We start from the raw sequence: 57,671 nt of genomic DNA on the forward strand, positions 1-57,671 counted from the left end.
ATGAAGGATATTACGGCAGTGATTGGAAGTTTGAGCGGTCTCGACACGCAGCAGAATGCGCGCCTGGAGACTGCCTGGGCGACCATTCGCGCCGGGCTGCGCCGCGACATCGGCGCGCGCATGTTCGACCAGTGGCTGAAGGCCGCGCAACTGGGCGATTATTGCCCCGAATCGCAGACGCTGGACCTGTTGTTCGCTTCCGACTTCACCGCCAATTTCGTGTCGGGCCAGTTCGGGGATCGGCTGCGCATGGCATGGCGCTGCGCCGGCGCCGGCGTGCGCGAGGTGCGCCTGCGCCGCGCCCCCAATGCGGTGGGCCCCCGGGTTCTGGAACTGCCGCCGGCCGAGGCCCTTGCCGTGAACGACGGCGGGGTGGCGGACGATCAGGCCCCCGCATCCAATTTCCAGCCGCGCCACAGCTTCGACCAGTTCGTGACCGGCGAGACCAATCATCTCGCCTTCTCCGCCGCGCAGGCCATGGCGGGCAGGAGCCAGCCGCGTTTCAGCCCGCTTTTCATCCATGGCGGCACCGGGCAGGGCAAGACCCATCTGCTCCATGCCATCGCCCAGGGCTTCTCCGCGCATTCGCCCTCGGCCCCCGTGCTCTACATGTCGGCCGAGCGGTTCATGATGGAATTCGTGAACGCGATGCGGGCGAACGAAACGATGATGTTCAAGGCGCGGCTGCGCGCGGCGCGGCTGCTGCTGATCGACGACATCCAGTTCATCGCCGGCAAGGGTTCGACGCAGGAAGAGTTTCTTCACACGATCAACGACCTGATCGATTCGGGCGCCCGCATCGTCGTGACCGCCGACCGTGCGCCGCAGATGCTGGACGCGATCGATGCGCGCATCCTCTCGCGCCTGGCCGGCGGGCTGGTGGCCGACATCCGTCCCGCCGGGCTCGACCTGCGCCTCGCGATCCTGGAGGCCAAGCGCGCCATTGCGGGCGACCCGCCGGTTCCGGACGCGGTGGTCGATTTCCTGGCGCGGTCGATCCGTTCCAATGTGCGCGAGTTGGAAGGCGCCTTCAACAAGCTGATCGCCTATGGCCAGCTTACCGGCCGATCGATCGACCTGGAGTTCGCGCAGGCGATGCTGGCGGACGCGGTGCGGGCCAATGCCCGCCGCATCACCGTCGACGAGATCCAGAAGGCCTGTGCCGCGCATTACAAGATCGACGCGGCGGAAATGCGTTCCAAGCGCCGGGCGAGGGCGGTCGCCCGTCCGCGCCAGGTGGCGATGTATCTGGCCAAGAAGATGACGCCGCGTTCCCTGCCCGAGATCGGCCGTATCTTCGGCGGGCGCGACCATAGCACCGTGATCCACGCGGTGCGCACGATCGAGGAATTGCGGCAGAGCAATCCGGACATAGACGCGGACATCCGCGCCCTGCAGCGCCAGTTGGAAGGCTGACAGGCGGGCGGCTTTGGATTAGAGCCAATCGACATTCAGATGATGACGAGCCGAAAATGGTGGTTTTCCGTGACCCGGAGCGCAGCATACTCAAGGTACGTGAGCACCGGAAGCACGGAAAAGCGTCATTTGGCCGTCAGGGCTGAATGTCGATTGGCTCTAGGCTTCGCGCCATGATCCGACAACTCGCCCTGTTCCTGGCCGCCCTCTTCTCCCTTGCTCCCGCCCTTGCCCAGAGCCCTGCTGCTGCGCCGCCGCCTGCCGATGTGCGGGTTGCGCTCGACACCGGCGCGGGCCGCATCCTGATCGCGGTGCATGTGGCGCAGGCGCCGGCGACGGCGGCGAATTTCCTGCGCTATGTCGATCAGAAGCGGCTGGACGGCGCCAGCTTCTACCGCGGCGTCGGTTCGGCCGACTATGGCTTCGTGCAGGGCGGGGCGCAGAACGATCCCAAGCGCATCCTGCCGCCGGTCAAGCATGAGCCGACCAGCCAGACCGGCCTTACCCATGATGATGGCGCGCTCTCCATGGCCCGCTATGCGCCCGGCAGCGCGACCGGGGATTTCTTCATCGTGCTGGGCAAGATGCCCGGCATGGACGCGCATCCCGAAGCGGCGGGCGACAATCAGGGCTTCGCCGTCTTCGCCCATGTGATCGAGGGAATGGATGTCGTGAAGACGATCCTCGCCGCCCCCAAATCCCCCACGGCCGGCGAGGGCGTGATGAAGGGGCAGATGCTGGAGCGGCCGGTGACGATCCTGACGGCGCGCCGTCTTCCCTGACCTTGGCCCTGACCTTGGCCCTGAGCCGGGCTCCTGCTCTTGCGGCAGCGCGGCTGGCCCGATGCCGCTGCATCGTTAACCATATTCGCCGGGCCGCCTCCAATGAGGGATGCCCTGCGCGGTCGGCTCTATGCCTTGCCGCTTTCCCCTTTAAGATTCAGCTTTTTGCGGAGAGCAAGCCATGCAGGTCGACAGCAACGACACCCTGTCCGAACGGGCGGAGCTTCACTTCCTCGCGGCGCTGGTCGATGAACTGATGCGCAAGCTGCTTCATTCCGGCGTGCTCAGCCAGGCCCAGCTCAACGAGATCGAGCAGCAGGTCTCCCATCGCGTCGGGCACAGCCCCCGCGCCTGGTAGGCCTGTTCTGCCGAGGCCGCTTGCGATAGCATCGTGGGATGCGCGTCCTCACGGCACTCCTCCCCCTTGCGGCCTTCCTGGCCGGGCCGGCCTGGGCGCAAGCCTCCGAGCGGGCGGGGCATTATTATCTGCGCGGCGTGATGGAGACGGGGTCCGAACTGATGCTCCATCCGGACGGCCGCTTCCAATGGTATCTGGTCTATGGCGCGCTGGACCTGTTCGCGGAGGGGCGGTGGGCCGAGAGGGACGGGGCCGTCATCCTCACTGCCGAAAGGACGAAGGAGGTGCCCGAGCCCGGCTTCCGAACGCTTGTCCTGAAAGTCGAGGACAGGTCGCTCGTCCCGCCCGATGGCCGCGGCGCCTATGTCAGGCCCGCCGACGACAGGGACTGACCCCGACTGCATGTCGGCCGTTCTTCAGGGGGCGCTGCGTTGAAGCGGGCGCCGGTCGCGCGCTACGGGTTCCTGTCGTCGCATGCTTTCAGGCGGAAACCGGTTCCCGCCCTTCGCCGGGGTCGGGACAGGCCTTTCTGCACGACGCTCCCTAGCGGACCGCCGGTTCCAGCAGGCGGATCGTTCCCGCGTCGGCGTCGATTTCCGCCCGGCAGCCCACCGGCAGGCTGAACTGGCTGGCGACATGCCCGAACAGCGCGCCCTGGAAAGCGGGGACGCCAAGGGGCGCCAGATGCTGCCGCAACACCTCCGCCAGGGTGAACCCGCCATAGGAGGCGCCGCTGGGACCGCAATCGGTGCATTGCCCGAACACCACGCCCGCCACCCTGCTCAGAAGGCCGGCCAGCGCCAATTGGGTCAGCATCCGGTCGATCCGATAGGGCTGCTCGCTCACATCCTCGATGAACAGGATCGCGCCGTCGAAATCCGGCAGCCACGGGGTTCCCATCAGCGTCGAGAGCACGGTCAGGTTCCCGCCCAGCAGCCGCCCGCTGGCCTTTCCGCCCCGGAAGGTCAGGATGCGCCCGCTGCGCTGCACCAGCCGGTCCTCATGCCCGTCCGGATTGGTCATCAGCGGCGTTGCTCCATCGAAGGCGACGGCGCGGAAGGCATCCCAGGAAAAGCGCGGCCAACTGCTGGCCGCATTGGGCCCGTGGATGGTGACGAAGCCGGCCCGCGCCGCGAAGGCGAGATGCAGCGCGGTGATGTCGGAAAAGCCGATCAGCAGCTTGGGATTGGCCCTGATCTTCGCGAAGTCCAGATAGGGCAGGATGCGCGCGCAGCCCCATCCGCCCCGGGTGGCGAAGACGGCGCGCAACTGCTGATCGGCGAACATGGCGTTGACGTCGGCTGCGCGGTCGGCATCCGTCCCGGCCAGATAGCCGTAGCGTTCGACCAGATGCCGGGCGGGCCTGGGCACCAGCCCCATGGCGACGATCGTTTCCTTGACCAGATCGAGGTCGAAGCTGTCGTCGGTAAAGCCCGCCGGCTCGATCAGGCCCACGCTGTCGCCGGGGCGCAGCCGGGGCGGCTTCACCACGCCCGCAAGGGGCGCGGCCGAAAGCCCGGGAGCCGCCATCGCAGCGCCCAGCGCGGCCATCAATGCGCGCCGGTCCAGCCTCAAAAACTGCTTCCATTCTTGCGGCGGTAGCTGCCCTCGACCCATTGCATGTCGATGTCGGGATAATGCGCATCGCCCAGCGGAACGCGCCCGACGACCAGGAAGGCGCAATCCTCGCCGCTTTCATTCACCAGATGATGGCCATTGGGATCGCCCTTCGGGAAGGAGGCCATGTCGCCGCCGTGCAGCGCCGTTCGGCTTCCTTCCTCGATCAGCATCGCTTCGCCGCTCAGCATGACGAGGAATTCGTCCTCATCCTCATGCCAGTGCCGTTGGGAGGATGCGGCGCCGGGCTTCAGAACCACATGGCTGATGCCGAAATCGGAAAGGCCGGTCGCCGGTCCCAGCCTGCGCACCCATCGCCCCGCCACCGCATCCGCATATTCGGGCGGATAGCCCGTCCGATTGGTCTGTTCGATGGCGGCAAGGTCGATCCTGGGCATGACATATCCTCCTGCCGGCGTCGGCGCCGGCGGTCCCGCCAGCTTCAAAATGCGCGCTGTGCGCCACCGCATTTTGCGAGCCGCGCCTGTTTCAGCCAGCTTCAAAATGCTCTAACGCAACCCCATGAACAAGACCAGCGCCGATGCAAACCCGATCGACATAGCCGAGAAGCTGATCGCCTGTCCCTCCGTCACGCCGGCCACGGGGGATGTCTTCGCCGTGCTGGAGGCGATGCTGAAGCCGCTGGGCTTTACCGTCGACCGCTTCCTGGCGGGGGAGGCGCCGGACGGCCCTGTGGAAAATCTGCTGGCATGGCGGACGACGGGGCCGGGCAGGCATTTCGCCTTTGCCGGGCATCTGGATGTGGTCCCGCCGGGCAATGGCTGGGCGAGCGATCCCTTCCGGCCGGAGGTGCGCGGCGAGTTGCTCTATGGGCGCGGCGCCGTCGACATGAAGGGCGCCATCGCCGCCTATGTCGCCGCCCTGCACCACCTGCCCGAAGACCTGCCCGGCACGATCAGCCTGATCATCACCGGCGATGAGGAAGGCGCGGCTGTGCATGGCACGCTGGCACTGATGGAGCGGATGGCCGCCCATGGGCTGCGTCCCGACCTTTGCCTGGTGGGCGAGCCGACCTCCTCGCAGCGGTTGGGCGACGTCATCAAGATCGGCCGGCGCGGATCGGTCAACATGTGGATCCATGTCGACGGCGTGCAGGGCCATGTCGCCTATCCGCACCTGGCCGACAATCCGATCCCGCGCCTGATCCGCATCCTGTCCGCCATCGATGCGCTGGTGCTGGACGAGGGCAATGACTGGTTCCAGGCGAGCAATATCGAGATCACCAATCTGGATGTCGGCAATCCGACGACCAACGTCATCCCCGCCGCGGCGCAGGCGCGCATCTCGATCCGTTTCAACAATGAACATGGCGGCGCGGAACTGGTCGACCGCATCACCGCCATCGCCGCGGCCGAAGGGGGCAGGGTGGAAGCGAAGATCAGCGGCGAACCCTTTCTGACGGAGCCGGGCATGCTGTCGGACATGGTCGCGGGCGCGATCCGGGACGTGACGGGGGTGGAGGCGGACCTGTCGACCACCGGCGGCACGTCCGACGCGCGCTTCCTCTCGCGCCTGTGCCCGGTGGTGGAATTCGGCCTCAACAATGCCACCATGCACAAGCTGGACGAGGCGGTGGCGCTGGCCGACCTGCGCGACCTCACCGAAATCTACCGGCTGGTTACGGCGAAGGCGCTGGCGAGCTAGGGCATCGTGCGCAAAAGTGGGAACCGGTTTTGGGCTTAAAAGGATGCGCCAACAAAAGCTTGGAGCGTTGCGCGGAACGGCCTGTCCCGGTCCTGTCGAAGGGCAGGAACCCGGTCATGACGGAAGGGAATGAAATCCCGCCCCATGAGGAGCGGGATGCGCATGGCCATCCGCTTCAGACGGAGCGATGCCGGACCAGCGGCGCGGGCGCGGCGAAGCGGGCGAGATAATCCTCCTCCCCCATGGGCCGGGCCAGATGATAGCCCTGGAACAGCGTGCAGCCGATCACGCGCAGCATTTCCATCTGCGCCTCTGTCTCCACCCCCTCGACCACCACTTCCATGCCCAGTCCCTGGATCAGCCCGACGACGGCGCTGCAGATCGTGCGCGCTTCGGCCGAAACGGCGATGTCGCGGACGAGCGAACGGTCGATCTTCACCCGGTCGACCGGCAGTTCGCGCAGCCGCGAGAGGTTGGAATAGCCGGTCCCGAAATCGTCGATGGCGATGCGCACGCCGTCGCGCCGCAGGGCGCGGATCTGGTCCAGCGTCCGCGACTTCATCTCCATCGCGAGCGATTCCGTGATCTCCAGTTCCAGCATGATCGCCGGCGCCCGATGCGCGTCTATCGCATGGCGCAGGCGCATGAAGAAGTCGGCCTGCCCCAGTTCGCGGGAGGAGATGTTGATCGCGATCCGCTGCCTCACCCCGGCCTGCGCCCAGCGCGCCGCCGTTTCGCACACGCGGCTCATGACCCAGTCGCCCAGCGCCACGATGGCGCCGCTTTCCTCCGCAATCGGCACGAAGGAGCCGGGCATCACCAGATCGCGTTCCGGATGCACCCAGCGGATCAGCGCTTCGGCGCCGATCGCCCGGCCGCTGGAAATTTCGATCTGCGGCTGGAATTCGAGGAGGAACTCGTCCCGTTGCAGGCCCAGCAGCAGGTCGCGCTCCAGCTCCGCGCGGTCGGCGGCTTCCAGCGCCAGTTCGGTGGTGAACATCTCGGCCCGGTTACGGCCCTGATGCTTGGCATGATACATGGCGATGTCCGCCGATCGCAGCAGCGCGGGCAGCGTGTCGCCATGTTCGGGATAGCAGGCGACGCCGATGGACGCGCCCAGGTCGATATGCTGGCTACCGAGGTCGAAGCGTTCGCGCAGCGCGAACTGGATGGCGCGGGCAATGCGGCCGGCCGTGTCGAGATCGGGCATGCTGGGGACGAACAGGGTGAATTCATCCCCCGCCAGGCGGCCGATCAGGCAATCGCCCGCGCCCGCGCTGGCCTGCGCCATGGCGACTTCGCGCAGGCGGCCGGCAACGCGCGCCAGCAACTGGTCGCCCGCCGCATGGCCCAGCGTGTCGTTCACGCCCTTGAACCCGTCCAGGTCGATGAAGAACAGGGCCGCAAGCCCTTCTTCGCTGCGTTCCGCCAGCAGCCGTTCGACCTGCCGGCAGAAGCTGGCGCGGTTGGGAAGGCCGGTCACCTGATCGAACAGCGCGAGCGCCTGAACATGGTCCAGGTTGGTGCGGACCTGGCTGAACAGGCTTTCCATCGCCACGGACAGGTCGGGCAATTCCCGGCCTATGTCCCGCGGCACGGCGGATTGCAGGTCGCCATGGGCCGCCGCCAGCAGGCGTTCGGTCGCACCGTCGATGGCGCTGGCGGTCGTGGCCACGGTACGGCGGGCGGAGGCCCAGCTGAGCGTGCCGCACAGGATCGCGATGATGAGGGAGCGGCCGATGCCGTCCATGTCGGTCGCCTGCCCCTGCCCAAGGACCAGGGACAGGATGAACACCAGCGCCCCCGCGGCGCAGGCGAAGGCAGTGGCGCGGCTCGTCAATGTCACGCCCTGCATGAGTCTCCCTACCCCCGCCAGTCCGGCGTTGGACTGGATCAGTGGGATATGAAGGACAGTGGTTAAGAAAAGGTCAGTGAATCAGTCCGAAAGGCTTATTTTTTGCGCCGCAGGATGACGTAGAGCGCGCCGTCGCCGCCATGGCGCCGATGCGCGATCCGCACGCTGGCGATGCGGTCGGCATAGCTGCTGGTTTCCAGCCAGTGACCGATCTCGCCGCGGATGGCGCCCCGCCGCGAACCGCCGCTGGCGGAGGGGCTTTTCGGCGGTTTCCCGGTGACCACCAGCAATATTCGCACGTCCCTTGCCCAGGCCGAGGCCAGCGCCTGGTTAAGCTGCGAATGGGCCGCCGACAGGCTGTGGCCGTGCAGGTCTATGGTCATGTCGGGGGTCAGATTTCCGCTACGGATTCGGCGCTCCCAGCCCGAATCCAGAGTGGCTGCGGGAGTGCGCGCCGGGGCCGTCGCGACTGCCTGAACGGACGGAGCCGTTAACCCTGTCCCGTCCTTTGCGGGGGTTGGCGGCGTCGGAAGGGAAGAGATGCGCGCGCTCGGCCTCAGCGGCCTTACGGAGCGGGTCAGCGCCGTCCAGAGCGCCTGTTCATCGGAGGTGAGACCGCGTCGGGGCATCGCAGCATGATGTCAGGGCTGCTGACCCAGGCGAGCCGCCGACCCGAGCGGCAGCAGGATCAGCGCGCTGCCCCGCGCCGACATGCCGCCCGCGATGCTGCGCGCATTGCTGCCAGCGCCCCAGAAGCTGTCGAAGCGGTTTGCGCCCTTGATCGCGCCGCCGGTATCCTGCGCGATCCAGATGCCATTGGGTTCTGCCCGGTCCAGCGAGAGCAGCACCGGCGCGCCCAGCGGCACATAGCGGGGATCGGCCGCCACCGTCGCTTCGGGCGTCACGGCGACGCCCATCGCGCCCAGCGGGCCGGCGCCGGTCAGTTCCCGGAAGAAGACGAAGCTCTTGTTCTCGTTCATGATCGCCGCGCCCTCGGCCGGATGGGCGCGCAGATATTGCATGATGTCCTGCATCGACCCGGCCTGGATGAGGCCGCGATCCTTCATCAGCTTGCCGATGCCGGTATAGTCGCGGCCATTCTGCCCGTCATAGCCGATCCGCATCACGCCGCCGTCGGGCAGCAGCAGGCGGCCGCTGCCCTGCACCTGGAGGAAGAAGAATTCCACCGGATCGGCGGCCCATGCCAGTTCCAGCCCCTTGCCGGCGAGCGACCCCGAAACGATCTGCGACCGTTCGTCGAACGGCACCAGATTGCTGCCGTCCACCTTGCCGCGAATGGTCCTGCCCTTCAGGCTGTCGCTGAACTGGCCCAGATTGACGTCGATGAGCGTGGGCGGGCGGCGGTAGATCGGCACCTCGTAACCCGGCTGCCGCGTGCGCGACCCCGCGATCTCCGGCTCATAATAGCCGGTGACGAAGGCCTTTCCGTCGCCCACCTGCACCGCTTCGAAATAGCGGGCGAAAAATTCGCCGGCCGACGCCTCCGGCCAGCTCGACGCGGCGGCGCAGGCGCTGTTCCAGTCCGTGCCGCGCGTCAGTCCGCTCTGGTCGCCCCGCCGCATCAGCGAAGGGCAGGAGAGGCGGAACGCCTGCAACGCCTTGCGCGAACGCTCGCCCGACGGAATGAGGTCGGTGATGGCCGGGCCGGGGGCGATTCCGGCGCTGACGGCATTGGCTGTATCGGCCGGCGCGGTCGCGGGAGGCGTGACCGGCACGGGCGGACGGGGGGTGGCGGGAACGGGGCGGGTTGCGGTCTCAGCGCCGCGAGGCGGCCTTGAGGGGGCAGGCCCACCCGCGCCGGGCGGAATCACGCCGCCGGCGCAAGCGGACAGCAGCAAAGCCGCGGCCAGCGCGCCCCACGACTGACGAAGGCTCATGCCGCCTCGTCGGTCTCGCTGAGCTTCCAGTTGGGATCGGTGCTGCGCAGATCGCGCGTGAAGGTCCAGATGTCGTTGGTGCCGACAGCGTCGGTCAGCGAACCGGCGACGACATTGCCGTCGCGGTCGCGGGTGACGGCGGCGATGTCCGCCTCGAAACGCAGGGAAATCTCCGCCATGCGGCCCGTGACGCCCGCGTCGACGATCTGCACCTTTTCCATGCGGACCAAGCGGTTGTCGAGGACATGGCCCTCCGCCTCCCGCGCCGCGATCGCTTCCTCGAAGGAGGCGAGAACATCGGCATCGCAAAGCCATTCCAGTTCCTGCCGGTCGCCGCGCCAGAACGCCTCCAGCACCATCTTGTAGGCGGCCTTGGCGCCCTCCACGAACTGGGGCACGTCGAAGCTGCGGTCGGCCGCGATCAGCGCGCGGACGCCCGCTTCGCCGCCGGGAGCGATCAGCCCGTCCGACAGCCGCACCGAATCGCCCGCCATTTCCGGAACCGGGCGCGGCTGCACGATCGTCACCTTGGCGCGTTCCTCCGCCGGGCGAAGCGCAGGCTCCTGCTCATGCCCGGTCCGCTTGCCGAGCACCGAATAAAGCCGCAACGCCAGAAAGCCGGCAATCATGGCGAGGATGACGATCACATACACGGGGTCAGGCACCCTTTGGACTGAATCTGAAACTGTAACGCAACCAACATAGGCATGTTTCCCCGCATATTCAAATGGCCGCTTTTCATGTGCCGCATTGCCCCCTCCTGCCGCCCCTGCTAAGCGCGCGGATCGACATGCGCGGACATTCCGCCCGCCAGGCAAACCGTAAAAACCAGGGAAATGAGATGGCCGAGGAAGCCGATACCATTCAGACCACCGGCAATGGCGCCGACAATGGCCCCCAGATCGCGCTGATCAGCCAATATGTGAAGGACATGTCCTTCGAAAACCCCAATGCGCCCGCCGTCTATCAGTGGCAGGACCAGCCGCAGATCGACGTGCAGTTCAACATCGGCGCCGACAAGGTGGGCGAGGAAGTCGTCGAAGTATCCCTGAAGATCGAGGTCAAGGCCACCGCGCCGCAGGGCACCGCCTTTGCCGTGGAACTGGTCTATGCCGCGATCTTCGGCATGCGGAACGTGCCCGAGGACCAGATGCAGCCCTTCATGCTGGCCGAAGCGCCGCGCCTTCTCTTCCCCTTCGCCCGCCGCGTGCTGGCCGACGCGATCCGCGACGGGGGCTTCCCGCCGCTGCTGCTCGATCCCATCGATTTCGGCGGCCTCTATGTCCAGCAGGCGCAGGCCATGGCGCAGACCGCAGGCGAGCCGGCGGGCCACGCCTGAGTCCGGGAATGATCCATCCCCCCGTTCGGGCTGAGCGTGTCGAAGCCCTCCACTTTCTTCCGATGAAGAAGTGCAGCCCTTCGACAAGCCAAGGGCGAACGGGAGGAGGGGTTTTGCCATGAAACTCGCCAGGGCCCTTGGTTCCGTGGGCGGGCTGACGCTCGCCAGCCGGGTGCTGGCCCTTGTCCGCGATTCGCTGGCGGCGCGCTATGTCGGCGCGGGATTCGCGTCGGACGCCTTCAACGGCGTCGCCTTCCGCCTGCCCAACATGTTCCGCGCCCTCTTTGCCGAGGGCGCCTTTTCCGCCGCCTTCATCCCCATGTTCAACCGCAAGGCGGCGGGGCCGGGTGGGGTCGCGGACGGCTATCGCTTCGCTGAGCGGGCGCTGGCCGTGCTGCTGCCGGTGCTGGTCGTCTTCACCGCGCTGCTGATCGCGGCGGCCTGGCCGATCACATGGGCGCTCTCCGGCGGTTTTTCCCGCCAGAACCCGACGCCGGAGCAATTCGCCTTCGCGGTGACGCTCTCGCGGATCACCTTGCCCTATCTGGCGCTGATCAGCCTTGCCTCCCTGCTGGGCGGCATATTGAATTCGCTCGACAAATTCTGGGTGAATGCCGCCGCGCCGATCCTGCTCAACATCGCCATGATCGCGGGGCTGTGGCTGTTCCACGGCGCCGACGAATATGAAACCGCGCGGGTGCAGGCGATTTCCGTCACCGTGGGCGGGGCGCTGCAATTGCTGTGGCTGATCTGGGCCTGCCGCCGGGCGGGCGTGTCGATGAAGCTCAAGCGCCCGCGACTGGACGCGGATGTGAAGGAACTGCTCCGCCTGATCGTGCCGGCGGCGGCGGGGGCCGGGGCTTCGCAGATCAACCTGCTGATCTCCACCGCCCTGTCCGGCTGGCTGCTCGCCTCAGGCTCCATCACCTATATCTATTATGCCGACCGGCTGAACCAGTTGCCGCTGGGGCTGATCGGGATCGGCCTTGGCACCATATTGCTGCCGACCATTTCCCGCCTGCTGTCGACGGGCCAGGAGCAGGTGGCCATGGACACGCAGAACCGCGGTATCGAACTGGCGCTGTTCCTGACCCTGCCCGCGACCGTCGCCTTCATCACCGTGGCGGAACCGATCGTGCGGGGCCTGTTCCAATATGGCCGCTTCACCGCGCTGGATGCGGAGCGCTGCGGCTGGGCGCTGTCCGCCTTTTCCATCGGCCTGCCATCCTATGTCCTCGTGAAGGTGCTGACGCCCGGCTATTATGCGCGCGGGGACACCAGGACGCCGGTCCGCTATGCGATGCTGTCGATCCTCATCAACATCGTCGGGAACATCGTCCTGATCCCGCTGCTGGGCCATGTCGGGCCGCCGCTGGCGACGGCGCTGTCCTCCACCGTCAATGTGGCGATGCTCTATTCGACGCTGGTGAAGCGCGGCCATTTCGCCGCCGACGGGCAGTTGCGGCGGCGCCTGCCCCGCCTCGCCGTGGCGGCGGTCGCCATGGGCGGGGCGCTCCATGCCGGCGAAGGGCTGCTCGATCCATGGCTCGGCGGGGCGATGGTCCAGCGCTATGTGGCGCTGGCGGTGCTTGTCGGCGCGGGAATCGCGCTGTACGGGGTGGCCTGCTTCCTTACGGGCGCCTATCGGCTCTCGGACCTGAAGGCGCTGATGCGGCGCAAAAGTGCAACCAAGACAGAGAACGGATAGAAGAATGCGCGTCCTTTCCGGCATCCAGCCGACCGGCAATCTGCACCTGGGCAATTATCTGGGCGCGATCCGCAACTGGGTGCGGATGCAGGACGAGATGGACAGCGGGAGCCAGTGCTTCTTCTTCCTGGCCGACATGCATTCGATCACCGTGCATGAGGGGCGCGAGCAGCGTATCCGCAATGTCCGCGACATGGCCGCCGCGCTGGTCGCCGCCGGGATCGACCCGGACCGCTCCGTCCTCTTCAACCAGGCGCGGGTGCCCGCCCATGCGGAACTGTGCTGGCTGCTGAACGGCACGGCGCGGATCGGCTGGCTCAACCGCATGACCCAGTTCAAGGACAAGGTGGGCAAGGACCGCGAGGGCGCCTCCATCGGCCTGTTCGTCTATCCGGTGCTCCAGGCCGCCGACATCCTGGTCTATAACGCCACCCATGTGCCGGTGGGGGAGGACCAGAAGCAGCATCTGGAGCTGGCCCGCGACATCGCCACGAAGTTCAACACCGATTTCGGCGTGGAGCTGTTCACCCTGCCCGATCCGATCATCCCCAGGGAATCGGCGCGCATCATGTCGCTGCGCGACGGCACGGCGAAGATGTCCAAGTCCGACCCGTCCGACATGAGCCGCATCAACCTGACCGACGATGACGATGCGATCATGCAGAAGGTGAAGAAGGCCAAGACCGATCCCGAACCGCTGCCGGACAATGCCGGGGGGTTGGCCGGGCGTCCGGAGGCGAACAATCTTCTCGGCATCTATGCGACGCTGTCGGGCATGAGCGTGGACGCGGTCTGTGCCGAATTCGCCGGCAAGGGCTTCGGCGCGTTCAAGCCGGCCCTGGGCGAACTGCTGGTGGAAACGCTCCGCCCCATCCGTGCGCGGTTCATGGAATTGCGCACCGACGACGCCGCGCTGGACGCCATCCTCGAAAAGGGGGCGGCCAAGGCGTCGGCGGCGGCCGCGCCCACTTTGCGGGCGGCCTATGACGCGATGGGACTGATGCGCTGATGCCGCAGGGGTCGCCAAAGCGGCGGCCCTTTCCGGTTCGTGACGGAATAATCCATGCCGCGGCGTCGTACGGATGGCAGGACATGGTTTGCGCCCGTTCGCCCGTTACGTGCGTTCAAACGATGTTCAGTTGCGTTTTGCCATGGCAGGACGCAAGATGTTTGGCAGGCGAAGTGCCTGGTACAGGACGCAAGAAAAATGACCCGTTTCAAAAAGATCGGCTTCCTCGCGGCGCCCGCTTTGGCGCTTGTGGCGCTGTCAGGCTGCGCGAGTTCCTTCAAGGCGGATGTGGCGCGCTTTCAGCAGCTTCCCGCACCCGCCGGCCAGAGCTTCACCGTTGTCGCGGACGATCCGCGCCTGGCGGGCGGCCTTGAATTTTCGCATTATGCCGACCTCGTCAGCCAGCGTCTGACGCAGACCGGCTATGTCGCCGCCGGCGATCCCGCGCGGGCCGACCTGATCGTGCGCGTGGCCTATGGCGTCGACAATGGGCGCGAAAAGGTGCGATCGACCGGATTCGGCAATCCCGACCCGTTCTTCTACGGCGGTTGGGGCTGGCGGGGCCGCTGGGGCCGCCCCTGGGGCTATGGCTTCTATGACCCGTGGCTGTTCGGGCCCGGCGGTTATAATGACGTGACCAGCTACACCGTCTATACCGGCGACCTCAGCATGAAGATCGACCGCGCCGCCGACAATCGCCGCCTGTTCGAGGGCAAGGCGCAGGCCCAGTCGCTTTCCAACAAGCTGACCTATCTGGTGCCGAACCTGATCGATGCGATGTTCACCGGCTTTCCGGGCCAGAATGGCGAGAATGTGAAGATCACGCTGCCGCCCGAGAAGAAGGGCTGAGCGGCTTTCCTCAGGGCGGCTCCCAGCCATGCCCCTTTGCCCGGCGGTCGAGGATCGCCGGGCTTTTCTTCTCGAAAGCGCGAGGGTCGCCGGGCGGTCCATCGCACCGGGCCGCCCGTCTCGCTGGAGCGCCTTCGCCGGAACATGGCGCGAATCACGGTCCGTCGTCGACCCCTTGCCGGCCGGCGAAGGGCAGCAGCGCCTCATAGACCGGAAGCGGCGGCTTGCCGTGCACGGAAACCCCGCGGCGCAACAGGAACGCATGCCGCACGATCTCCGCCTGCTGCTCCAGGCCATAGCGGCGGAACGGCTTTCCCGGCACGATCTCATAGCCGTAGCGGCAGAAGGGATGGCGCATCAGCGGCAGATACCATCTGCCGCCCCGCTGCGCCTGCCAGACATGGGTCATTTCATGGATGAAATGTCCCTGGACGTGCAGGGGGCTGTCGCAGAAATCAGGGCAGAACAGGCCGCTTTCCGGATGAAACCAGAGGTCGCCGTCGGGCGCCATGGTGACTTGCCGCGGCTGGAACGGCCACCATTTGCGATCATGCACCCGCACCCGCCGATAATCGATGGCGGCGGCGAACACCGACCGGGCCAGGGCGGTTTCAGCCTCGGTCAGCGGACGTCCGGTCAATGCGCCTCATGCTCCTTTTGCGGGGGAACGGGAGCGGCGGCGCCGGGCTTCTGGATGATGGCGTCGACCAGCAGGCGGTCGCCATTGGCGAGCAGGAAGGTGAGCGTCATCCTGCCGCGGCCGATCGCCGTGTCGTTGACGCCCCAGAGCATCAGATGCTTGCCGCCCGGCGCGAAGGCGACCGTGGACCTGGCGGGGATGGGGACGCTGTCGAGCGGCTTCATCGTCATCCTGCCGCCCTCGCTCATGCTCTCGTGCATCTCCACCTTCAGCGCATAGTCGGTGAGCACGCCGCGCAGCGCCGTGTCCGCATCGCCGCCATGGGCGATGAAATAGCCGGAGGACGGCATGTCCTTGTTGGGGCTGAGCCGCACCCAGGCCTGATCGACATAGGTGGGCGCGGGATCGCCGCACGCCGTGAGCGCAAGCGGGGCGGCAAGGGCGATTAGGGGGTAAAATGCGCGCATGGGCAAAGGCTTCCTCAATGTCCCGTTTCCGATCGTTTCCTGGAGGTAATCGTCACAGCTTCTTGTGCCAAGCGAAAGCACGCCTATATCCCTTGCGCAAACGCCCTTGCCTTGGCGCTTTCGTGAGGTATGGGGCCGTCAACCGCTGAATATGATTTGGGGTTCAAAGAGGACACAATGGCAAAAGTAATCGGTATCGACCTGGGCACCACCAACAGCTGTGTCGCTGTGATGGACGGCGGCAAGCCCAAGGTGATCGAAAATGCGGAAGGCGCGCGGACGACGCCCTCCATCGTCGCCTTCACCAAGGACGGCGAGCGCCTGATCGGCCAGCCTGCCAAGCGTCAGGCCGTGACCAATCCGGACAACACCATCTTCGCCGTGAAGCGCCTGATCGGCCGCCGCTTCGACGATCCGATGACCAAGAAGGACATGGAGCTGGTGCCCTACAGCATCGCCAAGGGTCCCAATGGCGACGCCTGGGTCAATGCCGGCGGCAAGGATTATTCGCCTTCGCAGATTTCCGCCTTCATCCTGCAGAAGATGAAGGAAACCGCCGAGAGCTATCTGGGCGAGACGGTGACGCAGGCGGTCATCACCGTGCCCGCCTATTTCAACGACGCCCAGCGTCAGGCGACCAAGGATGCGGGCCAGATCGCGGGCCTGGAAGTGCTGCGCATCATCAACGAGCCGACCGCGGCCGCGCTCGCCTACGGGCTGGAGAAGCAGGACGGCAAGACCATCGCGGTCTATGACCTTGGCGGCGGCACGTTCGACATCTCGATCCTGGAGATCGGCGACGGCGTGTTCGAGGTGAAGTCGACCAATGGCGATACCTTCCTGGGCGGCGAGGATTTCGACGCCAAGCTGGTGGAGTTCCTGGCTTCGGGCTTCCAGAAGGATGAAGGCATCGACCTCACCAAGGACAAGCTGGCTTTGCAGCGCCTGAAGGAAGCGGCGGAAAAGGCGAAGATCGAACTGTCCTCGGCCCAGTCGACCGAAGTCAACCTGCCCTTCATCACCGCTGACCAGAATGGGCCGAAGCATCTGGTCAAGACCATCACCCGCGCCGATCTGGAGCGGCTGGTGGCCGACCTCATCAAGCGGACGATGGAGCCTTGCAAGAAGGCGCTGGCCGATGCCGGCGTTTCCGCGAGCGAGATCAGCGAAGTGGTGCTGGTCGGCGGCATGACCCGCATGCCCAAGGTGCGCGAGGCCGTGAAGGAGTTCTTCGGCAAGGAACCGCACACCGGCGTGAACCCCGACGAAGTGGTCGCCATGGGCGCCGCCATTCAGGCGGGCGTGTTGCAGGGCGACGTCAAGGACGTGCTGCTGCTGGACGTCACTCCGCTGTCGCTGGGCATCGAGACGCTGGGCGGCGTGTTCACCCGCATGATCGACCGCAACACCACCATCCCGGCCAAGAAGAGCCAGGTCTATTCGACCGCCGACGACAATCAGCAGGCGGTGACGATCCGCGTGTTCCAGGGCGAGCGTGAGATGGCGGCGGACAACAAGCTGCTCGGCCAGTTCGATCTGGTCGGCATCCCGCCCGCGCCGCGCGGCGTGCCGCAGATCGAGGTGACGTTCGACATCGACGCCAACGGTCTGGTCAACGTCCATGCCAAGGACAAGGGCACGGGCAAGGAACAGCAGATCCGCATCCAGGCTTCGGGCGGCCTGTCGGACGCCGACATCGACCAGATGGTCAAGGATGCCGAGCGCTTCGCCGAGGAAGACAAGAAGAAGCGCGAGGCGGCCGAGGCGAAGAACAATGCCGAAAGCCTGATCCACACCACCGAGCAGCAGCTTTCCGAGCATGGCGACAAGGTCGATGCTGGCCTGAAGTCGGAGATCGAGACCGCGATCGCGGCCACCAAGTCTGCGGTCGAGGGCGGCGATGCGGAAGCCATGAAGGCGAAGGCGCAGGAACTCGCCACGGTCGCGATGAAGCTGGGGCAGGCCATTTACGAGAAGGAGCAGGCGGCTGCGGCTGCTCCGGGCGCGGACGCGCCGAAGGCGGATGACGATGTCGTCGATGCCGAATTCTCCGAAGTGGACGATAACAAGGCGTAAGCTGATGTGCTTGCCCCGTCAGGACTGTTATGGCCTTGACGGGGCAGGGACGCCGGGGGCGAGATGAGCACCGAAATCGACTATTACGAACTGCTCGAAGTCGAGCGCACGGCGGACGCCGCCACGATCAAAAGCGCCTATCGCAAGCTGGCGATGAAATATCACCCGGACAAGACCGGGGGCTGCACCGACAGCGAGGCCAAGTTCAAGGCCGTTTCGGAAGCCTATGAATGTTTGAAGGACCCGCAGAAGCGCGCGGCCTATGACCGGTTCGGCCATGCGGCGTTCCAGAATGGCGGCGGTTTCGGCGGCGGGCGCGGCGGCGCGGGCGGCTTTTCCGACCTGGGCGATATTTTCGAGACGATCTTCGGTCAGGCGGCGGGCGGCTTCGGCGGCGGGCGGCAGGCGCAGCGGCGCGGGGCGGACCTGCGCTACGACATGGAAATCACGCTGGACGACGCCTATCATGGCAAGAAGACCGAGATCGAGATCGAGGTTTCGGCCCCTTGCGAAAGCTGCGACGGCTCGGGCGCGCAGCCGGGCACCGGGGTCAAGAGCTGCGGCACCTGCCATGGCCATGGCCAGGTGCGGGCGCAGCAGGGCTTTTTCGTGGTCGAGCGGACCTGCCCGTCCTGCCATGGCGCGGGTCAGGTGATCGAAAGCCCCTGCCGTAGCTGCCGGGGCGAAGGGCGGGTGGACAAGCCCAAGACGCTTTCCGTCAACATCCCCGCCGGCGTCGACGAAGGCACGCGCATCCGCCTGTCGGGTGAGGGCGAGGCGGGGGCGCGGGGGGCTCCTGCGGGCGATCTTTACATCTTCCTGCATGTGAAGCGGCATGCGATCTTCGAACGGGACGGCACGACCCTGTTCGCGCGCGCGCCGGTCAGCTTCACGACCGCCGCGCTGGGTGGGGTCATCGAGGTGCCGGGGCTGGATGGCCGGCGGCATGAGATCAAGATTCCGAGCGGCATCCAGTCGGGCAAGCAGATCCGCCAGCGCGGCGCGGGCATGCCTGTGCTGAACGGGCGTGGGCAGGGCGATCTGGTGATCCAGGTCGACGTCGAGACGCCGACCAAGCTGAGCGCCAAGCAGCGCGAACTGCTGGAAGCCTTTCGCGAGACGGAAACCGGCGAGGAATGCCCGCAATCGACCGGCTTCTTCAGCAAGCTCAAGGAATTGTGGGGGGACTGATTTTCCCTCCACCCGTCGGACGCCTTCCCTGCCTCCGTTCGCCCCGAGCTGGTGGAGAGGCTTTTCTTTCTTCGAGGAGAAGGGAAGGGCTTTGACGGGCTCAGCCTGAGTGGAGACAGGGCAGGGACTTTCGGTCCCGCCGCGCCCAGGCGTAAAAGGGAAATCCCCCCGCCATCAGCAGGAAGCTTGCTCCGCTGGGCACCAGCCCCGCGCCCCATAATGTCCAGAGCGCATAGCACAGCCCCAGCAGAGCGGCGGGCACCGCCAGCCGAAACCTGAGCGCCGCCAGCGCGCAGCCGACATAGAGCCAGAGCGTGGCCGAGGTCGACAGCAGCGCCATCGCCGTGAACAGCGCCACCAGCCCCTGCAGGCTGTTGGCGACCAGCATCAGCGTTCCGAGCAGGCAGGACAGCAGCAGCGCGCAGACCGGCGTGCCGCGACCGTTGGTCCCGGCCAGCCAGCGCGGCAATTCGCCGCCCCGCGCCATGGCAAGCGGCACTTCACCCTGCAACAATGTCCAGCCATTGAGCGCCCCGAGGCAACTGATCGTGGCGAAGACCGCGATGAGTCCCGCCGGGCCGGGCGACCAGTAATGCGCGACGAAGGCGGCGAAGGGGGAGCCGGACCGGCTTTCCTCCGCCGGCAGGGTGAGAGCGATGCCGGAGCAGACCAGCAGGTAGATGAGGCCGGTGACTGCCGTGCCGATCAGCGTGGCGCGCGGGATTGTCCGGGCGGGATCGCGCACCTTGTCGGCGGCGACGCTGGCCGATTCGAAGCCGAGCAGCGCCCAGAGCGTCAGCGCGGCCGAGGCGGTGATGCCGGCGCTGGTGAAGCCTTGCGCGGGGAATGGCGCGACCTGCGCCCGGCCATGGCCCAAGGTCAGGGCGAGCAGGACGAAGACGACCGCGATCGGGATCAGCTTGATCGCGGTGGTGGCGAGTTGGGTCGCGCCCACGGCGCGCGCGCCGACCAGGTTGATGCCGGTCGTCGCCCAGAGGAAACCGATGGAAAGGAGCGCCCCCATTCCGGGCCGGTGCAGCGCGGGCAGGATGCTGCTGAGATTGGCGGTGGCGGCGACGGCGATGGTGACATTGGTGAAGATCACCGAAATCCAGTATATCCACCCGATCGCGAAGCCGGCGGACGGGCCATAGGCGCGGGTGATGAACTGCGCCGTGCCGCCGGCGTCGGGCATCCGCACCGTCAGCCGGGCGATGACATAGGCAAGGAGGAGGGAGCCGGCGATGGTGAATATCCAGCCCGCCACCGCATCCCAGCCGAACGGCGCGAGCGAGGCGGGCAGCAGGAACACGCCGGACCCGATCATGTTGCCCATCACCAGCGCAATGCAGGCGGGCAGGCCGAGCGTGCGGCTTGCCGGCACTGGCCCGTTCACGAAGCGGCTCGCTGCATCATGTCCCGTTTGATGGGCCCATGCCGCGCCGCGCGCAATGGGTCAATGGTCGGTGGCGATGAAGGGCAGCGGTGGACGGTCCGTTGCGGGCGCTATGCGCGACGGGCGCCTGCGAAGGCAGGGCGCGGCTTTTCCGCCTTCGCTGGATTGACTGGGACGGTTTGCCGAAAGCGGGAGCATCGGCCTGCAAGCGGGATCGCGCCGCTCAAAATCCAGCCATGATGCGCGCGGTCATGAGGATGAGCTTTCTGCAATCGCGTTCGAAGCCATTGCATTTGCGGATTTTTCCCGCTGACCCCAGATGGGCGTCGATGCTGCAACGCAGCAATCCTTTTATCAAGAGGTCGCCATGTTCTCCCTGTTGTCGCTATATTTCGCCTATCGCCGCGATGTCGTCGTTGCCGAGCGCTATGTCGCCGGACTGGCCAGGGCCGAAGCCCGCCCTGCCGCCCCGGCGGCGCGGCGTCCGGCCGAACGACTGCCCCTCGCCGCCTGAACGCAGGGACGCTCCGTCCGGCTTGGGCCGGATGGAGCGCCTTGCCTGCCCCGGCGGTCAGGCCGCCAGGAACATATCCGGGTCGAGCGCCATCAGGCTGTCGGCGCCGCCCTCGATCTTGCGGCGGAGCGCGCCGGCGTCGGGCATGATGCGTTCCGCGAAGAAGCGGGCGGTCACCAGCTTGGCTTCCAGGAATTTCGCGTCGCCTTCCCCCGCCGCCAGCAGGGCCGCTGCGGCCTTGCCCATGCGAAGCCACATCAGGCCGGTCGCAACGATGCCCAATATGTGCATATAGTGCACCGCCCCCGCCCCGGCATTGTCGGGGTTCTTCATCGCATTCTGCATCAGCCACATGGTCGCCGCGCCAAGCTGGCCGCTCGCCTTTTCCAGTGCCTCGGCAAGGCCGGCGAGCTTCTCGTCACCCTTGGCCTGCGCCACTTCATCCGCGACGACCTTCAGGAAGGCCTGAAGCGCGCGGCCGCCGTTCATCGGCAGCTTGCGCCCGACCAGATCCATCGCCTGCACGCCGTTGGTGCCTTCGTAGATCTGGGCGATGCGGACGTCGCGGACATATTGTTCGACGCCATTTTCCCAGATGTAGCCATGGCCGCCGAACACCTGCTGCGCCATGACGGTGACGTCGAAGCCCTTGTCCGTGCCATAGCCCTTGATCACGGGGGTCAGCAGTTGCACCAGATCGTCGGCGGCCTGGCGTTCCTCTTCGGTGGCGGCCTGATGGGAAAGGTCGACCTGGAGCGCGCCCCAGAGCATCAGCGCGCGCAGCCCTTCGGTCAGCGCCTTCGCCTCCATCAGCATGCGGCGGACGTCGGGATGGACGAACAGCGTGTCGGCCTTTTCCTCCAGGTCCCTGGGGCCGGTCAGGGCGCGGCCCTGACGGCGGTCATGGGCATAATGGGCGGCGTTCTGATAGGCGATCTCCGCCTGTCCCAGGCCCTGCAGGCCGACGCCCAGCCGCGCGGCGTTCATCATGATGAACATGGCGGCCAGGCCCTTGTTCTCCTCGCCCACCAGCCATCCGGTGGCCCCGTCATAGTTCATGACGCAGGTGGCGTTGCCGTGAATGCCCATCTTGTGTTCGAGCGATCCGCAGGAGACCGCGTTGCGCTGCCCCAGCGATCCATCCTCGTTCACCAGGAACTTGGGCACCACGAACAGCGAAATGCCCTTGCTGCTGTCCGGCGCGCCGGGGGTCTTGGCGAGGACGAGGTGGATGATGTTTTCGGCAAGGTCATGCTCGCCCGCGGAAATGAAGATCTTGGTGCCGCTGATCGCGTAGCTGCCGTCGGCGTTCGGAACCGCCTTGGTCTTGATGAGGCCAAGGTCGGTGCCGGCATGCGGCTCCGTCAGGTTCATCGTCCCGGTCCATTTGCCCGACACCATATTGGGCAGATATTTCCGCTTCTGTTCCTCGCTACCCTTGGCGAGCAGGGCGGCCACGGCCCCGCTGGTCAGGCCATGATACATTTCGAAGCTGTGATTGGCCGAGAGGATATATTCGCTGACCGCCGTGGCGACGACATGGGGCAGGCCCTGGCCGCCATATTCGGCCGGTGCGTGCAGCGTGGTCCAGCCGCCCTCGACATAGGCGTCATAGGCCGCCTTGAAGCCGGTCGGGGTGGTGACGCTGCCGTCGGGGTGGCGGGTGCAGCCTTCCCTGTCGCCCACGGCGTTCAGGGGGAAGAGGACTTCGGCGGCGATCCTGCCGCCTTCGGTCAGGATCGCGTCGACCAGGTCCGCGGACGCATTTTCGAAGCCGGGGAGGTTGGTGTAGCGGTCCAGCCCCACGATGTGATCGAGCACGAAGCGGGTGTCGCGGACGGGGGCGGTATAGCTGGGCATGATCTTCTCCGGACGGTTCTGTTCTGGTGGGGGATTATCTGTCGAGGACGGTCACGAACTGCGAGAGTTCCGCTATGGCGGCGTCGATGTCGTCCTTCTGCCGCGTGAGCAGGTCGATGCGCGCCCTGCACTTTTCTATGGTGACGCGGCGCTGTTCCTCATGCTCCTCGTCGGCGTCATAGAGGTCGATCATCTCGCGTATGTCGGACAGGCTGAAGCCGACCCGCTTGCCGCGCAATATCCAGGCCAGGCGGGCGCGGTCGCGGCGCGAATAGATGCGGGCGAGGCCCTGCCGTTCCGGGGCGATCAGCCCTTCATCCTCGTAGAAGCGCAGGGCGCGGGCGGTGACGCCGAATTCTTCCGACAGGTCGGTGATGGTATAAGACTGCCGGTCGCTGTGATCGGGCAGTTCGATACCGGCGATACTGGTGTGTTTGTCCATGCCGGCTGATGTAACGGTGCTTTACGTTTACGTCAAGGTGAGTGTGCGGCCCCTGGCCCTTTTGTCCTAGTGACAGGGCAGGCCGTCGCCGCTAGGGCCTGGGCCATGATGGGGGCAGTCAGACGATCGGAATCGGCAAGGGGCCTGCTGGCCGCGCTGGCCCTGCTCGTCCTCGCGATCCAGCTTGTCGCGCCTTCGGGCTTCATGCCGGTGCGGACCGAACGGGGCGTCGTCGTGACGCTCTGCACCGGGCAGGGCGCGGTCAATGTCGTGGTCGACCGGGGCGCCTTCGACCGGCATGGCGAGTCGGGCCGGCATCGTCCGGACGACGGTGCGCCGGGGCAGCAGCATTGCCCCTTTGCCGCATCGGTGCAGCCGCTGGTTCCGCCGCTGGCTCTGGCCGATCTGCCCCTGCCCGCCTGGCAGCTTGGTTTCGGGCCCATCGCCTTCGCGCTCAAGATAGGGCTGATCGCGCGGCTGGCCGCGCCGCCGCCGCCCTCCTCGGGGCCGCCCGCCTTCTGAAAATCCGCCATTTTCCGCGATTTTTCAGTAAGGTTATCATTTCATGCCAGTCTTTTCCGTTTCGCGCGGCGTCTCGCTGTGCGCGCTTGCCTGTTCCCTGTCCGCTCCCGCTTTGGCCGAGGAGGCCGAGCAGAGCCGGATCATCGTCACCGCCAGCCCCGTGGTGGAGGAAGCCGCGGCGAAAGTCGTCCGCACCCCCGGCGGCGTCGACGTGGTGTCGGCCGGGGATTTCGAGGACAGGCTCGCCATCTCCCTGCGCGATGCGCTGAGCTTCTCGCCCGGCGTCTACACCCAGCCGCGCTTCGGGCAGGAGGTGCGCATCTCCATTCGCGGGTCGGGCCTGTCGCGCGGCTATCATATGCGCGGGCTGACGCTGTTGCAGGATGGCATCCCGATCAACATGGCCGACGACAATGGCGACTTCCAGGAACTGGACCCGCAGGTCTTCCAGCATCTGGAGGTCTATCGCGGCGGCAATGCGCTGCGGCTGGGCGGGTCGACGCTGGGCGGGGCGATCAATGCGGTGACGCCGACCGGGCGCACGGCGCCGGGCGTGGAGATGCGGGTCGACGGCGGGTCGTTCGACACGTTGCGGGCGAAGGCGGCCTATGGCCATGCCGGCGCGCGGGGCGACGCCTGGGCCGCGGTGACCGCCGACCGGTCCGACGGCGACCGCGACCATGGACGGCGCAGGGCGCTGCGCTTCAACGGCAATGTCGGGCTGAAACTCAGTGAGCGGGTCGAAACGCGCTTCTATGCCAGCGTGCAGACGATCCGGCAGAAGTTGCCCGGCGCGCTTAATGAAAGCGATGCGCTGGATCATCCGGCGAAGGGCAATTTTACCGGCGATCAGGCACGCAACATCGATTCGATCCGCTTGCAGAACCGCACCACGGTGGCGCTGGATGGCGGGGAGCTGGCGTTCGGCGTCTATTATAACGCCAAGGCGCTGGATCATCCGATCTATCAGGTCGTGGACCAGAAATCGGAGGATCGCGGGGTCTTTGCCAGCCTCGACCTGGCTGGTGACCTTGGCGGGATGCCGGTCGGGCTGACGCTGGGCACGCAGGCGCGTTTCGGGCAGGGCCGGTTCCGGCAGTTCGTCAATGTGAACGGCAGGGCGGGGGCGCCGACATCCTATCAGAAGGCGCGGGCGCAGACGATCAACAGCTATGGCGAGGCGCGGATCGCGCCGCTTGCAGGGCTCTGGCTGATCGCGGGCGGCATCTACACCCATGGCGAGCGGCGGCTGGACAACCGCTTCGCTCCGGCGCGGAGCGGGGATGCGTCCTTTGACGCCTTTGCGCCGAAATTCGGGCTGCTCGTGGAGCCGGCGCAGGCGGTGCAATTCTATGCGAACTACAGCCGGTCGGTGGAATTGCCGGGCTTTATCGAGCTTGGCCAGACGCAGTTCGATACGCTGGCCGTCGGCTTCGTCCCGCTCCAGCCGCAAAAGGCATGGACAGCGGAGATCGGCACTCGCGGGACGCTGGGCATGGCCCGTTGGGACATCAGCATCTACCGGGCCGATCTTCGCGGCGAGATGCTGCAATATGGCGCGGGCGACAGCGCCATTCCGGCGGCGACCTTCAATGCGGGCCGCACGCGCCATCAGGGCGTCGAGGCAGGACTGGACCTGACGCTGACGCCTTGGGCGACGCTGCGGCAAGTCTATCAATATAGCGATTTCCGCTTCCGGGGCGATGCGCAGTTCGGGAACAACCGCCTGCCGGTGGTGCCGCGCCATTTCTATCGGGCGGAACTGAAGCTGGGGACGGAGCGGCTGAGCATTTCGCCCGCCGTCGAGTGGCTGCCGCAGGGTGCCTGGGTGGACTATGCCAACACGAAGCGGGTGGGCGATTACGCGACGCTGAACCTGGGAGCGCAGGCGGAAGTGCGGAAGGGGCTGACCCTGTTCCTCGATGCGCGCAACCTGACCGGCGAGCGGGCCGTGGGCGACATCAGCGCGGTGGTTCGCTATGTGCCGGACAATCCGGCGACTGTGGCGAATGAAGGCAGCGTCGCCTTTTATCCCATCGAACGGCGCGCCTTCTATGGCGGGGTGCGCGCCCGGTTCTAATTCAAGCGTCATTCCCGCGAAGGCGGGAAACGCAGTTCAGCAAAGCTAATCCATCTCCGACGCGGCATCCCGTCTATTCTTATGGGAGATGGGTTCCCGCCTTCGCGGGAACGACAATGGGAGAGATAATCTAAGGAGCACTGGAGCCGACTCGGTAATAGGTTTAGGGGCAGGCGGATGTTGCGCCTTTCCGGACTGAAACTGCCCCTCGACCATCCCGCCGGGGCGATGCCCGCCGCCATTTGCGAGCGGCTGGGCCTCGAACCGCAGGAATTGCTGGCCCATGTCGTCGTGCGCCGGGGCAATGATGCGCGGCGGAAGAATGCGATCCAGCTCGTCTATACCGTCGATGTCGAGCTGGCCGACGAGGCGGGCGTGCTGGCGCGCTTCGCGAAGGATCATGACGTCCGCCCGCGCCCGGACACCGGTTATAAATTCGTGGCCAATGCGCCGCCGGGCTGGTCGGGCAAGCGCCCCGTCGTGATCGGCGCGGGTCCGTGCGGGCTGTTCGCCGGCCTCATCCTCGCGCAAATGGGCTTCCGGCCGATCATCCTCGACCGGGGCAAGGTGGTGCGGGAACGGACCAAGGATACCTGGGGCCTCTGGCGGCGGGCCGAACTCAACCCCGACAGCAATGTGCAGTTCGGAGAGGGCGGGGCCGGCACCTTTTCCGACGGCAAGCTTTATTGCCGCGTCAAGGACCCGCGCTTCCTGGGCCGCAAGGTGCTGGAGGAATTCGTCGCGGCCGGTGCGCCCGACGACATCCTGACCGAGGCGCATCCGCATATCGGCACCTTCCGGCTGGTTTCCATGGTGGAAGCGATGCGGCGGCAGATCGAGGGGCTGGGCGGCGAATATCGATGGCGGCACCGGGTCGACGAACTGGAGCTGGAGCGGCAGGCGGACGGCACGCAAAAGCTGCGCGGGCTGCATCTGGCGGATGGCGGCTTCATCGAGGCGGACCATGTCGTGCTGGCGGTGGGCCACAGCGCCCGGCCCACCTTCGAGATGCTCCACCGCCGGGGCGTGCATATCGAGGCGAAGCCCTTTTCCATCGGCGTGCGGATCGAGCATCCGCAAAGCTGGATCGACCGGGCGCGCTACGGCAGTTGCGCGGGGCATCCGGTGCTGGGGGCGGCGGCCTACAGCCTGGCCCATCATTGCGCCAATGGGCGGACGGTCTACAGCTTCTGCATGTGCCCCGGCGGGCGGGTGGTGGCCGCGACGTCCGAGGAGGGGCGCGTCGTCACCAACGGCATGAGCCAATATTCGCGGGCCGAGTTCAACGCCAATTCAGGGCTGGTCGTCGGCATCGATCCGGAACGGGACTATCCCGGCGGGCCGCTGGCGGGGATCGAATTGCAGCGCCATTGGGAAAGCATGGCCTTCGTCGCGGGCGGCGAAAGCTATCATGCGCCGGGGCAGAAGGTGGGCGATTTCCTTGCCGGCCGCGCCTCGACCGGGTTGGGGGAGGTCGTCCCTTCCTACAAGCCGGGCGTGACCCTGACCGACCTGTCGCGCTGCCTTCCCGAATTCGTGCTGGAGGCGTTCCGCGAGGCGATCCCGGTCTTCGGCCGGCAGATCGCGCGCTACGACCATCCGGACGCGGTGATGACGGGGGTGGAGACGCGCACCTCCTCCCCCATCCGCATCACGCGGGGCAGGGACTTCCAGAGCCTGAATGTCGCGGGGCTTTATCCGGCGGGCGAGGGGGCAGGCTATGCGGGCGGCATCCTTTCCGCGGCCATCGACGGCATCAAGGTGGCGGAAGCGGTGGGGCTGGGCATCGCGGCGACTTGATGTCGCATCTTCCTGATTGCGCAGCCATGCGGGACCTGCCGCTTTGGCGGGGTGAAATAAAGCGGTCATGCGCCCGTCATCCTATCGTCTCCTGACCGACGCTCTGCCGTAACTCCAGCGTCAAGGCGGCGTCATGCAGCCGCGTTAGCAGTCGTGGCATGACGACCAGCCCCGACCGCTGCATGCGCATTCCGGCCGCCGACAAGGCGCGGCTGCGCGTCCTTTTCCTTGCCAAACATGCCTGCGCGGGCGGGCGGCCGGACGCAGTGGACGGCAATCACGCCATCTACCATCATGAGATGCGCTCCACGCTGGAGGGCATCGGCCTCCATGTCGCCGCCGCCAGCCGCTATGATGCCCTGTTCGAACGGCCCGATGCCGATTTCGTCGTCACCCTGCTCAATCGCGGCGGCTTCCAGAACAGCGAGATGCTGGCGCCCCTGCTGCTGTCGTGGCGCGACGTCCCCTTTCTGGGCGCCAGCCCGATCGTGCGCGGCGTGTCGGACGACAAATATCTGAGCAAGCTGATCGCGCGCGCCCGCGGCGTGCCGACCATGAAGGCGCAGCTCTTCCGGCGCGGCGGCCTGCCCGGCGGCCCCGCTTTCGCGGCCGAGCGGCTGGTGGTGAAGCCGAACGCATCCTCCGCCTCCTGGGGGCTGGCCATGGTTGACGGCTGGGCCGAGGCGCTGGTCCATGCCGATCGTCTGTTCGACCTGGGCCATGACGTGCTGGTGGAGGCCTGGGCTCCGCTGCTGGATGTGGCGGTGCCGGTGGTGGGCGGCAGCGGCAACGCCCCCTGGGTGCTGCCGCCGATGATGTACGTCCCCGCCGACCCGCATCGCGAGCGCAGCTATGAGGAAAAGCGCGGCTTGGTGGATGCGGGCGACGATCCGCTGGTGCTGGTCGAGGATCGCGACCTGCGCGAGCGGCTGGAGGATTTGACCCGCCGCCTGCTGCCCGAATTCTGGCCGTTCGACTATGGCCGGTTCGAGTTCCGCTACGATCCGGCGACCGATGCGCTGCTGTTCATGGAACTGAACCTGTCCTGCAATCTCTGGTCGAAGAAGACCATTTCGCGTTCCGCCCGTTCGCTGGGCGTGGATCATCCCGCGCTGGTCGAGACCATCGTCGCGCACAGCCTGTTGCGGCAGGGGCTGTTGCGGCAGGGGCTGTCGGCCGACGTGCCGGACCGGGCGGCGGCATGACGACGGCATTGATCCTGGCGGGCAGGCGCGACGGCCTGACCGATCCGCTGGCGCTGGAGGCGGGCGTGTCGCACAAATGCCTGGCGCCCGTCGCCGGCAGCCCGATGCTGACCCATGTGGCCGCGGCACTGGCGGCAAGCGACGGGATCGGGGAGATCCGCGTCGCCATCGAAGATCCCGAAGTGCTGGCGGGCGTACCGCTGCTGCGCCGCCTGCTCGACAGCGGCCGGATGATGCCGGTGGCCGCGCGGCCCAATCTGGTCGACAGCATCCTTGCCGCCGCGCAGGGCGCGCAGTTCCCGCTGTTCATCACCACCGCCGACAATGTGCTGCTGACGCCCGAAGCGGTGGCCGACATGCTGGGCCAATGCGGGACGCCGGGAACCGACGCGGCGGTCGCCTTCGCCCGGCGCGAGTCCGTGCTGGCCGCCCATCCGGAGGGGCAGCGCAAATTCTACCGCTTTGCCGAGGGCAGCTATTCCAACTGCAACAGCTATTGGCTGAAGGACCGCGCAGCCCTGACGGCCGCGGAGACATTCCGGTCGGGGGGGCAGTTCGTCAAGCATCCGATGCGCATCGTCAACGCCTTCGGTTTCCTGAATCTCGTCCGTTTCCGCCTTGGCATCGGCACGCTGGCGGAGACCTTCGCCCGCTTTTCCCGGCGGTTCGGCATGACCATCGCGCCGGTGATCCTGAGCGACGGCGCGGTCGCCATCGACGTCGACAACAGCCGCACCCGCGCCGTCGCGGCGGAACTGCTGGACGCCCGCATGACGGTGGCGCAGGCGGCGGAGTAGCCGCCTTGTTCACCCTGCGCGCCCTGCCCGCCGGACCGGGCGACAATGAGCTGATGGCCGCCTATCACCGGGGGCTGCGCAGCCATTGGAGCCTGAGCCGACGGGTCCTTGCGCGGTTGTTGGCGGAGGCGGGGCAGGGCGGCTGGAGCCGCGCCGAGCGGGCGATGCTGAGCGAAGCCGCGCGCGCCCAGGGCCTGTCGATGCGCGACCGCAAGGGGCTGCACCGGCTGCTCAATCCGGGCGCCTTTCCGCTTGCCGCCAACCCGCTCAAGAACAAGCGCCTGTTCGCCCGGCTGGTGCGGGAGGCGGGCCTGCCCGCGCCGGACAGCCACGATCCGGAGCGGGAGGCGCTGGCGCAATGGCTGGGCCGCCATCATGACATCATCGCCAAGCCCAGCTACACGTCCAGGGGGCGGGGCGTGGAGCGTTTCGTCCGGGACGGGGACCGCTGGCGCGGCGGTCATGGCCGCCTGTCCGAAACGGCGCTGCTCGCCCGGCTGCATCGGCAATGGGCGCGGGGCGGCGTCATCCAGCAGCGGCTCGCCACCCATCCGGCGCTGGAGCCGGTGTCGCCCGGCGCGCTGCCGACCCTGCGTGTCGTGACCGTCCTTGATGAGCGGGGCGCGCCGGAGGCCTGCGCGCTGGCCTTGCGCCTGTCGGCGGGGGAGGGGCGGCCGGTCGACAATTTCAATGCGGGCAATCTGGTGCTGGCGGTGGACGATGCGGGGCGCTGCGGCGCTGCGTGGCGCGGAGGCATGGGACGGGTTCGTCCGGGCCGGCACCCCGCCACCGGTGCGAGGCTTGAAGGCATGATGCTTCCCGACCGGGATGCGGCGGAGGCCCTGGCGCTGGCCGCGCACCGGCGCTTTAGCGAGGGCTTCGCGGTCATCGGCTGGGACATCGGCCTGACCGCGCAGGGACCGGCGCTGATCGAGGGGAACTGGAACCCCGGCACGGACATTGTGCAACTTGTCAGCGGGCGAGGCGTCGGGACCGGACGCATGGGCGCATTATACCGCCATCATCTCGACCGTTTGCCCGATCGACGCTGGCGCACGGCCCGCGCCATCGAAACGGAGGCGCGGCGGTGATCGTCCTCTACGTCCACGCCCTGGCGGCGACCGGCGTGGTGCGCAATGCGCGGCTGCTGGCGGCCGCCCTGGCAGAGCGCGGCCATCAGGTGGAACTGGTGACGGCCGCGCCCGGTGGGGAGGGCGTTCCGGGCGTGCGCCACCATGCGCTGCTCCAGCGGAGCCATGCCTCCCGCCTGATCGAAAAGCTGATCGCGATCCACGCGCTGCGCCGCCATTTGCGGCGGCGCGCGCCGGGCCTGCTGATCTCTGCCGGCAATCACGGTCATTTCGTCGCCTGGGCGGCCAGCAGGGGGCTTGGCGGCCTGCGCCGCGTCTATCGCATCAGCAACGACATGGTGCGTGCCGTTCCGGGCGCCCCGCATGGCGGATCGGCGGGGTGGGAGCGGCGGATCATGACCCGCCTGATCGCCGCCGACGCCGACCGGGTCGTGCTGGTGTCGCCGACGCTGGCCGCCGCGCCGGCCTTCGCGGCCGCGGCGCGCGAGGGGCGGGTCGCGGTCATTCCCAACGGCATCGACGCCGCCGCGGCGCGCGCAAGGGCGGAAGGTCCGGCGCCCCATGGCTGGATGACCGAGGATGCGCCGGTCATCCTCGCCATCGGCCGGCTGGCGAAGCAGAAGAATTTCGAGACGCTGCTGCGCGCCTTCGCCACCTTGCGGCAAAGCCGGCGGGCGCGGCTCATCATCCTGGGCGAGAGCCGGGACCGGATGCGCGACCGGCTGATGGAGCAGGCGCGCAGGCTGGGCATGGCGGACGATCTGGCGCTGCCCGGCGTGGTGGCGAACGTCTTTCCCTGGCTGGCGCATGCCGACGCCTTCGTCCTGCCGAGCTGGTGGGAAGGATCGCCCAATGTGCTGCTGGAGGCGATGGCCGTGGGCGTTCCCGTGGTCGCCTCCCGCACGGCGGGCAATGCGGCCGATCTGCTGGATGGCGGGCGGTTCGGGCGGCTGGTCGACCCGGCGGATGCGACGGCCATGGCGGATGCGCTGCTGGGCCAGATCGAACCCGCCAGCGCCATCCTGTCGGGCAACAGGATCGAAGCGTTCAGCCTGGAGAGGGCGATGGCGGGCTGGACGGATATTGTGGAGCGGCTCGGGGTGACGGTACGTCCGGGGAAAGGCCGAGTCGCCGCCGCGAGCTTCGGTCCCGTTCACCAAAACTGATCAACGACAACGGGTTGGCCCGCATCCCCGCCGTGCCACCGGCAGCCATGCGGCCATGCCGGCGCAAAGACACAATCGTGAAATATTATGCATGTCGATGAGATTGCTGGTTTATATTCATTACCAGCAGGATCGATTTTGTAATATATAGCTTCGCGCTGCTTTCGGCCGGTCAGACACAGCCGCAGCCGCAATCCACGACATCATTATCCTGGCAGAGGAGGCCCTTATGCGTGCCAGATATTTGGTGCTTTGCTCGTCCCTGCTGCTGTCGACAGGGGTTAGCGCCAGACAGCCCGGTGACCAGCTGACCGTCATTGCCTCTCCCGAAAAGGAGATGACCCTTGAAAAATGGCAGAGCCGGACCGCGACCCGGCTGACCGGCAGCATCCGCCGCGCCGCCGATCAGAATTTCGACCGGGATGCGACCGGCTATACCCGCGTCGAATTCCGTCTGGACGGGGAGGGGCGGCCGCAAGCCGTCTCGCTGGCCCAGCCTTCATCGTCGCCCGCCGTCGACAGCATATCGCTGCGGGCGGTGAAGCGGATGGGACGGCTGACGCCCCTGCCGCCGCAGATCGCCGCCTCGTCCCGGTTCGAAGCCTGGATCGTCGTCGCCAGCGACGCGCTGGAACGCGACGCCATGTTGCGCCGGCTGCGCACCGACCACCGCGCCCGGACGATGGCGCAGGCCGACGGCGACAGGCCGGTCCTGATTGCGTCGCGCTGAGCGCCGTCCTTCCCCCCGGATGGCGTTGCGCGATGCGGAGTCTGGAGGAGCGGCCGGGCGGTTCGATGCGGCGCGGGTCAGCCTGCGCGCATCCGCCCCGTTCGCTCTTCCAGCTTCCCTTGCCCGTCAATGGAAATAGGCGGCGGTATAGGGAAGCTGGAAATAGTTGAGCCCGCTGCCGATCGCCCGGCCCAGGCGCGAGCGGCTGTCGCGGAAGAACAGCTGCTTGATGTTGAGGCCGACGCCGAAGAAGATGTCGCGCTCCGGCTCTCTTCCGGCGGCGCGGTCGGCATTGGTGAAATTCCTGCCGCGATAGCCGACCTGCAGTTCGACGAAGCGCAGCGGGCTGTCGCGCAATCCCCTGAAACCGGAAAGTTCGAGCGCCAGAAGGAAGCGCTGCTGCTCATAATGACGCTTTCCCTTGAAGCTGTAGACCTCTGAATTGGGCATCATCAGCAGGCGGAAATCCAGCTTCTCCTCCAGCCCCGGCACGGTGTGGCGGAGCACCGAGAAGGCCGCGCCGCCGCTGTTGAAGACCACGTCCTGTATCGAAAAGCCGCTGTCCTTCTTATGCGCGTCCCACAGCTCGCCATAGAGCATGAGGCCCATGGAAAGCAGCGCCGCGGGCGCCGCCGCCCGCGCCCGGTCATGAGTCCTGCGGGCGATCCGCGCGCCCAGAAATTCAGCGAAGAGATAGGCGTTGAAGGCGTGGGTCAGCTTATCGATGCCCAGATTATGGGTGTTCTTGCCGAACCAGCCCTCATCCTTGAAATGGAAATGGGTCGTGCCGTCGGTCCAATAGGCCTGCGTCGCGGTGATATAGGCGAACAGGCCGATAGTCTCCCATCTGGCGGCGCCGATGCGGCTGCCCAGCGAATGGTAACGCCCTTCCATGACGGGATCGGGAGGAGGCTGGATGCGCGGATCGGCCGGCCCCTGGACCCTGTTGCCGGTCTCGGGCGGTTCCGGCGTCATGGCGCGGAGGTCGAAGGGTGTTTCCAGCAGGGCCGTTTGGACCGCTTCATCCGGGCGGACGTCTTGCGCATCCGCCGGCGTCAGGGCGATGCAGAGAGCCCAGGGGAGCGGCAGGAATGTCCATGCAGGGCGCATCCTCTCCTCCCCGACAGACTGCGCCCATTGCAGGCTTTGCATGGGCGCTTGATCTCATCGCGGGAATTTAATCTGGACCGGCCATCGGGGACAATTTGGGAAAATGGGTAATGCTTGCCCATTATTGCTTATTGCGTTGGCATCGGCGTCCAATAGCGGACGATCTATATCCTGTATCGCGCCCTGCCCCGACGCGCCGGCGAAAATCCCGGGCGGCGGCGATGCGCCATGACATCTGCATGCCCGGGCCGCCCTATATGTCGGAAGTCATATGGCGTCGGATCGGATATTTTACCATTCTGTATCAAAGCGATACATATTCGCGGAGAAAGGCAAAATAGGTTGGAGGATCAATTATGAATGCGTAAACATACGCAATGGGGACAGGTCTCCGGTGGAGAATGGAGGCAGTCGGTGAGGGGCCCGTAGAGGTCGCTCCCGTGCCGGCGCCAGCTTTCCCAAGGTCGTGGACGGCGGGAGTCTGGCACCATTTCCCCCGCAGGTTCCTGCAACGGCTCCGGGCGATGGGACCACTGTCCCGCGCGGGGCAAGGACGATGGGGAGAGGACATGATTGCTAGCCTGGGCGTTTCCCTTCCCGGTCCGAGGTTGAGGGAATGATCGGCGCCCTGTTCCTGGCGTCCGCCCTGACGGTGGTCGATGGCGGCATGCTGCGCGTGAATGGCGAGCCGATCCGGCTGATCGGCATCGAAGCCCCCGACATTGTCGGCCGTTGCCGCAAGGGCAAGACCTGCCCGGAGGACAGTTCGCGCCGGAGCAAGGAAAGCCTGAAGCACGCTTTGCGCGATCCCATCACCATCGTTCCCGTGGCGCGCGACGCCTATGGGCGTACCGTGGCCATCGTCTATGCCGGTGGGCTCAACATGTCGTGCGAACAGCTTCGCAAGGGCATGGCTGTCTATAGGCCGGCATGGGACATGGGGCGCCGGCTGGCCAGGGAATGTCGTTTCCTGACAAGGCGGTGATCGGGCGCGGCGTCTTTGGAGCCCAAAGTGCCCCAGGCCTTGCCGTGTGTCCCGTGATTTTTAGGAAAGTGTGGATGCCCGACAAGGATTCGAACCTTGATTGACGGAGTCAGAGTCCGCTCTCTTACCATTAGAGGATCGGGCATCAGGATGGGCCAGCGGCTCACCGGAGAGGCGCAAATAGGCGGCGATTCCGGATTGGTCAAGAGTTTTGCGACAGGCCTGCCGGACAATTTCATGCCCTGCCCGGCGCAACCATAAAAGAAAACCCGCCGGACAGGCTGTCGCTTCCGGCGGGCTCTTCATCGATCCCCGATGGGGTACGAAGGGCTGGGAGCCGCTTCCCGAGATAGGAAGCGGACCCCATTATTTCAAAGCGCTTATTCCATGTCCTCGGTGGTGAAATCCTCACCCTGGACAACGGCCAGCGGATCGTCGCCAATGGCGGCTTCCGGACCCTGGCGCAGTTCGGCGGCATGCTCTTCCGCAGCCGTCTTGGGCGCGATCAGGTCGACCTGGCTGGAGGCCCGCAGCGCCGCCCGCATCGCCGCGTCACGCGACGAGGCGGCGACGCGCATGCGGTTCATGCCGGCGCCGGTGCCCGCCGGGATCAGGCGGCCGACGATGACATTCTCCTTGAGCCCGACCAGCGTGTCCTTCTTGCCCTGGACCGCCGCTTCCGTGAGGACGCGGGTGGTTTCCTGGAAGGAGGCCGCCGAGATGAAGCTGCGCGTCTGGAGCGACGCCTTGGTGATGCCGAGCAGCACCGGCTTGCCCTCTGCCGGCTGGAAGCCGGGCTGGAGCTTGGCGTTGATCTCCTCCATCTCCTCGCGGTCGACCTGCTCGCCCACCAGCAGCGTGGTGTCGCCGGACACGGTGATCTCGACCTTTTGCAGCATCTGACGAACGATCGTTTCGATGTGCTTGTCGTTGATCTTCACGCCCTGCAGGCGATAGACTTCCTGGATTTCGGCAACCAGATATTCGGCCAGCGGCTCGATGCCGAGCACTTCCAATATGTCGTGCGGGTCGGGCGAACCACCGATCAGGTTGTCGCCGCGCTTCACATAGTCGCCTTCCTGAACGTCGATCACCTTGCTCTTGGGGATCAGATATTCGACCGGCTCGCCGCCATCCTCCGGATTGATGGCGATCTTGCGCTTCGCCTTGTAATCCTTGAGGAACTGGACGCGGCCCGACACCTTGGCAATGATCGCATTGTCCTTGGGCTTGCGGGCTTCGAACAGTTCGGCGACGCGCGGCAGACCGCCGGTGATGTCGCGGGTCTTGGCCGCTTCGCGGCTGACACGCGCCAGCACGTCGCCGGCCTGCACCTGCGCGCCGTCGTCCACCGACAGGGTCGCACCCACCGCCAGCATGTAGCGTGCGGCTTCGCCCGACTGGTCGTCGAGCAGGGTGAGGCGCGGACGAAGGTCTTCTTTGGTGCGGGCGGACCCACGATGCTCGGTCACGACGCGCTGCGCGATGCCGGTCGCTTCGTCGGTCTGTTCGGTCAGCGTCTTGCCGTCGATCAGGTCCTGATACTTCACGATGCCCGGCTTTTCGGTGATCACCGGCATGGTGAAGGGGTCCCACTCAGCGAAGCGATCGCCCTTCTTCACGGTGTCGCCATCCGCGAACAGGATGGTCGCGCCGTAAGGCAGGCGGTGCGTTTCGCGCTCGCGGCCCTCGCTGTCGATGATCGCGATCTCGCCATTGCGGGCGAGCGACAGGCGGCGGCCATTCTTGTCGGTGATGGTCGGCATGTCGCGCAGCTCGATCGTGCCGTCCGACATGGCTTCCAGGTTCGACGTTTCGTTGAAGTTCGCCGCGCCGCCGATGTGGAAGGTCCGCATGGTGAGCTGCGTGCCCGGTTCACCGATGGACTGCGCCGCGATGACGCCGACCGCTTCACCGATATTGACCGGCGTACCACGGGCGAGGTCACGGCCGTAGCACTTGCCGCAGACGCCCATCTTGCTTTCGCAGATCAGCGGGCTGCGGATCTTCACGGCCTGCGTGCCGATGGCCTCGATCTGCGCGACCAGCGCTTCGTCGAGCAGCGTGCCGATCGGCACGATGACCGAACCGTCCTTGCTGTCGACGATGTCCTGCGCCGTGGTGCGGCCCAGGATTCGTTCGCCGAGCGAGGCGATGACCGAGCCGCCCTGCACGATGGCCTTCATCTCCAGCGCCTTGTCGGTGCCGCAATCCTCCTCGACGACGGTGCAGTCCTGGCTGACGTCGACCAGACGGCGGGTCAGGTAACCCGAGTTCGCCGTCTTGAGCGCGGTGTCGGCCAGACCCTTGCGGGCGCCGTGGGTGGAGTTGAAATATTCAAGGACGGTGAGGCCTTCCTTGAAGTTGGAGATGATCGGCGTTTCGATGATCTCACCCGACGGCTTGGCCATCAGGCCGCGCATGCCGGCAAGCTGCTTCATCTGCGCCTGCGAACCACGGGCACCGGAATGCGCCATCATGTAGATGGAGTTGATCGGCGCCATGCGGCCCGTATTCGGGTCCTTGGGCTGGGCGCGGATTTCGTCCATCATGGCGTTCGCGACTTGGTCGCCGCAACGGCTCCAGGCGTCGATCACCTTGTTGTACTTTTCCTGCTGGGTGATCAGGCCGTCCTGATATTGCTGCTCATAGTCGGCCACCAGCGCCTTGGTTTCGTCGACCATCGCGGTCTTCGAATCCGGGATCACCATGTCGTCCTTGCCGAAGCTGATGCCCGCCTGGAACGCGTGGCGGAAGCCCAGCGCCATGATGGCGTCGGCGAACAGCACCGTGTCCTTCTGGCCGGTGTGGCGATAGACCTGGTCGATGACGTCCCCGATTTCCTTCTTGGTGAGAAGGCGGTTGACGACGTCGAAGGGCACCTTGTGCGACTTGGGCAGGCATTCGCCCAGCAGCATGCGGCCCGGCGTGGTCTCGAAGCGCTTCATATACTGATTGCCGGCTTCGTCGGTCTGCGGCACGCGGCTGATGATCTTCGAGTGCAGGGTGACGGCCTTGGCATAGAGGGCCTGATGGACCTCCTGCATGTCGGCCAGCAGCATGCCTTCGCCCGGCTCGCCTTCGCGCTCCATCGACAGATAATAGATGCCCAGCACCATGTCCTGCGAGGGGACGATGATCGGCTTGCCGTTCGCGGGGCTGAGGATGTTGTTGGTCGACATCATCAGCACGCGGGCTTCAAGCTGGGCTTCCAGCGACAGCGGGACGTGGACGGCCATCTGGTCGCCGTCGAAGTCGGCGTTGAAGGCCGAGCAGACCAGCGGGTGAAGCTGGATCGCCTTGCCCTCGATCAGCACGGGTTCGAACGCCTGAATGCCGAGGCGGTGGAGCGTCGGCGCGCGGTTCAGCATGACCGGGTGCTCGCGAATGACTTCGTCGAGAATGTCCCAGACTTCCTTGCGCTCCTTCTCGACCCACTTCTTGGCCTGCTTCAGGGTCATGGAGAGACCCTTGGCGTCGAGGCGGGCGTAGATGAAGGGCTTGAACAGTTCGAGCGCCATCTTCTTGGGCAGGCCGCACTGGTGCAGCTTGAGTTCCGGGCCGGTCACGATGACCGAGCGGCCCGAATAGTCGACGCGCTTGCCGAGCAGGTTCTGACGGAAGCGGCCCTGCTTGCCCTTCAGCATGTCGGACAGCGACTTCAGCGGACGCTTGTTCGCGCCGGTGATGACGCGGCCGCGGCGGCCATTGTCGAACAGGGCGTCGACGGCCTCCTGCAGCATGCGCTTTTCGTTGCGGACGATGATGTCCGGCGCGCGCAGCTCCATCAGCCGCTTCAGGCGGTTGTTGCGGTTGATGACGCGGCGATAGAGGTCGTTCAGGTCCGAGGTCGCGAAGCGGCCGCCGTCCAGGGGAACAAGCGGGCGCAGTTCCGGCGGGATGACCGGCACGACGTCCAGGATCATCCACTCAGGCCGGTTGCCCGATTCCAGGAAGGACTCGACGACCTTCAGCCGCTTGATGATCTTCTTGGGCTTCAGTTCCGACTTGGTGACGGCCAGTTCGTCCAGCAGCGCCTGCTTCTCGCCCTCAAGGTCGAGGTCCATCAGCATCTGCTTGACCGCTTCCGCGCCGATGCCGGCGGAGAAGGCGTCTTCGCCATATTCGTCCTGCGCGTCGAGCAGTTCGTCCTCGGTCAGAAGCTGATACTTCTCCAGCGGGGTCAGGCCCGGCTCGGTGACGATGTAGCTTTCGAAATAAAGGACGCGCTCAAGCTGCTTGAGCTGCATGTCGAGCAGCAGGCCGATGCGCGAGGGCAGCGACTTCAGGAACCAGATGTGCGCGACGGGCGCGGCCAGTTCGATATGGCCCATCCGTTCGCGGCGGACCTTCGACACCGTGACTTCGACACCGCACTTCTCGCACACGATGCCCTTGTACTTCATGCGCTTGTACTTGCCGCACAGGCATTCATAGTCCTTGATCGGACCGAAGATGCGGGCGCAGAACAGGCCGTCACGTTCCGGCTTGAACGTGCGGTAGTTGATGGTTTCCGGCTTCTTGATCTCGCCGAAGGACCAGCTGCGGATGCGCTCCGGAGAGGCAAGGCCGATCTGGATCTGGTCGAAGGTTTCCGGCTTCTGGATCGGATTGGCGAAGTTCGTCAGTTCGTTCATTTTTCAGTCCCTCTAGAGGGTAAATTGTTCGGGGCGGGGCAGGGAGGGAGCGCCGTCTTCGCGAGACAGCGCTCCGGAGTTCCCTTTATTCCGCCGCCTGCGCGAAGCCGTCATCGTCCTCGATCTCGTCCATCGACGCGAGTTCGACATTGAGGCCCAGCGAGCGCATTTCCTTGACCAGCACGTTGAAGCTTTCGGGAATGCCGGCCTCGAACGTGTCGTCGCCCTTGACGATCGCCTCATAGACCTTGGTGCGGCCGACGACGTCGTCCGACTTCACTGTCAGCATTTCCTGCAGCGTGTAGGCGGCGCCATAGGCCTGGAGCGCCCACACCTCCATCTCACCGAAGCGCTGGCCGCCGAACTGCGCCTTACCGCCCAGCGGCTGCTGGGTGACGAGGCTGTAGGGGCCGATGGAGCGTGCGTGGATCTTGTCGTCGACCAGGTGGTGCAGCTTCAGCATGTAGATGATGCCGACAGTCACCTTGCGGTCGAACTTGTCGCCCGTGCGGCCGTCGAACAGGTCCGACTGGCCCGACGAGTGCAGGCCCGCCAGTTCCAGCATCGCCGACACGTCCGCTTCGCGGGCGCCGTCGAACACCGGGGTCGCCATCGGCACGCCGCGTGCGAGATGTTCGGCCAGGTCCACGATCTGATCGGCCGTGCGGCCTTCGATCTGGTCGGCATATTGCGGCCCATAGGTTTCGAGCAGGCGGGTCTTCACCGCATCCGGCATCTCACCGCCCTGCGCGTTCGGATTGGCTTCGCGCCATTCCTCCAGCGCATGCTTGAGCTGCTGGCCCAGGCCGCGCGCGGCCCAGCCGAGGTGCGTTTCGAAGATCTGCCCGACGTTCATGCGCGACGGCACGCCCAGCGGGTTCAGCACGATGTCGACATGGGTGCCGTCCTCCAGGAACGGCATGTCCTCGATCGGCAGGATGCGCGAGATGACGCCCTTGTTGCCGTGACGGCCGGCCATCTTGTCGCCCGGCTGCAGCTTGCGCTTCACCGCGACGAAGACCTTCACCATCTTGAGCACGCCCGGGGGCAGTTCGTCGCCGCGCTGCAGCTTGTCGACGCGGTCCTCGAACTTCTCGACGATCAGCTTCACCGCTTCGTCATATTGCGCCTTGACGGCTTCGATGCCGGCCTGGCGGGCGTCGTCCGCGACCGCGAACTTCCACCATTCATGACGCTCGACCTCAGCCAGCAGGGCTTCGTCGATTTCCACGCCCTTGCGCACGCCCTTGGGAGCGGCCGTGGCGGTCTGGCCCAGCAGCATTTCCTGGAGGCGGTTGAAGGTCGCGCGATTGAGGATGGCGCGTTCGTCCTCGCGGTCCTTGGCGAGGCGGTCGATTTCCTCCCGCTCGATCGCCATGGCGCGCTCATCCTTGTCGATGCCGTGGCGGTTGAAGACGCGGACTTCCACGACCGTGCCGGCAACGCCCGGCGGCAGACGCAGCGAGGTGTCGCGCACGTCGCTCGCCTTTTCACCGAAGATCGCGCGGAGCAGCTTTTCTTCCGGGGTCATCGGCGATTCGCCCTTGGGGGTGATCTTGCCGACCAGGATGTCGCCCGGCTCCACTTCGGCGCCGATATAGACGATGCCCGCCTCGTCGAGGTTGCGCAGCGCTTCCTCGCCGACGTTCGGGATGTCGCGGGTGATGTCCTCCGGCCCCAGCTTGGTGTCGCGGGCCATGACCTCGAACTCCTCGATATGGATCGAGGTGAAGACGTCATCCTTCACGATCCGCTCGGAGATCAGGATGGAGTCTTCGTAGTTGTAGCCGTTCCAGGGCATGAACGCGACCAGCGTGTTGCGGCCCAGCGCCAGCTCGCCGAACTCGGTCGACGGGCCGTCCGCGATGACGTCGCCCGCTTCGATCAGGTCGCCCACCTTCACCAGCGGGCGCTGGTTGATGCAGGTGTCCTGGTTGGAGCGCTGGAACTTCTGCAGCGTGTAGATGTCGACGCCCGACTGGCCGGGTTCGATGTCGCCGGTGGCGCGGATCACGATGCGGGTCGCGTCGACCTGATCGATGATGCCCGCGCGACGCGCCGCGATTGCGGCGCCCGAGTCACGCGCAACCGTGCCTTCCATGCCGGTGCCGACGAACGGCGCCTCGGCACGGACCAGCGGCACGGCCTGACGCTGCATGTTCGATCCCATGAGCGCGCGGTTGGCGTCGTCATTTTCCAGGAACGGGATGAGCGAGGCCGCGACCGACACCAGCTGCTTGGGGCTGACGTCCATCAGGGTGATGTGGTCCTTGGGCGCCATCAGGAATTCGCCCGCCTCACGCGCCGAGATCAGGTCTTCGGCCAGCGTGCCCTCTTCGGTCAGCTCGGCGTTGGCCTGCGCGATCGTGTGCTTGGCTTCTTCCATTGCCGACAGATAGACGACCTCGTTCGTCACCTTGCCGTCGATCACCTTGCGGTAGGGCGTTTCGATGAAGCCGTATTTGTTCACGCGGCTGAAGGTCGCGAGGCTGTTGATCAGACCGATGTTCGGGCCTTCCGGCGTTTCGATCGGGCAGATGCGGCCATAATGGGTCGGGTGAACGTCGCGGACTTCGAAGCCGGCGCGCTCGCGGGTCAGGCCGCCCGGCCCAAGCGCAGAGACGCGGCGCTTGTGGGTGACTTCCGACAGCGGGTTGGTCTGGTCCATGAACTGCGAAAGCTGCGAGGAGCCGAAGAACTCACGCACGGCGGCCACGGCGGGCTTGGCGTTGATGAGGTCGTTCGGCATCACGGTCGACACGTCGACGCTCGACATGCGTTCCTTGACGGCGCGCTCCATGCGCAACAGCCCGACGCGATACTGGTTTTCCAGCAGTTCGCCCACCGAGCGGACGCGGCGGTTGCCGAGATTGTCGATGTCGTCGATCTCGCCCTTGCCGTCCTTCAGGTTCACCAGTTCCTTGACGACCGCAAGGATGTCCTCGGTCCGCAGGGTGGTGACGGTATCCTCGGCGTCGAGGTCGAGGCGCATGTTGAGCTTGACGCGGCCCACGGCCGACAGGTCGTAGCGTTCCGGATCGAAGAAGAGGCCGGCGAAGAGGGCTTCGGCGGTTTCCTTCGTCGGCGGTTCGCCGGGGCGCATCACGCGATAGATGTCGGCCAGCGCCTGGTCCCGCTCCTCGGCCTTGTCGGCCTTCAGCGTGTTGCGGATCCACGGGCCGGTGGTGACATGGTCGATGTCGAGCAGTTCGAGGCGGTCGATGCCCGCCTTGTCCAGCTTCTCCAGATTTTCCGGCGACACTTCGTCCCCGGCCTCGATGTAGATTTCGCCGGTCGACTCGTTGATGAGGTCATAGGCACTGTAGCGGCCATAGACTTCCTCGGTCGGGATCAGCAGGGTTTCAAGGCCGTCCTTCTCCGCCTTGTTGGCGGCGCGGGGCGAAATCTTGTGACCGGCGGCGAACACCACCTCGCCCGACTTGGCGTCGACGATGTCGAAGGCGGGCTTCTGGCCGCGCCAGGCTTCGGCGGTGTAGGGAATCTGCCAGCCGCCTTCGCCGCGCAGGAAGGTCACCTTGTTGTAGAAATAGCCCAGAATGTCCTCGGCATTGAGGCCGAGCGCATAGAGCAACGCCGTGACCGGCAGCTTGCGCTTGCGGTCGATGCGGACGTTGACGATGTCCTTGGCGTCGAATTCGAAGTCGAGCCACGAACCGCGATAGGGGATCACGCGGGCGGCGAACAGATATTTGCCCGAAGAGTGGGTCTTGCCCCGGTCATGGTCGAACAGGACGCCCGGCGAGCGGTGCATCTGCGACACGATGACGCGCTCCGTGCCGTTGACGATGAAGGTGCCGTTCTGCGTCATGAGCGGCATGTCGCCCATGTACACGTCCTGCTCCTTGATATCCAGGACGGAGCGGGTTTCGGTGTCGGCATCCACCTCGAACACGATCAGGCGCAGCGTGACGCGCATCGGCGCCGCATAGGTGATGCCGCGCTGACGGCATTCCTCGACGTCATATTTCGGGTCTTCCAGCTCGTAATGGACGAAGTCCATTTCGGCGGTGCCGGCGAAATCGCGGATCGGGAAGACCGAGCGCAGGGTCTTTTCCAGGCCGGAGACATAGCCGATCGACGGATCGGAACGGAGGAACTGCTCATAGCTCTCCCGCTGGACTTCGATCAGGTTCGGCATCTGCACCACTTCGTGGATGTCGCCGAATACCTTTCTGATGCGCTTCTTCGCGCCGGTATTGCTGATCGTGGGGAGAGCTTTGGTCGCCATTGCGTATCCTGCCTGGTTGTTCGTCGCATTTTTTCGCATCGCAGCGAAAATTCAGCCTGGCCTGTCGGTTTCAGGGGTGATTCGCCCCTCCACCGCCACGCAAAAAAGTGCGGGCCGGGACTGTCCGATCCGCACTGTCAGCGTCTTGTGACCCGCCGTTTTCGCCCAATCCCGCCGGTCCCGTGCGCTAAACGAAGCCGGTCCCCGGGCGATCCGGGGGACGGTTCCCGCACGCCCGAGGGCAGTGCAAGAGCCGGATTTGAAAGACTCATATAGGCTCCATGCCCGCTCTTGTGAAGGGGGCAGGTCTGTTGATTCTGGCTGGTTGCCGCGTCAGGTCGTTGCTGTAGAGAGATGGGATGGCTTTTGCCGGGATTCAACCTCTTCTGCCGTCGGCTCGTCTGTCGTGAAGCCATGGGCGCGCCTGTGTTGCGCTTTCGCACTGGCCATGGCGGCGCCTGCCTATGGGCAGGAGGGCGATGAAGCCGGGGAACCTTCGGCCGGCGAGCATGCCGTCTTCGTCACCGCCCGTCGCGTGGCCGAAGCGCAGGAGAGGGTGCCGATCAGTCTTGACCGCCTTGATGCGGCCGATCTGGAACGGCGCGGTATTGCCAGGCTGGCCGATCTGGCTGGCGTGGCGCCTAATCTCACCATGCCGACCATAGGTGCCTTTGGTGCGCAGCAGCCGATCATGCGCGGCGTCTTTTCTCCCATCGGCGCATCCACGATCGGCCTCTATGTCGATGATGTGCCTATTCAGATCCGGTCGCTGGAGGTGGCGGGCAATCCCGACCTGCGCCGTTTCGACCTCGACCGCGTCGAGGTGCTGCGCGGGCCGCAGGGCACGCTGTTCGGCGCGGATTCCATGGGCGGCACCATCCGCACCCTGACCCGGCAGCCTCAACTGGAAGGCTTGGATGGGCAGGCCAGCGGCGAGTTTGCGTTGGTCGGGAGAGGGGGATTCAGCCGCGAAATGCAGGCGGCCCTGGGCGGCGCCATATTGCCCGGCCGGATCGGCATGCGCGTCAGCGCTTATTATCGCCGCGATGCCGGCGTTATCGACCGGTTCGACCCTGCTTCCGGCGGCCTGTTGACGAAGAATATCGATCACGACGCGGCGCTGGGTCTGCGCTTCGCGTTGAAGGCGGCTCTTGGCGAGCGCCTGGAGTTGACGCCGTCGCTCTTCTTCCAGAGGGCGAAGCGGGGCGACCTGCCCTTTTACGAAAGCAGCCTGGGTCTCTTCCGTCAGACCGCCAGCCTCCGCCAGCCGGGCCATGATCGTTTCCTTTTGCCCGACCTCACCGCGCGGCTGGACCTGGGCGGCGCCGTGCTGACCGGCGTCACCGCCTGGTTGGACCGCCGCAACCGCCAGATAGTGGATTATTCGGGCTATTTCGGAGAGATCATATTGGGTGGCATGGTCCCGGGAATCCGCACGCCGGGCGGCAGCTATAGCCGGACGACGGTCGATCAAACGGTTTTCACGCAGGAGTTGCGCATTGCATCCGCCGATCCTCGTGCGTCCGTCCGCTGGCTCGTCGGCGGCTTCTACAGCCGATCGCGGATCGCCATGGAACAGCATGTGGTCGAGCCTGGGATCGCCGATCTCGCGCAGTCGCAACTGGGCCTGTCGATCGAGGAGATTTTCGGCCTGCCGTTGCTGCCCGGCGGGCTGAGCTATCAAAGCCGGCAGCAAATTCGCGAGCGCACGCTGGCGGTTTTCGGGCAGGCAAACTGGACCTTCGCGCCCCGTTGGGAAGTGACGGGAGGCCTGCGTCTGTCCTATAATCCATTGCGCTTCCGCTTGATGTCGGAGGGGCCTTTTGCGGGCGGCAGCAACGCGGTCGGGCCCCGGGGACAAAGCGATACGCCCCTCATTCCCTATGCCGGGCTGTCCTGGCGACCGGGGGGCGACAGTCTTGTCTATCTGAGCGCCGGCAAGGGTTTTCGCGGCGGGGGGACCAATGGAGCGGTGCCGGCGAACAGTTGCGCGGCCGATCTTTCGGCGCTGGGCCGCGCTGCCGCACCGGACAGCTATGGCTCCGACTCGCTCTGGAGTTATGAGGTGGGCGTAAAGGCGGGATTGCCCGCTCGGCGGCTTCACTTGTCGTTGGCCGCTTTCCGCATCGACTGGCGACGCATACAGCAGTCCGTCACCTTGCCCAATTGCGGCTTTTCCTATGTCGACAACCTGGGGGCGGCTCGCAACCAGGGTGTCGAGCTGGCGTTACGGAGCGAGCCGCTGCGGCGGCTGGTGCTGGATTTCTCGTTCGGCTTCGTGGATGCGCGTTTCCGCCGCGATGTTGGGCTTCCAGGCTCGACTATCGTCGCGGCGGGCGACCGGATACCCTATGTACCGCGATGGTCGGGGACGCTGGCGGCGGAATATGGCTTTACGCTGCCGGGGCGGCTGGACGGTTTCGTGCGGACCGAATGGCGGCAGGCAGGGCGCTATCGCCGCGCACCTTCGACCCGGTCGGTGGCCTATGATCCGCGTGTCTATTCGGGCGAGGGAAGCGAACTGCTGTTCCTGCGCATGGGGCTTGGCCGCGATGGCTGGCAGTTGTCCGCCTTTGTCGACAATCTGCTGAACAGCCGCGCGCTGCTCTACCGCAATGCGGAGCTGGTGCCGGTAACCGGATCGCCGCTGCGCGAAATGGCGCAACGGCCGCGCACTGTCGGTCTGTCAGCCAGCTTCGCACTGTGACGAACGAACCGATGCGATAAGCGGCGCGGCGGCCAGTGCGAGTGCCGCATAGACCGAGACGGGCAAGCCGTAACCGCCGCCCGCCGCGCGCATCTGGTCTGTCCAGAGCGGCGCCAGCGCGCCAACCAGGCTGATGATCGCGGTGTTGAGGCCGAGCAGCCGGGGGAACGCCTCCGCCTCCGCCGCGTCGGCGAGCAGCATCGATCCCGACTGGCCCGGCAGCGCGCTCGCAACGCCCCAGAGCAGGACGAACAGCCAGACCCCGGCCATGTCCATCATGCGGACCCCCAGCAGCGCCATGGTCCCCGCGGCCAGCAGCAGCGCCGTCGCGGTCAGGCTGCGCCGCGCGCCGAGCCGGTCGGCCAGCATGCCGCCCATCAACAGGGCGGGCAGGCCGAGCAGATTGGCGCTGCTATAGGCGAGGACCGCCGTGGATTGGCTCAGGCCCTCCGCCATCAGGCTGTCCACCGCCGCGAACAGCACGCCGTTGATCGCGAGCTGCAACAGGGTCATGGCCAGCGCGATCCTGAGGAAATTCCCCGTCCGGATGGCTGCTGGACGCGCGGTCCGCTCCACCGGCATCGGCCCGGCATCCGTCCGGCCCCCGGGGACGAGCAGCACCAGCAGGGGGCAGGCCAGCATGATCGCCGCCGAGCAGAACAGCATGGCCATGCGCCAGGTCCAGAAGGTCATGGCCGCCGCGACAAATGGCGGTACGACGGCGCCCGCCACGACGGCGGCGCCCAGAAAGACCGCAAGCGCGAGGCCTCGCCGCGCCACATGATGCCGCGTGATGACGGCGATGCCGGGCACGATGGTCGATGCGCCCGCGCCGAAGCCCGACAGCGCCATGCCCGCCATCAAGGCCGTTCGCTGCTGCGCGATGGCGGCGAGCGCGAAGCCGGCCGCACTGAGCAGAACGCCGATCAGCAGCACCGGCCGGACGCCGGCTTTTCCCATGGACGAACCGACCGCCAGGCTGGCAAGGCTCATCGCCAGCAGGAACGCGGTGGCGCCGCCGCCCGCCTGCCCCCCGAAATCGGCCGCGATCCCGGGCAGGAGCACGCCCAGCGACATCAGCGTGCACCCCTGGACCAGCAGCGTCATGGCCGACAGGGCGAGGACCGGAAGCCAGGCGCCGTCTGCGGAAAAGCGGGGGAGGAGGAGCAAGGGACGCGGCACGACGGCAGCTTTATCCGTTTTTCCAGCAATTTGAATGGATCGGTGTCCGATTTGTGCAATGCGGCAGGGCGCAATTGCGTATATTCCGCATGGGGACGTGGAGAGATCGGGGCAAAGCTGTGATCCGGACGGAGGATATTTACGACGCGGCGACCGACGACGGCGCGTTCGACCGGCTGGCTTCGACGCTGGCCGATGCGGTCGGCGCGCGCTCGGGCGTTCTGCATTGGGGCCGCACGCCCCAGCATGTCGCGGAAATCTCCTACTCCGGCTATTTCACCGATGCGCAAATGGCGCTTTACGACGAGGAGTTTCAGGACGACGACATTTGGGGCGTCGCGCTGGACCGGGCAGAGGCGGTCAATCGCGTCTGGAATGTCGAAGCGCTCGTACCGACCCATGCCTATGAAGGCAGCCGCATCTACAATGAGTGGATCAAGGGCATGGGCGACGACACTTTCCGCTGCCTGGGCGGCGTGATCCGGAAGGACGGGACGACCGGCCATATCGGCCTGCATCGGGGGCGCACGCAAAAGCCGTTCAACGAGGACGAAGTGCGGGCGATGCAGGACAGCATCGATCATATCGGCCGCATGTTCGCGATCCGCAGCAAGCTGGACCGCGCCAACCATTATGGCCGTTCGCTGCACGCCACGCTCGACATGGTGGGCCATGCCGTCTTCACCCTGCGCGCCAACGGCGCGCTGATCGACTGCAACCGAATGGCGGACGCGCTGCTGCGCCGGGGCGATGCGCTGAGCTTGCGGCAGCGGCAGTTGAAGGCGCGCGATCCCCGCGACGACGAAGCGTTGCAGGCCGCCTTCAGGGCTGCGACGGCCCGGCAGGGTGGACAGGCGAGCGCGATCTTCGTCCATCGCGAACGGGGCGCGCCCTATGTGCTGTCGATCGCCGCGGTGCGGGTCGGCATGGAGCGGCAGATCGTCGCGATCGCCACCGATCCCGCGGACCGGGACCAGAGCCTCGCCAGCCGCATCCGATCGCTTTACGGCCTCACCAGGGCGGAGGCGGAGGTGGCCGAAGCGCTTTGCCAGGGACGGGGCCTGGAAGACCTGTCGCAGGAACGCGGCGTGGCGCTCAACACCGTGCGGACGCAGATCAAGAATATCTATGTGAAGCTGGATTGCAGCCGCCAGTCCGAACTGGTCGCCCGCATCGGCGCGCTGCCGCGCCTGAGCGGGTTCGAGAACATGGAATAGCAGGCGAGGCGGAGCGCCCTTCAGGGTTGGGCGGGCGCCGTCACGGCCGGCGACGGCGGCGCAATCTTCACCACTTCGAAGCGTTCCTTGCGGCGCACGCCCGCCAGTTCCGGCGCGGCGGGCGGCGGCGGCGGGGCTGCCGCCCTGGGGTTCCGCTGGAGCATGCATTCATCCTTGTTGCCGCGCGGCGTCTGGAAGCAGTTCCAGAGCGAGCGCTGCAATCCCGTCGCGCTGTTGTGGATATAGGCGAAGGCCATGCTTTCCATCTGGTCGCCCGACAGAGGCAGGCCGCCCGGCGCGGTTCCCGCTCGCCAGGCCATGATCCGGCATTCCGGGCGCCCGGCGCAGAAGGTCTGGGCCATGGTCGGCCAACTGTCGGGGGAGATGGCGCGCCCCAGTTCGACCAGGAAACTCCTGGCCCCCGGCGCGATGGCGATGAGCCGGACGCCGGCCATCGTCCGGCCCAGCGAATCCGCCCCTATCGCCTGCTGCGGCCGGGCGGCGAGGTCGGCCAGCGTGCCGTCGGTCAGGGCAGGCGGGGACAGACCGGCGGGCGCATCCGGATCGCCCTGGTGCGCGGCGGACAGGCGCGCGATGCGCTGCACCAGCGGCTCGCCGCTTTCGCCCGCGCGGCGGAAGGCGGGGGGCGTGCCCCACCAGCCCCGCCAGCGGAAGAAGAGATGGGTGCCCACGGACGTGATCTTGTCCAGGCTGCCGCTCCAATAGGGCACGACCCAATCGGTATGATAATGGGTGGCGTAGCCGACCGGCTTGTACACCTTGCCCGCCAGGGCCGCCCGCGCGATGTCCCGCGCCCTTTCCCAGGCCGCCTGTGTCGGCGTGCGGGCGAGCGCGCCGTCGCAGGTGAAGGTGAACTGGCACCCCGTAGCCCGTTCCTGCCCCTGGAAGACGACGCCGCAGACCGTCTTGGGAAAGGCGGGATGCCGCACGCGGTTCAGCACCACCTGCGCGACGGCCCGCTCGCCCACGGCATCGTCGCCCGCCTCGTAAAGCTGCGCGGCGGCCAGGCAGTCCGTGGCGCGGGCAAGGTCGATGGGCGATCCTGAGAAGAGGAATGGCCGCGCCGCCGGATTGGGCAGGCGGGAGAAGGGAATGGCGGCGTTGAAGGCCCGCGCCTGATCGCGCTCCAGCGCATAGACCTCCACCGGCGCGACCGCCGGCGGCGGCGTGGCGGGGCGCGTGAGCCGGGCGGCGGCGACGGCTTCCGGGCGCGGCCTGCCGGGAGGCACCCGCGCCTCCCAGGCGGAAACCATAGCGGGCAGGCCGACGAACAGCACGAGCCAGAGCAGCCACATCGAACAATGCGGCTGGCTGGTGGGGTTTGCGTCGGTCATGCCCGTTCCGGCTCTTGCCTGTGTCTGGCCTTATTCGGGCAGGAAGTCGGGCACCGACAGATAGCGTTCGCCGGTGTCATAGTTGAAGCCCAGAACGCGGCTGCCCGCCGGGAGTTCCGGCAGCTTCTGATGGATGGCGGCCAGCGTCGCGCCGGAGGAGATGCCGATCAGCACGCCTTCCTCCCGCGCGGCGCGGCGGGCAAATTCCTTGGCGTCGGCCGGATCGACCTGGATCACGCCGTCCAGCAACTGGGTGTGGAGGTTGGCGGGAATGAAGCCCGCGCCGATCCCCTGGATCGGGTGAGGACCGGGCTGGCCGCCGCTGATGACATGGGACAGGGTCGGTTCGACCGCATAGACCTTCAGATGGGGCCAGAGCTGCTTGAGCACCTGCGCGACGCCGGTGATGTGGCCGCCGGTGCCGACGCCGGTAATCAGGGCGTCAAGCGGCGAGTCGGCAAAGTCCGTGGCGATTTCATGCGCCGTGGTGCGGACATGCACGTCGATATTGGCGGGGTTCTCGAACTGTTGCGGCATCCAGGAACCGGGGGTCTGCTCGACCAGTTCCAGCGCACGCTCGATCGCGCCCTTCATGCCCTTTTCGCGCGGCGTCAGGTCGAAGCTGGCGCCATAGGCCAGCATCAGCCGGCGGCGTTCCAGGCTCATGCTCTCGGGCATGACCAGGATCAGCTTGTAGCCCTTGACCGCCGCGACCATGGCCAGGCCGACGCCGGTATTGCCGGATGTCGGTTCGATGATGGTGCCGCCGGGCTTGAGATCGCCCGACGCCTCCGCCGCCTCGATCATCGACAGGGCGATTCGGTCCTTGATCGACCCGCCGGGGTTGGACCGTTCGGACTTGATCCACACCTCCGCATCACCGAACAGCCGGTTGACGCGGATATGCGGCGTGTTGCCGATGGTTTCCAAGATACTGGATGCCTTCATTGCACTTTCTCCTGCGTGGGCTCGGCCGCCCTTGTTTCGGGTGGGTCGAAGGTACGGGCAAGGCGGAGTTCTGGAAAGAGCTTCGCCCAGATAAGGGTTATCACGATGGCGCCGATCCCGCCGCCGATCACCGCCGCGACCGGCCCGACCAGCGCGGCGAGGAAGCCGGACTCCGCCTCGCCCAGTTCGTTGGAGGCGGAAATGGTGAGCTGCGACAGGCTGGATACGCGGCCGCGCATCTCGTCGGGGGTGTGAAGCTGGATCAGCGACTGGCGGACATAGACGGACACCATGTCGGCCGATCCCAGCAGGATCAGCGCGCCGATGCCGACTTCCGGCGCGATGGCGCGGGGCAGGAAGGCGGTCGAGCCGAAGACGATCGTGGCGATGCCGAAGAGGATGACGGCGCCCAGCATCTTGAGTCCGACTTCCGTCTTCATCGGCCGGAAGGAGAAGAAAAGGGCGGTGACCCCCGCGCCGATGCCGGGGGAAGCGGCAAGATGGCCGAGGCCGGCCGAACCCACATGCAATATGTCGCGGGCATAGACCGGCAACAGCGCCGTCGCGCCCGCCAGCAGCACCGCGAACAGGTCGAGCGTGATGGTCGCCAGAACCAGCCGGTTGGTGCGGACATAGGTGAGGCCGTCGATCATCTGGCGCACCGGGTGCCGGCTGGTGTCGCGCGGCGGCTGAGGCACCGGGCCGATCAGCATCATGCAGAGCAGGGCGACCGTAAACAGGCCCGAGGCCAGCGCATAGGCCCCCCAGGGCTGCATCGCATAGGCATAGCCGCCCAGCGCCGGGCCCGCGATCATGCCCGCCTGCCACACGACGCTGGAAATGGCGATCGCGTTGGGCAGCAGTTCGCGCGGGACCAGATTGGGGGCGAGCGCGCTATAGGCCGGGCCATTGAATGCACGCGCGACGCCGACCAGGGCGGCGATGCCGAAGATCAGCGGCAGGCTGACCCAGCCCTCATAGGTGGCGAAGGCGAGGACGGCCGACGCCAGCACCAGCAGCAGCAGGGTGAAACGGGTGATCAGGCGCCGGTCGAAATGGTCGGCCACCCATCCCGTCACGGGCGTCAGGAAGAAGAGGGGCAGGAACTGCGCCAGCCCGATCAGGCCGAGCTGGGCCGAGGCGGCGGCGGTGCTCATCGTTTCGCGGGCGACATTATAGGCCTGCCAGCCCAATATGATCATCATGCTATATTGCGCCAGAACCGTCGCCAGCCGCCCCAGAAGATAGGCCCGGAAATTGCCGAAGCGCAGGGGATGGGCGGGAACCGGGGGGCTAAGCATGCGCCCTCCTTAGCGCCTGCACAATGATCCTCGCAACCGCGGCGGTAGAGAAAAGGCGCAGCAATATTTGGGGCGGTGATGGTCTGGCTTTAGAGGAGATCGGGCCTGTTCCCCATGCGATTGGGCATGGCGGCTTTCGGCTGGGCAGGCTTTCCGTGTCGGTGGGGGCGAACCCTAGCGATCCGGCTGCAACAGGATGCCGCTTACCGATCCATTGCGCACCGAGCAGACGAAGGGCACCGACCGCCGGCCGTCGAACGGACCGACTTCGCCTTCCACTTCCCAACCGGTGGACATGGTGCTGGCGGCGATCCGTCCCAGGACCTTCGCGCCAGGTCCTGCCTCTTCCCGCGCCTTGGCCGCGCAGGCATTGCGGGCTGCCGTGGCGGTCTGGATCGGGCCGTAGCCGGGCGACACATAGGGTTGACGCCTGGCATCGCGTTCGGCCTGACGGTCGCGGGCGATGTCGCTGGCGATGGCGGCGTCCGTGGCGCGGCGCAGGTCGCGATAATCCTGTGCATGGGCGGGCAGGGCAGGCCCCAGACCCAGGGTGCAGATGGCCAGGGTGAAGATGCCCCGGGTGAAGATGCCTAAGGTGAAGATGATCGTCTTTCGCATGGCATGTCTCCCCTCTTATTTGAACAGGCTGCCCAATATGCCGCGCACCAGTTGCCCCGCAATGCCGCCGGACCTGCGGCTGGACCCGCCGAAGACCGCCCGGCCGATTTCATTGGCGACCTGACGCCCGACGGACGAGGCGGCGGAACGGGTCGCGGACTGGATCGCCTTGTCGAAGGAGGAGGGCCTGGCGGCTTCGCGGGCGGCGGCGGCTTCCTGCCGCGCCTGTTCCTTTAGCTGGGCCTCGCGCTGCTTGGCCTCTATTTTGGCCTGGGCGGCGGCCGCCTTGTCCGCTTCGGCCTGCGCCTTGGCGGCCTGGGCGGCGGCGGCGGCGGCCTGACCCCGGGCGGCGAGGATTTCCTCGGCCGACTCCCGATCGACGGTCGCGTCATATTTGCCCGCGCAGGGCGATATGGACTGGATGATCGCCCGTTCCCTGGCATCAAGCGGGCCCAGGCGCGACCGGGGCGGGGCGATCAACGTGCGCTGGACGATGCCGGGCGAGCCGTCCTCCTGCAGCAGCGACACCAGCGCCTCGCCCACCTTGAGTTCGGTGATCGCGGTTTCGACGTTCAGGTCCGGATTGACGCGGAAGGTTTCCGCCGCTGCCTTGATCGCCTTCTGGTCGCGGGGGGTGAAGGCGCGCAGGGCGTGCTGGACCCGATTGCCAAGCTGGCCCGCCACATCTTCCGGAATGTCGATCGGGTTCTGCGTCACGAAATAGACGCCGACGCCCTTGGAACGGATCAGTCGCACCACCTGTTCGATCTTGTCGGTCAGCGCCTTGGGCGCATCGTCGAAGAGGAGATGCGCCTCGTCGAAGAAGAAGACGAGGACCGGCTTGTCCGGGTCGCCCACCTCCGGCAGCGTCTCGAACAGTTCGGAGAGCAGCCAGAGCAGGAAGGTGGCGTAGAGCTTCGGGCTCTGCATCAGCCTGTCGGCGGCGAGGATGTTGACATAGCCGCGCCCCTTTTCATCCACCTGCAACATGTCGTGGATGTCGAGCGCGGGTTCGCCGAAGAAATGGTCGCCGCCCTGGCTTTCGAGCTGGAGCAATTGCCGCTGGATCGCGCCGACGCTGGCCTTGGTCACATTGCCGTAGCGCGCGGACAGGCTGTCGGCATTTTCCGCGCAATAGGCCAGCATTGCCTGCAGGTCGCCCAGGTCGAGCAGCAGCAGCCCTTCCTCATCGGCATATTTGAAGGCGATGGAGAGCACGCCCTCCTGCGTTTCGTTGAGGTCCATCAGCCGGGAAAGCAGCAGCGGCCCCATCTCGCTGACGGTGGTGCGGACGGGATGGCCCTGCTCGCCGTACAAGTCCCAGAAGATGGCGGGATTGTCGGCATAGCTGTAATTGTCGAGGCCGATCTCCCTGGCCCGCGCCACCAGCTTGTCCGCATTTTTCGCGGTGGGGGAGCCGGCCATGGCAATGCCCGCCAGGTCGCCCTTCACGTCGGCGAGGAAGACGGGCACGCCCAGCGCGGAGAAGCTTTCGGCTATGCCCTGGAGCGTCACGGTCTTGCCCGTGCCGGTCGCGCCGGCGATCAGGCCATGGCGATTGGCCCGGCGCAGGTTCAGCGTCTGGGGGATGCCGCCGTCCTTGTCCGGCGCGCCAAGGCCGATGAAAATGCCGTCGCTCATCTCGCGTCATTCTCCCAAAAAGGTGACGGGCCGCGCCCACTGGAGTCTGCCGTCCCTTTGTAGAGGCGAGGCAGGGCTTCCGGCAAGCGCGACCCGTAACGATCGGCTGGTTTTCAGCTCTGGGCCTGTCGTGCGGCGCGCGCGCTTATTTGTCGCGCAGCCGCACGGGCAGGAACACGGCGGGCTGGCCGCGCCGCAGCACCTGGAGCAGGATCGCGCTGCGGCCCTGCGCCGACACCGCCTTCACCTGCGCGTCGAGGTCCGCCTGGGTCGCGACGGGCCGGTTGTTCGCGGTGATGATGACGTCGCCGCGGCGCAGGCCCTTGGCGCCTGCATCGGTCGAGCCGTCGACGGCGGTGATCACGATACCCCGCGTATCGGCGGCGATGCCGAGCTGGCGGATGATGGTCGAGGTCAGCGGAATGGCCGAAATGCCCAGCGACTGCTGGCTGGCCTGGCCATTATTGGAGGGGTTCTCCTGCTGCTGGCTGAAATCCTCATCCTGGCTCTGGGCGAAGGCGTTGAGTTCGTCTTCGGACGGGCGTTCGCCCACGACGGCCGTCACCGTCTGCCGCTGTCCATTGCGCAGCAGCACGATCGGCACGCGTCCGCCGATCGGCTGGTTGGCGACGATGGACGAGAGATTCTGGTCCGGCGTCACTTCCTGGCCGGCGACGCTGACGATCACGTCGCCCGCCTTGATCCCGGCCTTGTCGGCGCCCTTGCCGGGCTCCACGCCCTGCACGAATTCGCCGCGATTCTTGGCGAGGCCAAGGGAATCGGCCAGATCCTCGCCCAGCGGGCTGATCTGGATGCCCAGATAGCCGCGCTTGACGGCCTGGCCCTTGCGCAGCGTGTCGACGATGGGCGCCGCCTGTTCCGACGGGATGGCGAAGCCGATGCCGACATTGCCGCCCGAGGGCGACAGGATCTGGCTGTTGATGCCGATCACATTGCCGCGCATGTCGAACATCGGACCGCCGCTATTGCCCTGGTTGATCGAGGCGTCGGTCTGGATGAACTTGTCGTAGGTGCCGCCGGTGCCGCGATGCACGGCGGAAATGATGCCGGCCGTCACCGTGCCCGACAGGGCGAAGGGATTGCCGATGGCGATCACCCAGTCGCCCACGCGCGCCTTGGTGCTGTCCCCGAACTTCACGAAGGGCAGGGCTTTCCTCGGCTCGATCTTGAGCACGGCGATGTCGGTCGCGGGATCGCGGCCCACCAGCTTGGCGGGATATTCCTCGCTATTGGTCAGCGTGACGGTGATGGAATCGACGCTGGCCCCTTCCGCGCCGGCGGACACCACATGGTTGTTGGTGACGATATAGCCGTCGGCGGAGATGATGAAGCCCGACCCCAGCGATTGCGCCTGACGGGTCTGCGGCCTTCCGCCCGGAGCGCCGAACAGGTCGCCAAAGGGCGTGCCGGCGAAGGGATTCTGCACCTGCACGCGCTGCTTGGTGGAAATGTTGACCACGGCCGGTTGCAGCTTCTCGACCATGTCGGCCAGGCTTGCCGGGGCGCCGGCGGGGGCGGCGGCCTGCATGCCTTCATTCTGCGCGACCTGCGCGCCGACATTGGAACTGGTCGTGACGGCGATGGCCGTGCCGCCGAGCAGCAGGGCGCCGGTAATGGCATAAGCGTAACGCACTCGTGACGGTCCTCTCATGAACTTGCGAAGGAAAGGCGGGACTCTGCGATGAGCGGGATGCGCCGTCTTGCCTTAACCCTCATTGAATGACGCTGGTTCCGTAATGAAATCAACGCCCCTGGAACTGCTTCAGGAAATCATTGTCGCGGGAGAGGACCATGGTGGTCGACCCCTGCCGGTCCGGAGCGAAAGTATAGCGATAGGCCTGCATGGCGCGATAGAAATCGTAGAACTGGGCGTCCTTGCCGAAGCTTTCCGAATAGATGCGGGCGGCGTTGGCGTCCGCCTCCGCGCGGATGATCTGCGCCTGCTTGGCGCCCTGAGCGCGGATGGTGAGCGCTTCCTGTTCCCGCGCCGTGCGCATGCGGGTGAAGGCGCTTTCCAGCGGCGCGCCGTCGGGCAGGTCGGCCCGCTTGATCCGCACATCGACGATCTGCGCGCCATATTGCCGGGCGACGCGGTTCAGGCCCGCCTCGATATTGTCCATCACTTGGCCCCGCTCGGGGGAGAGCAGCGCCGCGAAGGGCCGCTTGCCCAGTTCGTTGCGCAGCGCGGAGCCCAATATCGGGCGCAGGGCGTCCGACACCCGCTCCTCGCTGCCCGCCGCGATGTACATGCGCAGCGGATCGACGATGCGGTAACGGGCGAAGGCGTCGACCTGAAGCCGGAGCTGGTCGGTGGACAGCACCTGCTGCCGCTCCATCTCCACCGACAGGACGCGTTTGTCGATCCAGACGATCTGGTCGATGAACGGCCAGCGCAGGATGATCCCCGCGCCCGTCTTGCCGAAATCCTCGTTGGGGCGATAGCGGTTGATGATCTTCTTGGGATCGCCGAAGCGCACGATCACGCCCTGCTTGGTTTCAGGCACGATGGCGATGGTGCTGCCGATCAGCAGCAGCGCGGCGATGGCCAGCAGCGCCAGCGCGACGGGATGGCGGACGAGGTTCTGCATCACTGGCCCTCCACGGTCGCGCTGCCCTGCGCGGTGCCGCCCTGCGCCCGGCGCTTGAGTTCGGGAAGGGGCAGATAGGGCGTGACATTGCCGCTTTCGACGATGGTCTTGTCGACGTTCGACAGGACACCCTCCATGGTTTCATAATACATGCGGCGGCGGGTGACGTCGGGCGCGAGCCTGTACTGCTCATAGACCTTGTCGAAGGCGGCGGCTTCGCCCTGCGCCTTGGCGGTCACCTGCTGCGCGGCGGCGCGGGCTTCGTTGAGATAGGTCTGGGCCGTCTGCTGCGCCGCGGACACCGCCTTGAACGCATCGTTGACGGCGGTCGGCGGATCGGCCTGCTTGATCGCGACGCCCTGCACGCGGATGCCCGAGCGGTAGCCGTCCAATATCTCCTGCATCCGTTGTTCGACCTGCTGCTCGATCTCCGTGCGGCCGGCGCCCAGCGCATCCTCCAGGCTGACGCTGGCGACGACGGAGCGCATCGCGCTTTCGGCGACTTCGCGCACCGATGAGTCAGGGTCGGAAAGCTGGAACAGATAGAGTTCCGGGCTGCGGATGTTCCAGCGCACGGAATAAGCGAGGTCGATGATGTTCTGGTCGCCGGTCAGGACCAGATTCTCGCTCTCCGCCCGC

46 protein-coding genes and 1 tRNA gene (1 of these 47 running past the window's edge) are annotated in these 57,671 nt (G+C 66.4%); 23 read left to right on the top strand and 24 right to left on the bottom strand.

Translation table 11 applies throughout. The features are described from left to right. The 4 genes from dnaA (at window position 1) to H5V43_RS00020 (ending at window position 2,948) form a co-directional block, all read left to right on the top strand. A complete protein-coding gene (gene dnaA / locus H5V43_RS00005; protein ID WP_025551638.1) occupies window positions 1-1,416 on the top strand; it encodes a chromosomal replication initiator protein DnaA in 1,416 nt (471 codons plus the stop codon). A gap of 173 nt (window positions 1,417-1,589) precedes the next feature. Beyond that, window positions 1,590-2,198, top strand: a complete 609-nt coding sequence (locus tag H5V43_RS00010) for a peptidylprolyl isomerase (RefSeq protein WP_099186235.1) — start codon at window positions 1,590-1,592, stop codon at window positions 2,196-2,198. Window positions 2,199-2,379: 181 nt separating this feature from the next. Continuing rightward, a complete protein-coding gene (locus H5V43_RS00015) occupies window positions 2,380-2,556 on the top strand; it encodes a hypothetical protein (protein ID WP_165363329.1) in 177 nt (58 codons plus the stop codon). 38 nt (window positions 2,557-2,594) lie between these two features. Further along, window positions 2,595-2,948: a hypothetical protein gene (locus H5V43_RS00020; protein ID WP_025552012.1), complete on the top strand. Its 354-nt coding sequence runs from the start codon at window positions 2,595-2,597 to the stop codon at window positions 2,946-2,948. 151 nt (window positions 2,949-3,099) lie between these two features. On the opposite strand, the gene H5V43_RS00025 is transcribed toward H5V43_RS00020, so the two are convergent. Further along, on the bottom strand, window positions 3,100-4,107 hold the full coding sequence (locus tag H5V43_RS00025; RefSeq protein ID WP_037484262.1) for a S66 peptidase family protein: 1,008 nt from the start codon (window positions 4,105-4,107) through the stop codon (window positions 3,100-3,102). A gap of 20 nt (window positions 4,108-4,127) precedes the next feature. Continuing rightward, entirely contained in the window at window positions 4,128-4,571 is a 444-nt protein-coding gene (locus tag H5V43_RS00030; protein ID WP_025552009.1) for a cupin domain-containing protein, read from the bottom strand. Window positions 4,572-4,695: 124 nt separating this feature from the next. Here H5V43_RS00030 and dapE point away from each other — a divergent pair, with 124 nt between their 5' ends. After that, complete coding sequence (dapE, locus tag H5V43_RS00035) at window positions 4,696-5,838, top strand: succinyl-diaminopimelate desuccinylase (RefSeq protein ID WP_025552008.1); 1,143 nt, start codon at window positions 4,696-4,698, stop codon at window positions 5,836-5,838. Window positions 5,839-6,013: 175 nt separating this feature from the next. Here the strand turns inward: dapE and H5V43_RS00040 are convergent, their stop codons facing one another. The 4 genes from H5V43_RS00040 to H5V43_RS00055 all read right to left on the bottom strand — a co-directional run bounded on the left by H5V43_RS00040 (window position 6,014) and on the right by H5V43_RS00055 (window position 10,244). After that, window positions 6,014-7,693: a putative bifunctional diguanylate cyclase/phosphodiesterase gene (locus H5V43_RS00040; RefSeq protein WP_044661619.1), complete on the bottom strand. Its 1,680-nt coding sequence runs from the start codon at window positions 7,691-7,693 to the stop codon at window positions 6,014-6,016. 95 nt (window positions 7,694-7,788) lie between these two features. After that, window positions 7,789-8,322: a Smr/MutS family protein gene (locus H5V43_RS00045; protein WP_025552006.1), complete on the bottom strand. Its 534-nt coding sequence runs from the start codon at window positions 8,320-8,322 to the stop codon at window positions 7,789-7,791. 12 nt (window positions 8,323-8,334) lie between these two features. Next, a complete protein-coding gene (mltA, locus tag H5V43_RS00050; RefSeq protein WP_099186234.1) occupies window positions 8,335-9,591 on the bottom strand; it encodes a murein transglycosylase A in 1,257 nt (418 codons plus the stop codon). Beyond that, window positions 9,588-10,244, bottom strand: a complete 657-nt coding sequence (locus H5V43_RS00055) for a Tim44/TimA family putative adaptor protein (RefSeq protein WP_044661622.1) — start codon at window positions 10,242-10,244, stop codon at window positions 9,588-9,590. Before H5V43_RS00055 ends, mltA begins: the two co-directional genes overlap by 4 nt. A 188-nt stretch (window positions 10,245-10,432) precedes the next feature. Between H5V43_RS00055 and secB the strand changes: the two genes are divergently transcribed. The 4 genes from secB (at window position 10,433) to H5V43_RS00075 (ending at window position 14,496) form a co-directional block, all read left to right on the top strand. Continuing rightward, window positions 10,433-10,930 carry a protein-export chaperone SecB gene (gene secB, locus H5V43_RS00060; RefSeq protein WP_025551907.1) on the top strand — a complete coding sequence of 166 codons (498 nt, stop codon included), beginning with the start codon at window positions 10,433-10,435 and terminating at the stop codon, window positions 10,928-10,930. Between the two features lie 118 nt (window positions 10,931-11,048). Continuing rightward, window positions 11,049-12,638, top strand: a complete 1,590-nt coding sequence (gene murJ, locus H5V43_RS00065) for a murein biosynthesis integral membrane protein MurJ (protein ID WP_025551908.1) — start codon at window positions 11,049-11,051, stop codon at window positions 12,636-12,638. A 4-nt stretch (window positions 12,639-12,642) separates the two neighbouring features. Continuing rightward, window positions 12,643-13,647, top strand: a complete 1,005-nt coding sequence (gene trpS, locus H5V43_RS00070; RefSeq protein WP_025551910.1) for a tryptophan--tRNA ligase — start codon at window positions 12,643-12,645, stop codon at window positions 13,645-13,647. A 198-nt stretch (window positions 13,648-13,845) separates the two neighbouring features. Next, the gene (locus H5V43_RS00075; RefSeq protein WP_025551911.1) at window positions 13,846-14,496 is read left to right on the top strand and encodes a DUF4136 domain-containing protein; all 651 of its coding nucleotides are present in this window, start codon (window positions 13,846-13,848) and stop codon (window positions 14,494-14,496) included. A gap of 154 nt (window positions 14,497-14,650) precedes the next feature. Here the strand turns inward: H5V43_RS00075 and H5V43_RS00080 are convergent, their stop codons facing one another. Both H5V43_RS00080 and H5V43_RS00085 read right to left on the bottom strand, forming a co-directional pair. Then, window positions 14,651-15,136: a hypothetical protein gene (locus tag H5V43_RS00080; protein ID WP_025551913.1), complete on the bottom strand. Its 486-nt coding sequence runs from the start codon at window positions 15,134-15,136 to the stop codon at window positions 14,651-14,653. Further along, on the bottom strand, window positions 15,133-15,603 hold the full coding sequence (locus tag H5V43_RS00085; RefSeq protein WP_025551915.1) for a copper chaperone PCu(A)C: 471 nt from the start codon (window positions 15,601-15,603) through the stop codon (window positions 15,133-15,135). The genes H5V43_RS00080 and H5V43_RS00085 overlap by 4 nt, the downstream gene beginning before the upstream one ends. A 177-nt stretch (window positions 15,604-15,780) precedes the next feature. Here H5V43_RS00085 and dnaK point away from each other — a divergent pair, with 177 nt between their 5' ends. Together dnaK and dnaJ are read left to right on the top strand one after the other, a co-directional pair. Then, a complete protein-coding gene (gene dnaK / locus H5V43_RS00090; RefSeq protein WP_025551917.1) occupies window positions 15,781-17,679 on the top strand; it encodes a molecular chaperone DnaK in 1,899 nt (632 codons plus the stop codon). A gap of 63 nt (window positions 17,680-17,742) precedes the next feature. Beyond that, a complete protein-coding gene (dnaJ, locus tag H5V43_RS00095; RefSeq protein WP_044661628.1) occupies window positions 17,743-18,870 on the top strand; it encodes a molecular chaperone DnaJ in 1,128 nt (375 codons plus the stop codon). Between the two features lie 100 nt (window positions 18,871-18,970). Here the strand turns inward: dnaJ and H5V43_RS00100 are convergent, their stop codons facing one another. Further along, window positions 18,971-20,266 (bottom strand): amino acid permease, encoded by a 1,296-nt coding sequence (locus tag H5V43_RS00100; RefSeq protein ID WP_037482275.1) that lies wholly within the window; start codon window positions 20,264-20,266, stop codon window positions 18,971-18,973. 367 nt (window positions 20,267-20,633) lie between these two features. Here H5V43_RS00100 and H5V43_RS00105 point away from each other — a divergent pair, with 367 nt between their 5' ends. Next, entirely contained in the window at window positions 20,634-20,780 is a 147-nt protein-coding gene (locus H5V43_RS00105) for a hypothetical protein (RefSeq protein WP_165363328.1), read from the top strand. Window positions 20,781-20,837: 57 nt separating this feature from the next. Here H5V43_RS00105 and H5V43_RS00110 read toward each other — a convergent pair whose 3' ends face one another. Both H5V43_RS00110 and H5V43_RS00115 read right to left on the bottom strand, forming a co-directional pair. After that, complete coding sequence (locus H5V43_RS00110; protein WP_099186233.1) at window positions 20,838-22,640, bottom strand: acyl-CoA dehydrogenase C-terminal domain-containing protein; 1,803 nt, start codon at window positions 22,638-22,640, stop codon at window positions 20,838-20,840. Window positions 22,641-22,674: 34 nt separating this feature from the next. After that, window positions 22,675-23,082, bottom strand: coding sequence for a MerR family transcriptional regulator (locus tag H5V43_RS00115; protein ID WP_025548781.1), 408 nt, complete (start codon window positions 23,080-23,082; stop codon window positions 22,675-22,677). A gap of 105 nt (window positions 23,083-23,187) precedes the next feature. Between H5V43_RS00115 and H5V43_RS00120 the strand changes: the two genes are divergently transcribed. The 8 genes from H5V43_RS00120 (at window position 23,188) to H5V43_RS00155 (ending at window position 32,473) form a co-directional block, all read left to right on the top strand. Next, entirely contained in the window at window positions 23,188-23,604 is a 417-nt protein-coding gene (locus H5V43_RS00120) for a hypothetical protein (RefSeq protein ID WP_025548780.1), read from the top strand. Between the two features lie 43 nt (window positions 23,605-23,647). Beyond that, window positions 23,648-25,684 carry a TonB-dependent receptor family protein gene (locus tag H5V43_RS00125; RefSeq protein ID WP_025548779.1) on the top strand — a complete coding sequence of 679 codons (2,037 nt, stop codon included), beginning with the start codon at window positions 23,648-23,650 and terminating at the stop codon, window positions 25,682-25,684. 177 nt (window positions 25,685-25,861) lie between these two features. Then, the gene (locus H5V43_RS00130) at window positions 25,862-27,484 is read left to right on the top strand and encodes an NAD(P)/FAD-dependent oxidoreductase (RefSeq protein ID WP_025548777.1); all 1,623 of its coding nucleotides are present in this window, start codon (window positions 25,862-25,864) and stop codon (window positions 27,482-27,484) included. A gap of 158 nt (window positions 27,485-27,642) precedes the next feature. Further along, complete coding sequence (locus tag H5V43_RS00135) at window positions 27,643-28,689, top strand: D-alanine--D-alanine ligase family protein (RefSeq protein WP_025548776.1); 1,047 nt, start codon at window positions 27,643-27,645, stop codon at window positions 28,687-28,689. Beyond that, complete coding sequence (locus H5V43_RS00140; protein ID WP_025548774.1) at window positions 28,686-29,486, top strand: nucleotidyltransferase family protein; 801 nt, start codon at window positions 28,686-28,688, stop codon at window positions 29,484-29,486. Before H5V43_RS00135 ends, H5V43_RS00140 begins: the two co-directional genes overlap by 4 nt. A 5-nt stretch (window positions 29,487-29,491) precedes the next feature. Beyond that, window positions 29,492-30,577 carry a sugar-transfer associated ATP-grasp domain-containing protein gene (locus H5V43_RS00145; protein ID WP_025548773.1) on the top strand — a complete coding sequence of 362 codons (1,086 nt, stop codon included), beginning with the start codon at window positions 29,492-29,494 and terminating at the stop codon, window positions 30,575-30,577. After that, window positions 30,574-31,743 carry a glycosyltransferase gene (locus H5V43_RS00150; RefSeq protein WP_099186232.1) on the top strand — a complete coding sequence of 390 codons (1,170 nt, stop codon included), beginning with the start codon at window positions 30,574-30,576 and terminating at the stop codon, window positions 31,741-31,743. Before H5V43_RS00145 ends, H5V43_RS00150 begins: the two co-directional genes overlap by 4 nt. A 229-nt stretch (window positions 31,744-31,972) precedes the next feature. After that, the gene (locus tag H5V43_RS00155) at window positions 31,973-32,473 is read left to right on the top strand and encodes an energy transducer TonB family protein (protein WP_025548772.1); all 501 of its coding nucleotides are present in this window, start codon (window positions 31,973-31,975) and stop codon (window positions 32,471-32,473) included. A gap of 126 nt (window positions 32,474-32,599) precedes the next feature. Here H5V43_RS00155 and H5V43_RS00160 read toward each other — a convergent pair whose 3' ends face one another. Continuing rightward, window positions 32,600-33,625 (bottom strand): DUF2279 domain-containing protein, encoded by a 1,026-nt coding sequence (locus tag H5V43_RS00160; RefSeq protein ID WP_244968635.1) that lies wholly within the window; start codon window positions 33,623-33,625, stop codon window positions 32,600-32,602. A 574-nt stretch (window positions 33,626-34,199) separates the two neighbouring features. Between H5V43_RS00160 and H5V43_RS00165 the strand changes: the two genes are divergently transcribed. Next, window positions 34,200-34,568 (top strand): thermonuclease family protein, encoded by a 369-nt coding sequence (locus tag H5V43_RS00165; protein WP_025548770.1) that lies wholly within the window; start codon window positions 34,200-34,202, stop codon window positions 34,566-34,568. A 71-nt stretch (window positions 34,569-34,639) separates the two neighbouring features. On the opposite strand, the gene H5V43_RS00170 is transcribed toward H5V43_RS00165, so the two are convergent. From H5V43_RS00170 to rpoB, 3 genes are all read right to left on the bottom strand, one after another. Further along, window positions 34,640-34,713, bottom strand: a tRNA-Gln gene (locus H5V43_RS00170). Window positions 34,714-34,948: 235 nt separating this feature from the next. Beyond that, on the bottom strand, window positions 34,949-39,205 hold the full coding sequence (gene rpoC, locus H5V43_RS00175; protein ID WP_037482269.1) for a DNA-directed RNA polymerase subunit beta': 4,257 nt from the start codon (window positions 39,203-39,205) through the stop codon (window positions 34,949-34,951). An 85-nt stretch (window positions 39,206-39,290) separates the two neighbouring features. Further along, on the bottom strand, window positions 39,291-43,454 hold the full coding sequence (gene rpoB, locus H5V43_RS00180) for a DNA-directed RNA polymerase subunit beta (protein ID WP_044661637.1): 4,164 nt from the start codon (window positions 43,452-43,454) through the stop codon (window positions 39,291-39,293). 448 nt (window positions 43,455-43,902) lie between these two features. Here rpoB and H5V43_RS00185 point away from each other — a divergent pair, with 448 nt between their 5' ends. Further along, a complete protein-coding gene (locus tag H5V43_RS00185) occupies window positions 43,903-46,161 on the top strand; it encodes a TonB-dependent receptor (RefSeq protein ID WP_025548768.1) in 2,259 nt (752 codons plus the stop codon). Here H5V43_RS00185 and H5V43_RS00190 read toward each other — a convergent pair. Beyond that, entirely contained in the window at window positions 46,141-47,343 is a 1,203-nt protein-coding gene (locus H5V43_RS00190) for an MFS transporter (RefSeq protein WP_244968636.1), read from the bottom strand. The two genes, H5V43_RS00185 and H5V43_RS00190, sit on opposite strands and share 21 nt — an antisense overlap. 119 nt (window positions 47,344-47,462) lie before the next feature. Here H5V43_RS00190 and H5V43_RS00195 point away from each other — a divergent pair, with 119 nt between their 5' ends. Beyond that, window positions 47,463-48,560: a helix-turn-helix transcriptional regulator gene (locus H5V43_RS00195; RefSeq protein WP_025548765.1), complete on the top strand. Its 1,098-nt coding sequence runs from the start codon at window positions 47,463-47,465 to the stop codon at window positions 48,558-48,560. Window positions 48,561-48,580: 20 nt separating this feature from the next. Here H5V43_RS00195 and H5V43_RS00200 read toward each other — a convergent pair whose 3' ends face one another. From H5V43_RS00200 to hflK, 8 genes are all read right to left on the bottom strand, one after another. Next, the gene (locus H5V43_RS00200; RefSeq protein WP_099186208.1) at window positions 48,581-49,915 is read right to left on the bottom strand and encodes a cell wall hydrolase; all 1,335 of its coding nucleotides are present in this window, start codon (window positions 49,913-49,915) and stop codon (window positions 48,581-48,583) included. Between the two features lie 30 nt (window positions 49,916-49,945). Then, window positions 49,946-50,863 carry a cysteine synthase A gene (cysK, locus tag H5V43_RS00205; protein ID WP_025548763.1) on the bottom strand — a complete coding sequence of 306 codons (918 nt, stop codon included), beginning with the start codon at window positions 50,861-50,863 and terminating at the stop codon, window positions 49,946-49,948. After that, window positions 50,860-52,164: an MFS transporter gene (locus H5V43_RS00210; protein ID WP_044661643.1), complete on the bottom strand. Its 1,305-nt coding sequence runs from the start codon at window positions 52,162-52,164 to the stop codon at window positions 50,860-50,862. The genes cysK and H5V43_RS00210 overlap by 4 nt, the downstream gene beginning before the upstream one ends. A gap of 174 nt (window positions 52,165-52,338) precedes the next feature. After that, a complete protein-coding gene (locus H5V43_RS00215; RefSeq protein ID WP_025548761.1) occupies window positions 52,339-52,782 on the bottom strand; it encodes a hypothetical protein in 444 nt (147 codons plus the stop codon). 15 nt (window positions 52,783-52,797) lie between these two features. Continuing rightward, the gene (locus tag H5V43_RS00220) at window positions 52,798-54,423 is read right to left on the bottom strand and encodes a helicase HerA-like domain-containing protein (RefSeq protein ID WP_025548760.1); all 1,626 of its coding nucleotides are present in this window, start codon (window positions 54,421-54,423) and stop codon (window positions 52,798-52,800) included. Window positions 54,424-54,568: 145 nt separating this feature from the next. After that, complete coding sequence (locus H5V43_RS00225; RefSeq protein ID WP_025548759.1) at window positions 54,569-56,077, bottom strand: Do family serine endopeptidase; 1,509 nt, start codon at window positions 56,075-56,077, stop codon at window positions 54,569-54,571. 109 nt (window positions 56,078-56,186) lie between these two features. After that, window positions 56,187-57,032 (bottom strand): protease modulator HflC, encoded by an 846-nt coding sequence (gene hflC, locus H5V43_RS00230; RefSeq protein WP_025548757.1) that lies wholly within the window; start codon window positions 57,030-57,032, stop codon window positions 56,187-56,189. Next, window positions 57,032-57,671: the 3' portion of an FtsH protease activity modulator HflK gene (gene hflK, locus H5V43_RS00235; RefSeq protein ID WP_025548756.1), read on the bottom strand. The gene runs 488 nt beyond the window's last position; the window shows 640 of its 1,128 coding nt (coding positions 489-1,128); its start codon lies off the right edge, out of view; the stop codon is at window positions 57,032-57,034. The genes hflC and hflK overlap by 1 nt, the downstream gene beginning before the upstream one ends.

Source organism: Sphingobium fuliginis, from assembly GCF_015074805.1.
Lineage (GTDB): Bacteria > Pseudomonadota > Alphaproteobacteria > Sphingomonadales > Sphingomonadaceae > Sphingobium > Sphingobium fuliginis.

Excerpts from the sequence above, each read along its gene's own strand:
- cysK (WP_025548763.1), bottom strand. The coding sequence starts at position 50,863 with ATGAAGGCATCCAGTATCTTGGAAACCATCGGCAACACGCCGCATATC.
- H5V43_RS00105 (WP_165363328.1), top strand. The coding sequence starts at position 20,634 with ATGTTCTCCCTGTTGTCGCTATATTTCGCCTATCGCCGCGATGTCGTC.
- H5V43_RS00045 (WP_025552006.1), bottom strand. The coding sequence starts at position 8,322 with ATGCCCCGACGCGGTCTCACCTCCGATGAACAGGCGCTCTGGACGGCG.
- H5V43_RS00125 (WP_025548779.1), top strand. The coding sequence starts at position 23,648 with ATGCCAGTCTTTTCCGTTTCGCGCGGCGTCTCGCTGTGCGCGCTTGCC.
- mltA (WP_099186234.1), bottom strand. The coding sequence starts at position 9,591 with ATGAGCCTTCGTCAGTCGTGGGGCGCGCTGGCCGCGGCTTTGCTGCTG.
- H5V43_RS00220 (WP_025548760.1), bottom strand. The coding sequence starts at position 54,423 with ATGAGCGACGGCATTTTCATCGGCCTTGGCGCGCCGGACAAGGACGGC.
- H5V43_RS00210 (WP_044661643.1), bottom strand. The coding sequence starts at position 52,164 with ATGCTTAGCCCCCCGGTTCCCGCCCATCCCCTGCGCTTCGGCAATTTC.
- rpoC (WP_037482269.1), bottom strand. The coding sequence starts at position 39,205 with ATGAACGAACTGACGAACTTCGCCAATCCGATCCAGAAGCCGGAAACC.
- H5V43_RS00010 (WP_099186235.1), top strand. The coding sequence starts at position 1,590 with ATGATCCGACAACTCGCCCTGTTCCTGGCCGCCCTCTTCTCCCTTGCT.
- H5V43_RS00130 (WP_025548777.1), top strand. The coding sequence starts at position 25,862 with ATGTTGCGCCTTTCCGGACTGAAACTGCCCCTCGACCATCCCGCCGGG.
- H5V43_RS00110 (WP_099186233.1), bottom strand. The coding sequence starts at position 22,640 with ATGCCCAGCTATACCGCCCCCGTCCGCGACACCCGCTTCGTGCTCGAT.
- murJ (WP_025551908.1), top strand. The coding sequence starts at position 11,049 with ATGAAACTCGCCAGGGCCCTTGGTTCCGTGGGCGGGCTGACGCTCGCC.
- H5V43_RS00120 (WP_025548780.1), top strand. The coding sequence starts at position 23,188 with ATGATGGGGGCAGTCAGACGATCGGAATCGGCAAGGGGCCTGCTGGCC.
- hflC (WP_025548757.1), bottom strand. The coding sequence starts at position 57,032 with ATGCAGAACCTCGTCCGCCATCCCGTCGCGCTGGCGCTGCTGGCCATC.
- H5V43_RS00135 (WP_025548776.1), top strand. The coding sequence starts at position 27,643 with ATGACGACCAGCCCCGACCGCTGCATGCGCATTCCGGCCGCCGACAAG.
- H5V43_RS00020 (WP_025552012.1), top strand. The coding sequence starts at position 2,595 with ATGCGCGTCCTCACGGCACTCCTCCCCCTTGCGGCCTTCCTGGCCGGG.
- H5V43_RS00185 (WP_025548768.1), top strand. The coding sequence starts at position 43,903 with ATGGCGGCGCCTGCCTATGGGCAGGAGGGCGATGAAGCCGGGGAACCT.
- trpS (WP_025551910.1), top strand. The coding sequence starts at position 12,643 with ATGCGCGTCCTTTCCGGCATCCAGCCGACCGGCAATCTGCACCTGGGC.
- H5V43_RS00030 (WP_025552009.1), bottom strand. The coding sequence starts at position 4,571 with ATGCCCAGGATCGACCTTGCCGCCATCGAACAGACCAATCGGACGGGC.
- H5V43_RS00015 (WP_165363329.1), top strand. The coding sequence starts at position 2,380 with ATGCAGGTCGACAGCAACGACACCCTGTCCGAACGGGCGGAGCTTCAC.
- H5V43_RS00115 (WP_025548781.1), bottom strand. The coding sequence starts at position 23,082 with ATGGACAAACACACCAGTATCGCCGGTATCGAACTGCCCGATCACAGC.
- dnaK (WP_025551917.1), top strand. The coding sequence starts at position 15,781 with ATGGCAAAAGTAATCGGTATCGACCTGGGCACCACCAACAGCTGTGTC.
- dapE (WP_025552008.1), top strand. The coding sequence starts at position 4,696 with ATGAACAAGACCAGCGCCGATGCAAACCCGATCGACATAGCCGAGAAG.
- H5V43_RS00165 (WP_025548770.1), top strand. The coding sequence starts at position 34,200 with ATGATCGGCGCCCTGTTCCTGGCGTCCGCCCTGACGGTGGTCGATGGC.
- secB (WP_025551907.1), top strand. The coding sequence starts at position 10,433 with ATGGCCGAGGAAGCCGATACCATTCAGACCACCGGCAATGGCGCCGAC.
- dnaA (WP_025551638.1), top strand. The coding sequence starts at position 1 with ATGAAGGATATTACGGCAGTGATTGGAAGTTTGAGCGGTCTCGACACG.
- H5V43_RS00215 (WP_025548761.1), bottom strand. The coding sequence starts at position 52,782 with ATGCGAAAGACGATCATCTTCACCTTAGGCATCTTCACCCGGGGCATC.
- H5V43_RS00025 (WP_037484262.1), bottom strand. The coding sequence starts at position 4,107 with ATGGCCGCGCTGGGCGCTGCGATGGCGGCTCCCGGGCTTTCGGCCGCG.
- H5V43_RS00075 (WP_025551911.1), top strand. The coding sequence starts at position 13,846 with ATGACCCGTTTCAAAAAGATCGGCTTCCTCGCGGCGCCCGCTTTGGCG.
- H5V43_RS00040 (WP_044661619.1), bottom strand. The coding sequence starts at position 7,693 with ATGCAGGGCGTGACATTGACGAGCCGCGCCACTGCCTTCGCCTGCGCC.
- H5V43_RS00200 (WP_099186208.1), bottom strand. The coding sequence starts at position 49,915 with ATGACCGACGCAAACCCCACCAGCCAGCCGCATTGTTCGATGTGGCTG.
- dnaJ (WP_044661628.1), top strand. The coding sequence starts at position 17,743 with ATGAGCACCGAAATCGACTATTACGAACTGCTCGAAGTCGAGCGCACG.
- H5V43_RS00140 (WP_025548774.1), top strand. The coding sequence starts at position 28,686 with ATGACGACGGCATTGATCCTGGCGGGCAGGCGCGACGGCCTGACCGAT.
- H5V43_RS00155 (WP_025548772.1), top strand. The coding sequence starts at position 31,973 with ATGCGTGCCAGATATTTGGTGCTTTGCTCGTCCCTGCTGCTGTCGACA.
- H5V43_RS00085 (WP_025551915.1), bottom strand. The coding sequence starts at position 15,603 with ATGCGCGCATTTTACCCCCTAATCGCCCTTGCCGCCCCGCTTGCGCTC.
- rpoB (WP_044661637.1), bottom strand. The coding sequence starts at position 43,454 with ATGGCGACCAAAGCTCTCCCCACGATCAGCAATACCGGCGCGAAGAAG.
- H5V43_RS00160 (WP_244968635.1), bottom strand. The coding sequence starts at position 33,625 with ATGCAAAGCCTGCAATGGGCGCAGTCTGTCGGGGAGGAGAGGATGCGC.